Raw genomic sequence first — 57,671 nt, 5'->3', positions numbered from 1 at the left:
TCGCCTACTGGGAGAGCCCCCTCGCAGAGGGACTCGTCGCCCGATGCCCGGTGACCGAGATCGAGTTCCTCTACAGCGCCGGGGACGCCGAGAACCGTGTACAGATGGTCGAGGACCTGGACGCCCTGTTCTGCTGGACCCCCCAGGACGACCGCGCGCTGACGCGGGCATGGCGCGTCCAGGAGGAGCTGACCGCCAAGGGCCGGCATCGCTCGGCGGGGGCGGTCGACCTCCTCGTCGCCGCCACCGCCGAGATACAGGGCCTCACCGTGCTGCACTACGACAACGACTTCGAGACCATCGCGTCGGTCACCGGCCAGCCCGCCCAGTGGCTCATGCCACCGGGCAGCCTGTAGCGACAGCCGTCCTCACCCGAACGGGCGGCGGACGTTCTCCCGCTCGGACGGTCCGGGGGTCGCGTCGGCGATCCACGGGCCCTCGCCCGACGGGTCGACGATCCCCCGCTCCAGCCACTCGTAGGAGCCGCCGAGCACACCCTTGACGACCTTGCGGTCCAGGTCGTCGGTGTTCGACCAGAGGCGGGTGAACAGCTCGTCGACGCGGACCCGGGCCTGCCGGCAGAACGCGTCGGCGAGCTGGTAGGCCTCGCGGCCGTGGTCGCCCTGGCTGCGCAGCAGTTCGGCGCGCACACAGGCCGCGCTCATCGCGAACAGCTCGGCGCCGATGTCCACGATCCGGCCCAGGAAGCCCTGCTTGGTCTCCATCCGGCCCTGCCAGCGGGACATGGCGTAGAAGGTGGACCGGGCCAGCTTGCGGGCGTGCCGCTCGACATAGCGCAGATGCGGGGAGAGGTCCACGCCGTGCTTGAAGTCGGCGTAGGACGTGGGGAGTTGCCCCGGACCCGCGACCAGCTTCGGCAGCCACTTGGCGTAGAAGACGCCCGCGTTCGCGCCCGCCTTCGCCTTGTCCTGGAGGGACTTGTCGGGGTCGATGAGGTCGCCCGCGACCGAGAGGTGGGCGTCGACGGCCTCGCGCGCGATCAGCAGGTGCATGATCTCCGTGGAGCCCTCGAAGATGCGGTTGATGCGCAGGTCGCGCAGGAGCTGCTCGGCGGGGACGGCACGTTCGCCGCGGGCCGCCAGCGACTCGGCCGTCTCGAAGCCGCGGCCGCCGCGGATCTGGACCAGCTCGTCCGCCATCAGGCAGCCCATCTCGGAGCCGTAGAGCTTGGCGAGGGCGGCCTCGATGCGGATGTCGTTGCGGCTCTCGTCGGCCATCTGGGAGGACAGGTCGACGACCGCCTCCAGGGCGAAGGTGGTCGCCGCGATGAAGCTGATCTTGGAGCCGACCGCCTCGTGCAGCGCGACCGGCTTGCCCCACTGCTCGCGGGCCGCCGACCACTCGCGGGCGATCTTCAGGCACCACTTGCCGGCGCCGACGCACATCGCGGGGAGCGAGAGCCGGCCGGTGTTGAGGGTGGTGAGGGCGATCTTTAGGCCGGCGCCCTCGGGGCCGATGCGGTTGGCGGCCGGGACCCGGACCTGGTGGAAGCGGGTGACGCCGTTCTCGATGCCGCGCAGGCCCATGAAGGCGTTGCGGTTCTCGACCGTGATGCCCGCGGAGTCGGCCTCGACGACGAAGGCCGTGATACCGCCCTTGCCGTCCACGGACTTGGGCACCCGGGCCATGACCACGAGGAGGTCGGCGACCACGCCGTTGGTGGTCCACAGCTTCACCCCGTCGAGGACGTAGTCGTCCCCGTCCCGTACGGCGGTGGTGGCCAGGCGGGCCGGGTCCGAGCCGACGTCCGGCTCGGTGAGCAGGAACGCGGAGATGTCGGTGCGGGCGCAGCGGGGCAGGAAGGTGTCCTTCTGCTCCTGGGTGCCGAAGATCTTCAGCGGCTGCGGGACGCCGATCGACTGGTGGGCGGAGAGCAGTGCGCCGACCGCCGGGTTCGCGGAGCCGACCAGGGCGAGGGCCTTGTTGTAGTAGACCTGGGTGAGGCCGAGACCGCCGTACTTGGTGTCGATCTTCATGCCGAGGGCGCCGATCTCCTTGAGGCCGGCGATCACCTCGTCCGGGATGCGCGCCTCGCGCTCGATGCGGGCCGAGTCGATCTTCGTCTCGCAGAACTCGCGCAGCCGTGCGAGGAACTCCTCGCCGCGGCGCACGTCCTCGTCCGCGGGGAGCGGATGCGGGTGGATGAGGTCGAGCCGGAAGCGTCCGAGGAACAGTTCCTTGGCGAAACTGGGCTTGCGCCAGTCCTGTTCCCGGGCGGCCTCCGCCACCTGACGGGCTTCCCGCTCGGTGACGGTGGGTTTTTTGGTGGTGGGGGCGGACATTTGGGCTCACCTCGCCGCAAAAGGGAGTGTTGTGGACCGTTCGTTACCGACCAGTGCTACTGGATCGTTGGTACCCGAAACGGGCCGCCCCCACCAGTCCTCGCGGTCCGATCGGGTCACCCGGAGCCGTCGACGCGGTCCGCGGTGTTGCATCGGGGGGTTCTTCCGGGGGACGGTTCGGCGAGGGTGCCGTCATTTCACTGTCGAAGCGCTTCGACAGCCTATGGACACCCACCCCCACTGAAGCTACTGTCGAACCACCCTCACTCACCCCTGTCAGCAATGCGCACTGTCGAAGCGCTTCACAAAACTTGGAGAGCTGGATGGTCACCCTCGCCGAGGTCGCCCAGCACGCCGGAGTCTCGGCGAGCACGGTGAGCTATGTCCTCAGCGGCAAGCGGTCCATCTCCACCACCACCCGGCAGCGGGTCGAGCAGAGCATCCGGGAGCTGGGCTACCACCCGAACGCCGGCGCCCGCGCCCTGGCCAGCAGCCGGTCGAACATCATCGCGCTGATGATCCCGCTGCGCACGGACATGTACGTGCCGGTGATGATGGAGATCGCGATCGCCGTGGCCACCACGGCCCGCACACACGGCTACGACGTCCTGCTGCTCACCGGCGAGGAGGGGCCGGACGCGGTACGCCGGGTCACCGGCAGCGGGCTGGCGGACGCGATGATCCTGATGGACGTGGAGCTGGAGGACGAACGGCTGCCGCTGCTCCGGGGCACCGACCAGCCCTCCGTGCTCATCGGCCTGCCCGCCTCCACCACCGGGCTGACCTGCGTCGATCTCGACTTCGGGGCGACCGGCGCGCTGTGCGTGGAGCACCTCGCGAGGCTCGGCCACCACGACATCGCTGTCATCGGCGAGGCTCCGGCGGTCTACGAACGGCACACCGGCTTCGCCGAACGCACCCTCGACGGACTCCGCTCCCGGGCCCGGGAGTTGGGGCTGCGGGTGCTGCACCGGCCGTGCGAGGGCGGGTACGACGCGATGACCGTCACCCTGGCCCGGATCTTCGACGAGCGCCCGGGCACCACGGGCTTCGTCGTCCAGAACGAGTCCGCGGTGGAGCCGCTGCTCGCGCTGCTGCGCCAGCAGGGCCGGGCCGTGCCCGAGGACGTGTCGGTGGTCGCGATCTGCCCGGACCAGGTCGCCGTCCAGGCCTCGGTACGGCTGACGTCGGTCGCCATCCCCGCCCAGGAGATGGGCCGGTACGCCGTGGAGCACCTGGTCGCCAAGCTGGACGGCCGGGGCGGTGACGAAGTCGTGCTGATCGCGCCCGAGTTGACGGTACGGGCGAGCACGGGCCCGGCGCCGGCCGGGTCCTGACCCACTCCGCTCTTCCGCACTGCCCCGCACCGCCCTGCCGGGGCACCCCCATGTCTGCACTCGTTCAGGAGCCCGCCTCGTGAATCAGCCTGCCGAAATCCAGTCCGCCGTGGCACCGCCCAAGGTGAGCCTCGCGCAGTCCTCCCCCACCGTCGGCACGTTCCGCGAGCGGGACGGTGCCCTGGAGTGGAGCGGACGTCAGGAGACACTGCGGATCGAGCCGTGGGGGCCGGACGCGGTCCGGGTGCGTGCCCGGCTCGGCGGTCCGGTCCTCGACGACCTGCCGGGCGCCCTGCTCGACGAGCCGCCGGCCACCGGGTCGACCGTCAAGATCGTCGACGGTGAAGGGCGGCTGACGGTCGGCGGCCTGACTGTCGAGGTGTCCGCCGAGGGACTGGTCCGGTTCCTGCGCACCGACGACCTCTCGGAGATCCTGGCCGAGCAGCGCGCCCACTTCTGGTGGCCCGGCTCGCGGCTCTACACCGCCGTCGGCAACGGCCACCACCGGCTGGAGCAGCGGTTCGCCGCCTACGAGGGCGAGCGGCTGTACGGCCTGGGCCAGCACCAGCACGGCCGTCTCGACCAGAAGGGCCTGGTCCTCGACCTGATCCAGCGCAACGCCGAGGTCTCGGTCCCGGTCCTGGTCTCCAGCCGCGGCTACACCCTCCTGTGGAACAACCCCGCGATCGGCCGTGTCGAACTGGCCGGCAACGGCACCCGCTGGGTGGCCGACTCGGCCCGCCAGCTCGACTACTGGATCACCGCCGGTGATCCGGCCGACGGCCAGCGCAACTACAGCGCGGTGACCGGCCGTTCGCCGATGCTGCCGGAGTGGGCGGCGGGCTTCTGGCAGTGCAAGCTGCGTTACCGCACTCAGGACGAACTCCTCGCCGTGGCCCGGGAGTACAAGCGGCGCTCGCTGCCCATCTCGGCGATCGTCTGCGACTTCTTCCACTGGACCCACCTCGGCGACTGGAAGTTCGACCCGAAGGAGTGGCCCGACCCGGCCGCGATGGTCCGCGAACTGGCCGAGCTGGGCATCAAGCTGGTGGTGAGCGTGTGGCCGTCGGTGTCCCCGCTGTCCGAGAACCACCCGGTGATGGAGCAGCACGGGTACTTCATCGGCACCCAGTACGGCCCGATGGCGCACGCCGACTGGCCGGACAAGGAGGTGGCGTCGACCGTCCAGGTCGCCTTCTACGACGCCACCAACCCCGAGGCCCGCGCCTTCGTGTGGTCCCGGGTGAAGGAGAACTACCTCGATCCGTACGGCATCACGGCGTTCTGGCTGGACGCCTGCGAGCCCGAGCTGAAGCCCGGTTTCCAGGAGAACCTGCGCTACTGGACGGGCCCGGGACTGGAGGTCGGCAACAGCTACCCCGCCGAGAACTCCCGCGCCTTCTACGAGGGCCTGCGGGCTCAGGGCGAGGAGGTCGTCACCCTCAACCGTTCGGCGTGGGCGGGCAGCCAGCGCTACGGCGCCGCCCTGTGGTCCGGGGACATCGGCACCGACTTCGCGACCCTGCGCCGGCAGATCGCGGCCGGCCTCAACACGGCCCTGTCCGGCATCCCCTGGTGGAACACGGACATCGGCGGTTTCCACGGCGGCGACCCGGACGACCCGGCCTACCGCGAGGTGCTGGTCCGCTGGTTCCAGTTCGGCGCGCTGTCCCCGCTGATGCGCCTGCACGGCTTCCGCGACCCGGGCATGCCGCTGGGCCCGGACATGACCGGCGGACCGAACGAGGTCTGGTCGTACGGCCCGGAGGTCGGCGTGATCCTGGAGAAGTACCTGCGGCTGCGCGAGCGTCTGCGGCCGTATGTCCTCCAGGTCATGCGGGAGGCCCACGAGGAGGGCCTGCCGGTGATGCGGCCGCTGTTCCTGGAGTTCCCGCGGGACCAGGCGGCCTGGACGGTCGACGACACGTATCTGTTCGGCCGGGACCTGCTGGTGGCGCCGGTGCTGACGGCGGGCGCCACCGCCCGGACGGCGTATCTGCCGGCGGGTGCCTGGTGGACGGACGCGTGGACCGGTGAGTCGTACGAGGGCGGTACGGCGGTGACGGTGGACGCGCCGCTGGACCGTATCCCGCTGTTCCTGCGGGACGGGGCGAGACTGCCGGTCGCGGAGTAGCACCGGCAGACTGCGGTTACCGGCCGGTTAATGTCTCAACTCAGCGGTGTGGTGGGGTAGTTGGAGGGGGTAGTAGGTATCCCCTCTCCCTGTCCCCCACGAAGGGTCCCGTTGCCGTGTCCTCCGGACCGCTCCCCCTCACGCTCGCCAATCTGCTGCTCAGACCCGCCTCCCGCACCCGCCGCACACCGGACCTGGCCTTCGAGCGACTGCTCGACGCGGCCGGTCCGACGGAGGGCGACGAGCCGTTCGCCGACGACTTCCGTCACCTGCTGCGATGTTGGTCCGGCGCCGAGCACCTCACCCCCGTCGGCTGGCTGTCGGCGCGCGGCCACATCGGCCGCCACCTCGCCAACCGGGCCCGGGTCCGCCGGCTGCTCGCCGAACACCCCGGGATCGAGCGGGAGCCCGTCGACCGGCCGGTGTTCGTGGTGGGCCTGCCCCGCACCGCCACCACTCTCACCCACAGCGTGCTGTCCCTGTCCGCGGACCACCGCTGCCCGCTCCTCTGGGAGTTACTCACCCCCGACCTCGATCTCGACCCCGCGGAACGGGAGAAGGCGATCACGACCGCCCGCCGCCTGGTCGGCGGGATCAACCTCTTCGCCCCGGGCTTCCGCCACATCCACAACCTGCGCCCGGAGGGGCCGGAGGAGTGCACCTTCGCGCTGCCGCACACCGTGATGCCGCTGTCCCAGGCCGTGATCCCGGAATATCTGCCCTGGCACGAGAGCCATGACTTCGGAGCCGACTACCGGTACCTCAAGCAGATCTACCAGGTGCTCCAGTACGGCCGCCCGCGCCGCCGCTGGGTGCTGAAGTCCCCGCTGCACCTGGAGAACCTGGACGCGCTGCGCGCGGTCTTCCCGGACGCCACGATCGTGTGGACGCACCGCGATCCGGCCACCGCCGTGGCCTCGTTCTGCAGCCTGGTCGAGCACGGGATGGCGGTCAACACCCGCCCCCTCGACCTGCGCTGGATCGGCGCCACCTGGCTGGAGCTGCTCAGCCGCTCGGCCGCCCGTGGGCTGGCCGCCCGTGCGCGCATTCCCCGCGAGGCGCTGGTGGACGTGCCGTACACCTGGCTGGGCACCGACCCGGCCGCGGGCGCCCCGAAGCTCTACGCGGCCGTCGGCGCCCGCTGGACCGAGGCCGACGCGGCCCGCCTCCCCGCGATCGTCGCCCGCCCCAAGGGCACCCGCGTCCACAGCTACGACCTGGCCCGCTACGGCCTGAGCCGCGCGGACGTCGACGCGGCCTTCGCCGACTACAACGCGCTGCGCGCCGAGGTCGACCGGGCGTGACCGGGCGGGGGCCGGCCCCGCGACGCGCGCGGGGCCGGCCCGTCCGGCTCAACTACTGCTGACGGTGAGGCTGTTGGTGGTGAAGTTCAGCCCGCCGGACGAGCTGGTGATCTCGTAGCCGAACTGCACGTCACCGATGGTCACGTTGCCGAACCAGCCCTTGGTGTCCTTGATCCACTTCAGGATCGGCAGGATGTCGATCGTGCCGGAGGTGGAGTTGGAGCTCCGGATGAACGAATAGACGTTGTTCGCGCCGTTGTTGCCCTTGTAGACGGTCCAGGTGTTGCTGCCCAGGGTGAGCGTGCCCTGCGAGGTGCCGAGCGGGCCGACGGCGCCGGTCTTGTTGACCCAGAGCATGATCTCGTTGGCGTATCCGGTGTCCCAGATGTCGTACGAGGTGTTGTACGCGCCGGACGACGGGACGGTCACGTTGTAGCTGCTGGTGAGCGACCCGAGAGAGGTGATCGTCTTGTTGATCACCTTCTTGGAGTTGGGGTACGACTTGATGCCGCCGGTGTTGGGGTGGTTGGCGGTGACGCCCCAGTTGGTTCCGGAGTTGGCCCAGATGCACTGGGTGCCGGCGCCGGAGCCCCAGATGTTGTTGTAGAGGGTGTAGCCGTTCAGCGTGGTGTTGCCCCACTGGTCGCAGGAGCTCCAGACGGCGGCCGAGGCGGGCGCCGAGGCGAGGCCGACGGTGGCGCCGAGGGCGAGCGCGGGGGCGATCAGGGCCGTGGCGGCCCTGCCGAGCGTACGTGATGCCATGGTGTCCCTTCCATGGGTGGGGGGAGGTGCGGGTGGCTACCACGTCCCCAGGGTGAGGACGTGGTCTTCTCCGGCGACGAGGTCGAGCGGCTGGGCGCCGGAGGAAGTCCACAGGTCGATACGGAGCGTCCGGTGCGGCTTCAGGACGGCTCGCGCACCGCCGGGGGTCCAGGAGAGGTCGAGTTCGGCTCCGAACCGGGTGCGGATTCCGGTCAGCCGGCCTCGGCCGAGGGCGGCCGGGGGCGCGGGGAGCAGGACCAGCCGGTCCGGGGTCGACTGGACGAGGGCCTCGATCAGGACGGCGGGCAGGGTGTGCGCGGCGTCGGCGTTGTAGACGTCGCGGTTCGGGTAGTGGGCGCTCATCAGGGAGGCGTGGAAGAAGTCGCCGTCCAGGACCTGGCCGAGGGCGGCGGCGACCCGTTCGCGGTCCCGCAGCCGGGCGGCGACGAGCGCGTGGTGGAGGTGCCCGTGCGCCGAGTCGTTCTCGGCTCCGCGCAGTTCGAGCGCGCGACGGGCGGCGGCCGCCAGTTCCGGGGTGTCGTAGGGCGTGATCTCGTCGAGCGGCCAGACGCCGTAGAGGTGGCTGAGGTGGCGGTGGTCGTAGGTGTCCCGCAGGCCGGGCCGGGCCCATTCGGCGAGTGCGCCGTCGGCGTTGATCCGGTGCGGGGGCAGCTGATCCGCGAGGGCGCGCCAGCGGTCGGCGTCCGGGCCCGGGTGGTAGTCGGCGGCCGTGCGCAGGGCGTGCCGGGCGGCCGAGAGGTCCATCGCCGCGTTGACCGCGCCCCAGCTGCCGTTGGCCGGCCGGTTCTCGGGCGAGTAGGACGGGACGACCACCAGGTGGCCGTCGGTGTCGGTCCGGGTGAGGAAGTCCTCGTAGAAGGCGGCGACCTGGGCGAGCAGTGCGGCCGTACGCGGATCGCGCTCGCCGCGGATCTCGTCGTGGTCGACGAGCGGCTTGAGCAGCCAGTCGGCGCCTGCCGTCCACAGGTGCAGCGGGTACTCGCGGCTGAAGTGGTACGAGAGCCCCGACTCGCCGTCGGTGTGCGCGGGTGCGACCACGCCCCGGGCGCCGAAGACCGCACGGGCGTTCTCCCGCCAGTCGTCCTGCTGACGCAGGATCAGAGCTTCCAGGGCGGCGGTGACTTCGGGGAGAGCGGCGACGCCCGCGGAGGCCGTCTGGAGGTTGAGGTTGGCGTCGTTGGTGAAGGCGCCGGACCAGGCGGTGTTCCAGTCGCCGGTCCACAGTCCGGTCAGGCGGGGCGGGTTGAGGCCGGAGGAGGAGAGCAGGTGGTAGCGGCCGGCGGCGAAGAGCCGCTCCAGGAGAGCGGTGCTGCGGGTGCGCTTGAGCAACTCCGAGCCCGGCAGGGCTCGTTCGGCGGGATCGGCGGCCAGGTCGAGGGTGACGCGGGTGTAGGCGGTGCGGTGGAGGTCGAGGTGCCGGGCGAGCAGGGCGTCGTACGACAGCCCGTCGTCGAGCAGCGCGCGCAGCTCGCGCGCCTCGGCGGCCACGTCGAGTTCGCCGGTGTGGCGGCGGACCCGGGTGAGGAGGAGGACGGAGTCGGCGCCGACGACGCGGACACCGGGCGGGACGAGCTCGGTACTGCCGCCGGTGACGGCGACGAGGGTGACACCGGTGTAGGCGCGGTCGCTGTCGGGGTAGCGGGCGCGGAGGCTGAGCAGGGCACCCTCGGGGGTGCGGAGGACGCCGTGTCCGATGCCCAGGCCGGGCGGAGCGCCCGGGAGTCGGTGGTCGAGGGCGATGTCGAGGTGGCCGGCGCCGACCCGCTGCACGATCACGTCGTCGGCACGGGAGACGAAGAGGCGGCTGGTCCAGTCGGCGGTGGTGGCGACGACCTCGCCGGAGCCGAAGTCGACGCTCCGGCGATAGCCGTCCGTCCGGCCCTCCGGCCTGCGCAGCCGTATCCGGAAGGCCGGATGGAAGGGCTGGACCCACTGGAGAGGGCGGCCGTCGGTGAAGCTCTCGGCGGCCCGCAGGTCGCCGGCGAGCAACCGGTCCTGCACGGTGGCGAGTTCGGCGGCCAGGCGGGGCGGGCGGGCGTGTTCGCCGCCGTTCGGGCGGACGAGGGTGTGCTGGGTGACGATGACACGGTCGTCGTTCGGATCGCCGGACACGAGGGCGCCGTGGTGGCCGTTGCCGCTCAGGAAGGCGTCCTCCCAGCGGGCGGCCGGGGCGGGCTCCCAGGTGCCGTGCGCGGGTCCGGTGGTGGTCATGGCTTGAGCACCGCCACTCCGTAGCGATCGAGGGTGACCGCGTCGGTGACGGCAGAGCCGGTCAGCAGGTCCCGGTGGGCGCCAGGGACGTGCACCTTCACGGCCTCGCGCCCGTGGTTGAACAGGAACAGCAGCTCACCCCTGCGCACCGCCTCGACCCCCGTCGGCAGCCCGTCGAGCACCGGACGGGCTCCCGCCCCCGCGGCGATCCCGCCGACCAGTTCCCGGAGCGCCTCCGGTTCGGGGAGCGTGGAGAGGTACCAGGCACGCCCGTTGCGCAGCACGGCGGGCAGCCCGTCGAGTTCCCCGCCCCGGTACGGCACGGTCTCGGAGACCCCGGGAGCGGCCTCGATCTCCTCCGACCACAGGGTCCCCCGGAAGCCCTCGCACCCGACGCTCTCCCCCGGGTCCAGCGGCCACCACTCGTGCAGGGTGCGGATGCCGAACAGCTCGCGCAGCCGGGCGTCCATGCCGCCGGGGCGGATCCGGTCGTCCTGGTCGGCGACGCCGGTCAGGAAGCCGCTGACCAGGGTGCCACCGCCGTGGACGTAGCCGAGGAGGTTGCCGATGGCGGTGTCGGTGAGGAGGTACAGCTGGGGCACGACCACCAACCTGTAGGCGGACAGGTCGTGTTCGGGGTGGGCGAAGTCGGTGGCGAGGTTCGCCTCCCAGAGGGCGCGATGCCAGGCGTGCAGTACGTCGGGGAGGTCCACCTCGGTGGAGAGCCGTCCTTCGTGGGCGCCGGCCCACCAGGAGTGCCAGTCGTGGAGAACGGCGACGTCCGCGGACAGGTTGCTGCCGGTCACTTCGCCGCCGATGGCGGCGAGTTCGGTGCCGAGACGCACGACCTCCTGGTACGTGCGGCCCTCCGCCCCCGCATGACTCACCATCCCGGAGTGGAACTTCTCGGCACCCTGCCGGGACTGCCGCCACTGGAAGTAGCAGACGGCGTCCGCGCCCCGGGCGACGGCCTGCAGGGACCACTGACGGTTGAGGCCGCGGGGTTTGGGATGGTTCACCCCGCGCCAGTTGACCGGCCCGGCGGCCTGCTCCATGAGCATCCAGGGGCCGCGCGCCTGGGAGCGGGTGAGGTCGTGGACGAGCGCGCTGTGCTGGGCTCCCAGTGGATCCCGCGGGTCGGGGTAGAGGTCGACGGAGACGACGTCCTCCTCGGCCGCCCACCGCCAGGCGTCCTGGCCGATCCACAGCGGCATGAAGTTGGTGGTCACCGGGATGTGCGGGGTGTGCCGGGCGACGATGTCCCGTTCGGCCGCATAGCACTCCAGCAGCATGTCGGAGGTGAACCGGCGGAAGTCCAGCACCTGGGTGGGGTTCTTCAGGTAATGGGCGTGGCGCGGCGGCAGGATGCCGTCCCAGGTGTCGTATCCCTGGCTCCAGAAGGCCGTGCCCCAGGCGGAGTTGAGGGCGTCGAGGGTGCCGTAGCGCTCGCGCAGCCAGCGGCGGAAGGCGGCGGCCGCCTCGTCGCCGTAGTCGAAGGTGCAGTACTCGTTGTTGATGTGCCACAGAGTGAGGGCGGGGTGGCCGCCGTAGCGGGCGGCGAGGTCCTCGGTGATGGCGGCCGCGTAGCGGCGGTAGGTGGCGCTGGAGTGCGAGAAGTGCTGGCGGCCGCCCCACCACTCGGTGCGGCCGTCGGCGTCCCGGGGCAGGGTGTCCGGGTGCAGCCGGCCCAGCCACGGCGGCGGCGCGGAGGTCGGGGTGGCGAGGACGACTCCGATGCCGTTGTCGTGCATCAGGTCCATGAGCCGGTCCAGCCAGCCGAAGTCGCGCTCCCCCGGCCGGGGTTCGAGCTTCGCCCAGGAGAAGACGCCCATGGTCACGGAGTTGACGCCGGCGGCCGTCATCAGCCGGACGTCCTCGTGCCAGGTCTCCTCGGGCCACTGCTCGGGGTTGTAGTCTCCGCCGAAGAGGATGCGGCCGCGGGCGGCGTCGGCGAGGCTCGGTCGTTTCCGTTCGCCGGTCATCGAAGCGGCTCCCCGTACTGGATGCCGCGCCCGTTGGTGGCGAGGTAGACCCGGCCGTACACGCGCGGGTCGCCGGTGATCGCCTGTCCGGTCCAGCCCCACTGGTGCCGGTCGTCGTTGATGCGGACCCAGGTCCCGGCCTCGTCGTCGGAGCGGTGGACGGCCGTGCTGGACTCCGTGGAACCGACGAGGTAGACGGCCGGGTAGCGGGCGCCGTCGGCGGCCTTGCCGAAGCCGAGGGTGTAGGCGGCCCGGCAACTGGCCACCTTGGTGAAGGTCACACCCCCGTCGGTGGACCGGTACAACCCGTTCCCCTTCACGCTCAGCCACAGGTCGCCCGATCTGCCGGGGGCCGCGACCAGCTGGAACTGGCTGTCCCCGGCGGGCAGCCCGGTGGCACGCGCCGTGAACGTCCGGCCACTGTCAGTGCTGGCTTGTAGCGTTCCTGTGTCGGTGTCGTATGCGTAGAAGAGCGTCGGGTCGGCCGGGTCGGCGACCGGCGTGGCGCCCTTCGGGAAGGAGGGGATCTCGGTCCAGGTGGCGCCGTTGTCGTCCGAGCGGTGGGCGGGGTACTTCGTCCCGTCCCAGTGCACGAAGGACCACAGCAGCACGCTGCCGTCGGCGTTGGCGGCGATCGGCCCCGGTGCGTCGTGGGCGAGGGAGGGCTGGGCGGCGAAGGGCGCCCAGGTCCGGCCCCCGTCGTTCGAGAAGGCACCGTTGCCGTGGTCCCCCCAGCCGGTGCGGACCACGTACGCCGGCCTGCCCGCGGCCTGCGCGAGTCCCGTCGCCGACCCGAACACGGGGTTCGTGGCCATACCGCGGGCCGGAGACGCGGTGAGCCGCTCGTGGTACAGGACGCCGATGTCCCCCGAGCCGCTCAGCAGGTGTGCCTCCCCGACCGGGGGTGACACCAGCTGAACCACGGACGTCTCCTCCAGGCCGCGGACCCGCGGGGCCCAGTGGACGAGGTCACGGGTGCCGTAGAGGGTGGCGCCGGTGCCGTAGACGACGTGCTTCGAGTCGTGCGGGTCGATGGCCACGGCCTGGATCCACCACCCGAACTTGGGCTGATCGCCGCCCCACTTCAGGAAGGGAGTCTCCGACACGTCCAAGACCGCGGTGTCCTTCAGGGACGTCCAGGTACGGCCGCCGTCGGCGGTCCGGTAGAGGGTGTCCACGGCCGCCCACCGGTTGTTCGTCGAGACGACGACGGTGCCGGGCCGGCGGGCGTCGACGGCGACCCCGCCGTAGCCGAAGGTGTCCCCGCCGCCGGGGTGGACCGGGGTGACCTCGGTCCAGCGGCCGGTGACGGTGGAGAGCTTGTGCACGCTGCCGTCGGCCTGGCCGTTGGGACCGGGGGCGTCGGCGTAGGTCACGTACAGCTCGCGCGCATGCCGGTCGTGGGCGGCGCGGACCGGGATCTTGGCGGAGGTGCCGGTGGGCTGGCCGGGGACGGCTGCCCAGGCGGTCCCGTCGGTGGTGCGGTACAGGTTGACGGCGCCGGCCCTGCCGTCGGCGTCGCCCCAGCCGGCGTAGACGGCGCGGCCGACGGCGACGAGGAGGGTGACGCCCTGGCCGGAGGCGGCGGGGGTGGCCGGGAAGCCAGTGGCGGCCGCCCAGGTGGCGCCGCGGTCCGTCGACTTGAGCAGTCCGTCGTGCCTCGTCCCCAGCCAGAGGGTGTCGCTGTCACGCGGGTCGACGAGGAGGCGCTCACCCATGCCCCGGCCGTCCTCGTTGGCGCCGAGCTTGACGGTGAGGTCGGTACGGGTCCAGGTGGCACCACGGTCGTCGGAGCGGAGGATCGCGCCGTTGCCGGCCCAGGACTGGGCGTAGGTGCCGAGGGCGAGGTAGAGCCGGTTCGGGTGAACGGGGTCCACGGCGAGGGCCTCGACACCGAGGAGGTTCCAGTCGTCCCAGCCGAGGTGGTCGGTGAGGGGGGTCCAGCGGGCGGCGCGGGCGTCCCAGCGGTAGGCGCCGCCGATGTCGGTGCGGGCGTAGGCGAGGCCGGGGGCGGTGGGGTGGAAGAGGACGCCGGTGACGAAACCGGTGCCGCCTATGGCCACGTTGCGCCAACGGTACGCCTGCGGGCGAGGCTCGTCGGCGTGGGCGTTGGCGCTGAGGACGGGGAGAGTGGTGAGGGCGGTTGCGGTGGCGGCGAGTACGGTTCTGCGGCTCAGGGTGGGCATGGGGAACCTTCGGTGGGGTTGGGTGGGCGACCGGGGTGGGGGCTGGGCGGGGGTGGGACGCTTACCGGCGCTTGCAGGGTGCCGCCCGCGCCCACCCGTGCCGCCTGGGGGTCCCCCCAGGTCTTTCGGGCTCCGGGGGAGGCACGACTGCCCGCGGCCGGGGAGTGTCACGAGCGCCCGCGGCTGGGGAGACGCGGCGGCTACAGCGCCCCTTCAGGGGCGCGGGGAACTGCGCGGCCGGCCGCGAACCACCCGCAGTCGCCGGCACTCCCCGGCCACCCCGTTCACAAGGCGCCGTCGGCTAGCCCTTCACCGCACCTGTCAGCATCCCCTTCTTGAAGTGCTTCTGGACGAACGGCGACAGGACCGCCACCGGCAGCAGCGCCATCACCATCACCGCCATCTGCACCGCGAGCCCCGACAGCTGACCCGTCTTGATCGCCTGCCCCAGCCCCACCGGGGCTTCCTGCTTCTGCACCAGCTGGATCATGACGTTCTGCAGCGGCATCTTGTCCTGGTCGTTGAGGTACAGGGACGCGTTGAACCACGCGCTCCAGTACCCGACGGCGTAGAAGAGGGTGATCACGGCGAGCACCGCACGCGACAGCGGCATGACGATCTGCCACAGGATCCGGAAGTCGCCGGCGCCGTCGATGTGCGCGCTGTCGATCAGTTCCTGCGAGATGCCCATGAAGAATCCGCGCAGGACGAGGATGTTGAAGACGCTCACCGCGCTCGGGAGGATCAGGGCGAGATAGCTGTCGGTGAGGCCTAGGGACTGGACCAGCAGGTACGTCGGGATCAGGCCCGCGCTGAAGAACATCGTCGCCAGCAGCAGCATCAGGAACCAGCGGTGGCCCAGGGAGCCGATGCGCGAGAGGCCGTACGCGCACAGCACCGACACGGCCATCGAGAACAGCGTGCCGACGACGGTGATCAGGACGCTGATGATCGTGGCCCGGGTGACCTGGCCGCCGCTCAGCAGTTCCTTGTAGGCGACGAAGGTGATGTCCTTGGGCACCATCACCAGTCCGCCGGCCTCGTCGATCGTCTTCCGTGAGGAGAGGCTGGTCACGACGATGATCCACAGGGGGAAGAGGATGCCCAGGCAGGCGAGGGCGAGCACGAGACCCTTGCCGGCCGAGCCCGCCTTGCCGGGCTCCTCCTCCCATGCCGGACGGGGCGGGGCGGCCCATCGGGAAGGTTCCCGTACGGGAGGCTTGTCGATGACGGCGGTCATTTCTTGTACACCCCCTGCTCGCCCATGAGATGGGCCACTTTGTTCGCGGCGAGGACCAGGCCGAGGCTGACCACGCCCTTGATCAGACCGGCGGCGGCCGCGTAGCCGAAGTCCTGGTTGCGGACGCCATTCCACCAGACGAAGGTGTCGAGGACTTCGGCGGCTCCTGGGCCGACCGCGTCGCGTTGGAGCAGGATCTGTTCGAAGCCGACGGTCAGCGCGTCGCCCACGCGCAGCACCAGCAGCAGGGCGATCACCGGCCGCAGGGCGGGAAGCGTGACGTGCCAGATGCGGCGCCAGCGGCCGGCCCCGTCCATCGCCGCCGCCTCGTAGAGGTCCGGGCTCACGGAGGCCAGCGCGGCCAGGAAGACGATGATCCCCCAGCCCGCGTCCTTCCAGACGCCCTCCGCCGTGACCAGGAACTTGAAGGTCGACGGGTCGGTCATGATGTCGAGGCCGTCGTAGCCGTGCTGCCTCAGCAGCTGCGACAGCACGCCCGCGCCACCGAAGATCTGCTGGAAGACGGAGATGACCAGCACCCAGGAGAAGAAGTGCGGGAGGTACAGGACCGCCTGGGAGATCGCCCGTACCCGGGGCCGGACCACGCTGTTGATGAGCAGCGCGAGCGCGATCGGGATCGGGAAGAACAGCACGAGTTGCAGGGAGAACAGCACCAGTGTGTTCTTCACCGCGTCCCAGAACGCCGAGTCGGCGAAGATCCGCTGGAAGTTCTCGAAGCCCACCCAGGGGCTGTGCAGCATGGAGACGATGCCGTTGTCGCTGACGTACGGGTCGTAGTCCTGGAAGGCGACGATGTTGCCGAGGATCGGCAGGTAGTTGAAGACCAGGATCAGCAGGACCGCCGGCAGCGTCATCAGGATCAGCGCGCGGTCGCGTCTGAATCTGAGGCGCAGGCTCAGTTTCCCGGTCTTCTCCTTCTTCCCGGTTCCGGTGGTGCCGTCGGACGCCACCGGAGTCCTCCCCGCCCTGTCGTCGTCTGCCTCGGCCCTGCTGCGAGGCACCGTGCTGTGGGACACGGCCGTTCTCCTTGCCTCGGTGCCGGGTCAGCTCGCCGACGAGCCGTTGTCGTCGAGTAGCTTCTGGTACCAGTCGCGCAGCCGGTCGCCGCCCTTGCTCTTCCAGTCGGAGACGGCCTGCTGCATGTCGCTGATCTTCTTGCGGCCGCGGGTGATGTCGTCCTCGAGCGTCTCGAAGTCGTTCATGAGGTTGGTGTAGCGCGACGGCTCGGTGATCATCTGGCCGTAGAAGCTGGACTTCTTGGTGAAGGAGCCCATCCGCTGCTGCCACTCGACCTGCGCCTTGGCGACGTCGGGGAAGTCGGGGTGGGCGATGGTGGCGGCGGGGCTCGCGACCATGACGTAGGCGTTCAGGACCTCGTTGTTGCCCTGGGTGGTCTTGATGGGCACGCCGTCCTTGACGGTGTAGTCGGTGCCTTCGGGGCCGTAGTTGGTGAGCATGTACTCCTTGGTGCCGTACGGCGCGGCGGTGACGTTGGCGACGGCCAGCACGTCACGGATCACGGACTCCGGGGCCTTCTTGTTGATGAAGGCGAAGATGCCGGCGGGCTGCTCGGCCCACAGCTGCGGGTTGCCGCCGTCGTGGCCGAAGATGTCCATGCCCCAGATCTTGTAGTCCGGGTTCTGGGTGGCCTGTTCGGCGGTACGGCTCCACCACTGGCTGATGTTGTTGGGGTAGATCAGGAACTCGCCGGCCGCGAACTTGGGGCCGGGGTCGGGGGCGTTCTTGCCCAGCAGGGAGTCGGGGTGCACGACCCCGGCGGCGAAGAGCTTGCGGGCCCACTCCAGCGCTTCGAGGTACGCGTCGGTCTCGATGCGGTTGACCAGCTTGCCGTCGACGAGGTTCCAGCCGAGCGGCTTCTCGCTGCCGGAGAGCACGCCGAAGGACTGGAAGGCCGTCCACTTCATGTCCATGCAGGCCCAGCGCTTGGCCTTGGCGTTGGTGATCTCCTTCGCCAGGGACAGGAACTCGTCCGCGGAGCGCGGGAGCGCGTACCCCTCCTTGTCGAAGATGTCCTTGCGATAGAGGGGCACGATGCCGGTGACGTACGGCGAGGGCTGCGGCAGGCCGCGCAGCTTGCCGCCGAAGATGCAGCGCCGCCACGCGTCGGTCGGGATGGCGGCCAGGTTCGGGTAGTCCTTGACCTTGTCGCCCGACAGGTACGGGCCGAGGTCGGCGAACTTGCTGATGATGGCGGTGGGTATCCTGCCGCCCATGTTCCAGCCCGGGACGACCACGACGTCCGGTACGTCGCTGGAGGCGAGCACCGCGCCGAGCTTCTGGTCGTAGGTGTTGCCGTCCTGGTTCTGCCACTGGACGTCGACGCCGATCAGGTCGTCCATCGCCCTGTAGTAGGCATTGCCGGCCTTCGGCGGGGAGCCCCAGAACGGGGACATGATGGTGACCTTGCCCCCCTTGCCGAGCTTCTTCGGGACCGAGGTCTTCAGCGTCGCCAGGTCGAGCTTGCCGGTGAAGCCGATCGCCGAGCCGTTCTTCGCCGGGATGTCCGGAGTCACCACGTTGCCGGCGACGTAGGACGGCAGCAGCTTCTTCGCGTCCTTGCCCGAGGAGGAGCCCCCTCCTGACCCGCTGTCCGACGCTCCGCAGGCGGCGAGCAGCGGCATCCCGCCCGCCACCGCTGCGGTGGCGACGGCCGTGGAGGCGAGGAAACTTCTCCGGCTCGGCCCGGAGGGGGCGGAAGCGGCGTTCGGCGTCATTGCGTCAACCCTTCATGGCGCACCAGGACACCCGGCGGTGGCCGTCGGCTGCGGTGTCTCGAGTGGAACTGGCTGAGCTGAAGCGATCCCCCGACCATGGTCGACCGCTGTCATGTGTCCCTGGGGCGGACCGTCGCGTCGGCTAGTCGAAGCGCTTCGATGTTGCTGCGAGGTTAAGTGAACACCCGGGGGTGCACAAGGGTCGCCCCCAAGATTCCTCCGTGGTGCCGGGGTTGACCTCTTCGTATGTGCCACTTGAATTTTCGGTGAGCGTCTCTTGACACCCGACGGTGCGTCCAATGAGCATCGAAGCGCTTCGAAAGCTCCTCGTCGCTCCATCGCAGGGGGAACCGCACGTGACCGCTCACACGCCGCCTACGCCGCCTTTCCGCGATCCGCACCTGCCGTTCGCGAAGCGCATCGACGACCTGCTGGCGCGGCTCACCCTGGACGAGAAGGTCTCCTTCCTGCACCAGTTCGCACCCGCCGTGACACGCCTGGGCATCGCCGCCTTCCGCACCGGCCAGGAGGCCCTGCACGGGGTCGCCTGGATGGGCCCGGCCACGGTGTTCCCGCAGGCGGTCGGCCTCGGCGCGACCTGGAACACCGATCTCGTACGCCGGGTCGGCGAGGCCGTGTCCCGGGAGGTCCGGGCGATGCGCGCCCGCGACGACCGCGTGGGCCTCAACGTCTGGGCGCCGACGGTGAATCTGCTGCGTCACCCGCTCTGGGGCCGCAACGAGGAGGGCTACTCCGAGGACCCGAAGCTCACCTCCGCCATCGCCACCGCCTACACCCGCGGCCTGCGCGGCGACCACCCGGTGTACTGGCGCACCGCACCCGTCCTCAAGCACTGGCTCGCCCACAACAACGAGACGGACCGCGCCACGTCCTCCTCCTCGGTCCGCCCGCGAGTGCTGCACGAGTACGATCTGCGCGCCTTCGAGGAGACCGTGCGGGCGGGCGCGGTGGCCGGGGTGATGCCGGCGTACAACCTGGTCAACGGCCGTCCCAACCACGTCTCCCCGTACCTGCGCGAGCGGTTGCGGACCTGGACGGAGGAGGATCTGCTGGTCTGCTCGGACGCCGGCGCGCCCAGCAACCTGGTCGACCACGAGCACTACTTCGACACCCATGAGGAGGCCACCGCGGCCGCCCTGCTCGCGGGTGTCGACAGCTTCACCGACCACGGGACGGATGGTTCGCAGATCGTCGCGCGGATCAACGGGGCCTTGGCACAGGGCCTGTTGACCGAGGCCGACATCGACACGGCCGTGCGCCGCCAGCTCTCGGTCCGCTTCCGTCTCGGCGAGTTCGACCCGCACGACGATCCATACGCCGACCCGCACTCCGACCCGCACTCCGACCCGCACTCCGACCCACACGACGATCCGCACGCGCACCCGTCCGACTTCGACACTCCCGCGCACCGCGCCCTCGCCCAGGAGGCCGCGGAACAGGCGATCGTCCTGCTCAAGAACGACGGCGACCTGCTGCCGCTCGCGCCCGACACCCGGATCGCGGTGGTCGGTCTGCTCGCCGACGAGTGCAAGCTCGACTGGTACAGCGGCACGCTGCTGCACCGCTCCACCCCGCTGGAGGGCCTGTACGAACGGTTCGGCGCCGAGCGTGTGGAGTTCGCGGAGGGCGTGGACCGGGTCCGGCTCAGGCTCGCGGACGGCACCTTCCTGCACGTACCGCCCGCCCCCGAGGCCGCCGACGAGACGCGCGGCGCGACGGGCGCCCTGGACCCGGCGCTGCTGGCGGGCCGTACCGACCTGCCCCCGCTGACCACCGACGCGACGGGTACCGAACTCGCCCTCGTCGACTGGGGCGACGGCGTGCTCACGCTCCGCGCCCCCGACGGCCGCTATCTCTCGGTCGCCGACGACGGCCGGGTCCGTGCCTCCGCCGACCAGCCCGGCGGCTGGGTCGTCCAGGAGACGTTCCGCCTGGAACCCCATGAGCACGGTCACCTCCTCCGGCATCTCGGCACGGGTCGCCACGTCTCTGTCGCCGCCGACGGCGTGAAGGTTGCCGCCGAGAACGCGTCGATCTTCGAGTTGATCATCGTCGAGCGGGGTACGGAGGCCGTCGCCAGGGTGGCCGCCGCGGCCGACGCGGTCCTGGTCGTCGCGGGCAACGACCCGCACATCAACGGCCGTGAGACCGAGGACCGTACGACCCTGGCCCTGCCCCCGCACCAGGAGCGCCTGCTGCGCGCGGCCCGGTCCGCGAACCCGCGGACGGTCCTGGCCCTGACGTCGGCCTACCCCTACGCGGTGGACGTGGCCCGCCTCCCCGCGGTCCTGTGGACGGCGCACGGTGGCCAGGCGGCCGGCACCGCGCTCGCCCGCGTGCTGGCCGGTGACGTCTCACCCGCGGGCCGCCTCCCGCAGACCTGGTACGCCTCCGACGCCGACCTCCCCGGCCTCCTCGACTACGACGTGCTGGGCGCCCGCCAGACGTACCTCTACTTCGAGGGCACCCCGCTGTTCCCGTTCGGCCACGGCCTGTCGTACGCGTCCTTCTCCTACGCCGACCTGGTCACCGAGGTGGTGGACGGGACGCTCAGCGTGTCCTTCACGGTCACCAACACCGGTGACGTGACGGCGGACGAGGTGGCCCAGCTCTACTCCCGGGCGGTGGAGCCGTCCTCGGTGCGCCCGCGCCGCGAACTCCTGGCCCACCGAAGGGTCACCCTGGCCCCCGGCGCACGGACCGGGCTGACCTTCGAAGTCCCGCTCTCCGCCTTCGCGTTCTGGGACGTGGCCCGGGACGGATGGCGTCTGGAACAGGGCCCTTACGACGTCCTGGTCGGCGCGTCCAGCGCAGACGTCCGGCTGCGCACGACGGTGATCCTGGACGGCGAGCAAGCGCTGCCGCGTGACGTCACCGCCGAGCGCGGCCTGCCCGCCGCCGACTTCGACGAGCAGTCGGGCATCGCGATCGTGGACCGTACGAGGTCGGCGGGCGACGCGGTCACGCCGAAGGGCGACGGCCTCGGTGAACTCGTCTACCGGGACTGTGACTTCGGTCTGGGGGTGACGGAGGTGACCGCGCGGGTGTCGGGCGCCGGCTCGCTGGAACTGTCCCTGGACGGCGGCCCGTCGCTGGCGGTGCTGACGCTCACCGAGCCGACGCCGGGCCCGTATGCGTACACCTCGCTCACCGCCGGCATCGCCGCCGAGGGCGTGCACGACGTCCACCTGAGACTGCGCGGCCCGCTGCGGCTCGCGCACGTCGGCTTCTCCGGTTGAGGGTCCGGAGCGGCCGACACGGGGGAGGGCCCGGCACCGGAAGGCATCGGTGCCGGGCCCCTACCCGACCTGCTTCCCATCGGCCGGAGAACGGCCGAGCCGGCCGACACGCCCGGGCGAGTGCCCCGGGTGCGGCTCCGCGCCCCGGAGCAGGCACTCGATCAGGTAGTCGCCGGTGTCCTCGTCGATGGTCACGCCGTGGGTCTCGCTGCGGAAGCCGGGGAAGCGGCGGTCGAAGGATTCCAGGGCTGTGAGGTAACGCAGCAGCGGGCCGTCGGGGGCGCCGACCGACTCGCCCGGCATCAGGACCGGGATGCCCGGCGGGGTGACCGTCACCATGGCGGCGGCGACCCGGCCCGCCGCCTCCGAGATCCGGACCCGCTCGGTGTCTCCCCGCACCAGCCGCTGGTAACAGTGCTGAGGTGGCGCCACGGGCTGCGGGAGCTGCTGGAAGGCCCTGTCCAGAAGCTCCACCAGGCGCGCGGAGCGCAGCTGCTCGTGCATGTCCTGGCACAGCCCGCGCAGGGTCAGGCCCGCGTACCGGCGGGGGTGCGCGGCGACGGCCTCCGGCAGGACCCGCTCCAGTGGGGCGTCGGCGTCGTAGAGCGCCTTGAAATCCGTCAGGGCGTCCAGCAGGGTGCCCCACTTGCCCTTGGTGATGCCCATGGAGAACAGGATCAGGGTGGTGTAACTGTCGGTCTTCTCCACGACGATCTTCCGGGTGGCCAGATAGGCGGTGAGCACCCGGGCCGGGATGCCCTCCTCGGTCATCTCGCCGGTGGCGCTGATCCCCGGACAGGTCAGCGTGACCTTGACGGGGTCCAGCATCGTGTGGCCCTCGGTGAGCCCGGGGAATCCGTGCCAGTCGGCGCCGGGCTCCAGCAGCCAGCAGGACTGGTCGGTGCGCAGCAGCTCCGGCGGGGCTTCCTCGAACCTCAGCCGGGCGCCGGTCACCGGGTCGGTGACCGTGTCCGGTTGCCACACCCCGAAGAACCACGGCGGCCGGTCCCCGGCACTCTCGATCTGCTGCCGCAGCCGCACCATCTCCTGACGGAAGCGGATCGCCTCGGTGACCGCCTCGTCGATCAGCCACTCGCCCTGTGGGCCGTCCATCATCGCCGTCGCCACGTCGAGCGAGGCGATCATCGGGTAGAGGGGCGAGGTGGTGCCGTGCATCATCAGCGCCTCGTTGAACCGGTCGTGTTCCACCGGTGCCCGCGGTGCGGGCCGCACGTGCACCATCGCGCTCTGCGACAAGGCCGCCAGCAGCTTGTGCGTGGACTGGGTGGCGAACACGGTCGGGCGGTCCGGGCCGGGAAAGGTCTCCTCGTCCACCGACATTCCGTAGCGGCCGGCGTAGAGCGGGTGGAAACGAGCGTACGCGAACCACGCCTCGTCGAAGTGCACCCGGGGCGTACTGGCGGCGAACGCACGAGCGGTGGGCACGGCGTCGTAACTCAGGCCGTCATAGGTGGAGTTGGTGAACACCGCGTACTGCGGGTGCGGGGACACCGCGCCCTCGGTGAGCGGGTGCGCGGCGATCCGGGCCGCCACCGCGTCCGCGGCGATCTCGGCCGGGGGCAGCGGTCCCGCCAGGCCGTAGCCGTTACGGGTGGGCACCAGATAGACCGGCCGGGCGCCGGAGACGACCAGGCCGTGCAGCACGGACTTGTGGCAGTTGCGGTCCACCAGCGCGATCTCGTCGCGGGTCACGCTGAAGTGGCCCACCAGGCGGTTGCACGTCGAGTCGCCGTGCAGCACGAAGTAGGTGAGGTCGGAGCCGAACACACGGGCCGCGTTGCGCTCCGCCTCGCCGATCGGGCCGGTGTGCTCGAACAGCGAGCCCAGTTCCTCGACCGAGATCGACAGGTCGCTGCGCAGCAGCCGCTCCCCGAAGTAGTCGTGGAAGGCGCGCCCCGCCGGTGACTTGAGGAAGGCGACCCCGCCAGAGTGGGCCGGGGTGTGCCAGGAGTACTCGTGGGCGTCGTCGAAGCGGCGCAGCGCCCGGAAGAACGGTGGCAGCACGGATTCCCGGTAGGCGCGGGCTGCGGCGGTGATGCGGCCCGCGATGAAGCCCGGGGTGTCCTCCAGCGGCCAGACGTAGCCCACGACCGACTCGGACACCCACAGCGGCAGCTCCCCCAGGCCCTCGCCGGTCATCACCAGGAAGACCGGCAGGTCCCGGAAACGGCGGCCGATCCGGCGCAGCACGGCGGCGCCGCCCGGAGGCCCGTCGTGGGTTCGGTCCGGCCCGGCCAGTGTGCCGTCCGGCGCGGCGAGCGCGGCGCCGGGGCCGTCAGCAGGGGCCCCGGGAAGGCCCCAGGCCACCAGCGCGGCAGCCAGACCGGCCTCGGTGCGCAGTACCGCGTCCGCGTCCGCGGACGTGACCGCCCACCGGACTTCGAAGCCGCCCGCCTCGATCGCGTCCCGGATCGCCCGTAACTGCTGGGACCCGGCGCCCTCGCCCCGCGGGTGTTCGGGCACCGCGACCAGGATCCTGCTGTCGGCCATGCGCTCCCCTGCCGTCCACAGCGGCGCCCCCGGCCGCCCCCGGCCAGTGTCCTGGCGGGCCGTCCGGCAGAGCGCCGGCCATGACGGCAAACCACCCCTGCAGCGGAACCCGCCGTCCCGACGTTGACTTTCGCAGCAGTTCCACCGGCCACTGCGCACCCACGGCGGTCCGGAGCGGCGGCACGGCTTCAGTTCCTCCCTGCGGCGCGGGTGACGCCAGCGTGAAAACGGAGACGGCCGCAGCCCCCGCACAGTGGGCTGCGGCCGTCCTATCGCTCTCGGGTCCGTCCGTGGCAGGTCAGAGGGCGAGGCCGGTGAGGACCAGGACTCGCTCGTAGGTGTAGTCGTCCATCGCGAACTTGACGCCCTCGCGGCCGACGCCGGACTGCTTGGCGCCGCCGTACGGCATCTGGTCGGCGCGGTAGGAGGGGACGTCGCCGATGACGACACCGCCGACCTCGAGCGCACGGTGAGCGCGGAAGGCGGTCCCCAGGTCGTGGGTGAAGACGCCCGCCTGGAGGCCGTACTTGGAGTCGTTGGCGGCGGCGAAGGCCTCGGCCTCGCCGTACACCTTCTGCACGGTGAGGACGGGTCCGAAGACCTCCTCGCAGGAGATGGTGGTGTCCGCCGGGACCTCGGTGAGGACGGTCGGCGCGAAGCTGGCGCCGTCCCGGTCGCCGCCGGTGACCAGCGTGGCGCCGGCCTCCACGGCCTCCTTCACCCACGCCTCGACGCGCTCCGCGGCGGCCTCGCTGACCAGCGGACCGACGTCCGTCTTGGCGTCGGCGGGGTCACCGGTGACCTGGGCCTCGACGGCGGCGACGATGCGCGGGAGCAGCCGGTCGTAGACGGAGGCGTCGGCGATGACCCGCTGCACGGAGATGCAGGACTGGCCGCCCTGGTAGTTGGAGAAGGTGGCGATGCGGGTGGCGGCCCAGTCGAGGTCGGCGTCGCTCGCGTAGTCGCCGAGGACGACGGCCGCGCCGTTGCCGCCCAGCTCCAGGGTGCAGTGCTTGCGGGGCACCGAGTCCATGATCGCGTAGCCGACCTTCTCGGAACCGGTGAACGAGATGACGGGGAGGCGCTCGTCCTGGACGAGGGCGGCCATCTTGTCGTTGGCGACCGGGAGGATCGACCAGGAGCCGGCCGGGAGGCCCTCGGTCTCGGCGAGCAGGTCGCCGATGATCAGGCCGGACAGCGGGGTGGCGGGCGCCGGCTTGAGGATGATCGGCGCGCCGGCGGCGATGGCCGGGGCGATCTTGTGGGCGCAGAGGTTGAGCGGGAAGTTGAAGGGTGCGATGCCGAGGACGACGCCCTTCGGGAAGCGGCGGGTCAGCGCGAGCCGGCCCTGGCCGCCGAGGTCGGTGTCGAGCCGCTGGGCCTCGCCGCCGTTGAAGCGCCGGGCCTCCTCGGCGGCGAACCGGAACACGGAGACGGCACGGCCGACCTCGCCGCGCGCCCACTTGATCGGCTTGCCGTTCTCGGCGGAGATCAGCTGGGCTATCTCCTCGGTGCGCTCGGCGAGGCGCCGGCTGACGTGGTCGAGGGCGGCGGCGCGGATGTGTGCCGGGGTGGCGGCGAACTCGTCCCGTACGGCGTACGCGGCGGCGACGGCTTCCTCGACCTGCGTGTCGGTGGGCACGCTGACCTTGCCGACGAGGCGCCCGTCCCACGGGCTGGTGACGTCGAAGGTGTCCTCGCCGGTGACCTGACGGCCGGCGAGCCAGAAGGCGTGGGTGGCGGTCATGAGAGTCCCGGCCCTTCCGCGTGTGTGGGGATGTTCTTGGCTTCCACGGTCCACCGTAGGCGCGGGAGGGAGAAGCGGCGCTTGTCCGGGGTGTAGTGGTGGGGAACGGGGCTGCGCCTCTTTGGCAGGGGCGGCGCGTGGGTCGCGTTCTCCGCGCCTCCGCGTTCTCCGCGCCTCCGCGCTCTCCGCGCCTCCGCGCTCTCCGGCTTCTCCGGCTTCTCCGCGCTCTCCGGCTTCTCCGCGCTCTCCGGCTTCTCCGCGCTCTCCGGCTTCTCCGCGCTCTCCGGCTTCTCCGGCGGCGATCAGTCCGCCGAGGTCGCCTTCAGGGCCAGCCACAGCTCCATCCGGGCATCCGGGTCGTCCAGGGAACGGCCCAGGATCTCCTCGACCCTGCGCATCCGGTACCTCAGCGTATGCCGGTGCACGCCCAGGTCGGCCGCCGCCGCGTCCCACTGGCCGTGCCTGGACAGCCAGGCCCGCAGGGAGGCCACCAGGTCACCGCGGCCCGTCGCGTCATGCTCGTACAGCGCCCGCAGCAGACCGTCCGCGAACGCCTTCACCGCGTCGTCGGCCAGCAAGGGCAGGACCGAACCGGCGGCCAGCTGCTCGTGCTCGACCAGCACCCGGCCCCGCCGCCGGGCCACCGACAGGGCCTGTTCGGCCTGTTTGTAGGCGGCCGGCGCGCCGATCGGCCCGGACGGGGCGGACATGCCCACGACCAGGTCGTCCTCCTCGGTGGCGTCCTGCTCCGGCGCGGCCCGGGCGGCCTCGCGCGCCGCCGCGTGGTCGGCGCACGCGCCCACCGCCGCGCCTCCGTCGGCGGCCAGCACGACCAGCCGCTCCCCCTCCGGCACCACCAGCACCGCCTCCCCGGCGCGCGCCGCGGCCGACTCGACCGCCTCCGCGAGATGGGCGAGCAGCTCGGCACCCGCATCGGCGACGATGATCCGGAAGGGTGCGTCGAGAAGCCCGCCGTACAGATCCCCGGCAACGCCCCGGGCGTGGTCCGGCTGCCCGGCGAGGAGCATGCGCAGTACCGCCGCACCCACCCGCTGCTCGGCCGCCTGCAGCGAACGGGAGCGTTCCGTGGTGAGCGTGAGCAGTGCGATGGCCGAGTGAACGGCGTACCGCTCGGCGGTGCCGAGGGCCGCCGCGGTGCCGACCGCGAGGGCCGCCCGGGGCCTGCGGCCGGTGCCGAGCGAGTGCAGCTCCACCCGGTCCTCGTTGTCCGGGCCGCCCACCACCGAGGAGGCCGGCGCCGGGCGCTCCCGCAGCCGTTCCACCTCGGCCGTCAGCCGGGCCGCCCGGCGGCCCGCCCACTCCGGTGCCGTGGCGACGACCGCACCCGAGGCGTCGTACAGCGCCGCCCAGCCGTCGACCTGCGCGGCGAGTGCGGCCAGCAGACCCTCAGGACCCGCGTTCAGGGCCTGCCTGGTCAGTTCGCGCTGGGCGGCGAAGCCCGCCGTCACGGCCCGGTACTGGTCGGCCGCGATCGCTGCCGACACGGCCTTGCTGATGGCGAGGAAGGGGGTGCGGCGCGGCACCTCCAGCAGGGGCAGGTCCTCCCGCTCCGCCGCGTCGACCAGGGCCTTGGGGATCTCCTCGTAGTTGACCCCGACGGCGAAGCCGAGACCCACCACACCCGCTCCCACCAGGCGTTTCACATACCGTCGCATGGCCTCCGGATCGTCCGCGTCCAGCTTCAGCGCGGTGATCAGGAGGAGTTCCCCGCCCTCCATGTACGGCACGGGGTCGGCGAGTTCGCTGACATGGGCCCAGCGCACGGGCACGTCGAGGCGGTCCTCGCCCGCGCGCACGGTCAGTTTGAGCGCGGAATGGTGGACGAGCGAGGCGAGCGTGGGTGGCATCGGGCCGTCAGATCTTCTCTTCGGTCGCGCACACGTGAAGACGTGCACAGGGGCAGCGGGGCCTTTGGCCGTCTCGTATGAACGGCCTCTATCGATTCTGCCTCACTGTACGGTCGCGTGTGACTGCCTGTTCAAACCCGGCCGGCGCCGCCCCTGAGGTCCACCAGCAGCGGCGGCGCGTGCTCGCCCTTGACGGTCGTCAGGGAGAGGACCGCATGGCCCGCCGGCACGCCGTGTGCGAGCTCGGAGGCCGACCAGCGCTCGCGCTCCACCTGGCGGACGGTGACCGCGCGGGCCGTGGGCGCCTTGCCGGTGATGACCTGCCGGACGACGTGCAGCGCCTTGCCCGCCGGGGTCTCCGCGATGATCTGGCGGTCGGTGACGTCCCGGGCCTCGGTCCACTCCTTGCCCCAGACCTCGGCGAAGTCCTGGCCGTCCCAGGGGGTGAGTCCGGCGAAGGCCATACGGCAGCCGGTGGCCCCCAGCAGCGGCCCGCGCAGGGGACGGGGCACGTCGTCCAGGGTGCGCAGGGTCAGCGCGACGCCGGCGTTGGCCGACCGCAGACGCTGCACGGCACGTACCGCCTCCGGCGTCACCACACCCGTCGCGTCGTCCAGGAGCAGGCAGGCGAAGAGCGAGCGGTCGTCCCGGACCGTCACGCTCGCCGTGAACTGGGCGAGCACCAGCCGGGCCAGGATGCGGGAGGCGTCCGCGTGGCCGCGCTCCGGCAGGTCGATACGGACCCGGACCGGGTGGTCGAGGGCCTTCAGGGAGAAGGGGCGGGACTGGCCGGAGGTGTCGAAGAACCCGGCGAAGGCCGGACGGTCGAGGAGAGCGATGCGGTCGGCGAGCACCGCGCCCACGTCACCCGGGTGCCCCATCTGCCGTTCCCGGGCGTCGAGTTCGCGCAGCAGCGACTCGTGTCCTGTGGCTGTCAGCGCCTTGCGGAGCGCGGCCACCGGGCCGGGGGCGCCGTCGAGGAGCTGGCGGAGTTCGGGTACGGAGGGGAAGCGGCCGTGGACCGCCTTGAACGGGCCGAGCAGCTGGGCGAGGACGGTGGTGGAGCGGCGGCTGTCGCTGCCGGGGGGCGGGTCGGCGAGGTCGCCGACCAGGGCCTCGGCGATTATGGCGGCGGCCTCGTCGGGGTCGGTGGTGCCGCCGTACAGGTCGAGGTCGTAGACGGACTCGGGGTGGGCGATGCGGACGACGACGTCGTAGGAGTCGGCGGGTCCGAGTCCGGCGCCGGCCGCGCCGACGACGACCACGGAGGCGCGGCCGGCGAGCGCGTGCAGGCAGAGCGACTCGGCGAGCGGGCGCACCAGCGCGCCGGACTTGCCGGAGCCGGCCGGACCGACGGCGAGCAGGGAGGTGCCGAGCAGCTCGGGACCGAGGGCGAGGCCGGTGCCGCGGTAGAGGTAGGGGTTGCGGGGGTCGTCGGCCGTCGTACCGAGCCGCACCTGGCCGGTGACCAGGTCGTGCCGGGCGTGCCGGGCGGGCAGGTCGCGTTCCCCGGAGGGGTGCAGGCAGGCGGCGGCGCCGTCCTTGACCACGGCGGCGGAGAACGACGCCATGCTGTGCCGGCCGCTGCGCACGCCCTGCCAGGCGCGGGCGATGCGGGCCTGGTCCACGTCCCCCATCAGCCCGGCCCGTGCGTCGGCGGCGAGCCGATCAGCGGCGTCGTGCGCCCCGGCGGCACGGAGGTGGGGCCACTGGGCGGGGTCCTGCTCGGGGGCGGGGGGCCGTTCGGCGCCGGGGGTGGCGGCCTGGGTCCAGGCTCGCGGGCCATAGCGGCGCCAGACCTCGCCCCAGCGGCCGAGACGGCCGACGACGAGCATGATCGCCAGGGCGATGAGCGTGTAGTAGCCGTACCAGAGGACGGCGTTGCCGACGCGGTCGTCGCTGTGCCGCCAGGAGTCCGGGGTGAACAGCTCCAGGGGCACCACCCACCAGCCGCCCAGATAGCCGTTCCACAGCAGCGACCAGACCAGCCAGCCGACCAGGAACGCGATGAACGCGCCGCTCAGCAGTTGCCGGGCCGGGATCCGCTCGGGCTCCTCCTCTGGCCTGGGCGTGTACCGGAACCGCCACACCCCGGGCGCGGCCTCCGGCCGCGGCGCCCGCAGCCAGCTCAGGAAGGCCGAGCCGTCGGGCCTCGGAGGCGCCCCGGGCGGCAGCTTCGGCCGCGGCGGCACGGCGGCGGCCTCGGCCGGCGCCCTGCCCGCGTCCTGCGGCCCCGCCGGACGCGGTACAGGATTCGTGTGCGTGCCCTGTGTGTCCCGCGTCCCGTCGCTGTCCATCGCCCTTTCCCCCTGACCAGCCGTTCCGTCCACCGTCAGCGAGTCAATCTAACGCCCTCCCCAGGGGAGTTCACCGCTTACGCGGCCGAGGAACCGTCAGCCGGGTCCCGCCACCGCCCGGCGCAGTATGTCCACCACGGACAACGCCACCCCCGGACAACACCCACATGGAGCATGCCCACCTCCCACGGCCGGACCTAGCCTGCGAAGAAAGAAGGAGAGCGTCCGGATACGCACCGCCGGAGCCACCCCGGGCCGCCGGACACGCACAGCGCCCCGGAACGCACGATTGATCAGGGAGCCCCCATGACCGCACTTCCGCAGGAGCGCCGCGTCGTCACCGCCATCCCCGGCCCCAAGTCGCAGGAGCTGCAGGCCCGCCGTACCGCCGCGGTCGCGCAGGGTGTCGGTTCCGTGCTGCCGGTGTTCACCGCCCGCGCGGGCGGCGGCATCATCGAGGACGTCGACGGCAACCGCCTGATCGACTTCGGTTCCGGTATCGCGGTGACCAGCGTGGGCGCCTCCGCCGAAGCCGTCGTACGCCGGGCCGCCGCCCAGCTGGCCGACTTCACCCACACCTGTTTCATGGTCACCCCGTACGAGGGCTATGTGGCCGTCGCGGAGGCGCTGGCCGAGCTGACGCCCGGCGACCACGCCAAGAAGTCCGCGCTGTTCAACTCCGGCGCCGAGGCCGTCGAGAACGCCGTCAAGATCGCGCGCGCCTACACCAAGCGGCAGGCGGTCGTCGTGTTCGACCACGGGTACCACGGCCGGACCAACCTCACCATGGCGCTGACCGCGAAGAACATGCCGTACAAGCACGGCTTCGGGCCGTTCGCGCCCGAGGTGTACCGGGTGCCGGTGGCCTACGGCTACCGCTGGCTCACCGGTCCCGGGAACGCGGGTGCCGAGGCCTCCGCCCAGGCCATCGACATGATCAACAAGCAGATCGGCGCGGACAACGTGGCCGCGATCATCATCGAGCCGGTGCTCGGCGAGGGCGGCTTCATCGAGCCCGCCAAGGGCTTCCTGCCGGCGATCAGCCAGTTCGCCAAGGACAACGGGATCGTGTTCGTCGCCGACGAGATCCAGTCCGGGTTCTGCCGTACCGGTCAGTGGTTCGCGTGCGAGGACGAGGGGATCGTTCCGGACCTGATCACCACCGCCAAGGGCATCGCCGGCGGTCTGCCGCTGGCCGCCGTCACGGGCCGCGCCGAGATCATGGACGCCGCGCACGCCGGCGGCCTCGGCGGCACCTACGGCGGCAACCCGGTCGCCTGTGCCGGTGCGCTCGGCGCCATCGAGACCATGAAGGAGCTGGACCTCAACGGCAAGGCGAAGGCCATCGAGGCGATCATGAAGGCGCGGCTGTCCGCCATGGCCGAGAAGTTCGACGTCATCGGCGATGTGCGGGGCCGCGGCGCGATGATCGCCATCGAGCTGGTCAAGGACCGTACGACCAAGGAGCCGAACCCGGAGGCGACCGCGGCCCTCGCCAAGGCCTGCCACCAGGAGGGCCTGCTGGTCCTGACCTGTGGCACCTACGGCAACGTGCTGCGCTTCCTGCCGCCGCTGGTCATCGGCGAGGACCTGCTCAACGAGGGCCTCGACATCATCGAGCAGGCCTTCGCTCGGATCTGAGCCACAGGGTTCTCGCAGCCCGCTCACAGGGTGTCGAACCCATGTGTCACAGCCGCCCCTCCCCTCCCACCTGGCGTGATGTGGGGGGCTGGGGCGGCCCCCGTCGGGCCGTGTGAAGAAGGTGTGCGAGGTGGATGACGGGACGCGATTCCGCCTGTCGCCGCACCGCACTCTGCCGTAGGTTCTCACCAGATGAGAGATACACCCCGCCCACAGGGGACTGTGGGCGACTTCAGGCCGGGGCCTCCCCAGCTTCGACCTGGTCGTGCCCTCGCGCACACAACCGGGGCCTCCGGCTCCGGATCTCCTCACCGATCGGACGGTCGCTCGCCCCAAACCCCCCGGGGCGCGCGACATTCCGATCCGGACGGCCGCCCCGGAACCACCCCCCCTGTTCCGGGGCGGCCGACCTCCTTCCTTCGCTTTCCCCTCGCGGGACTCCTGGGGCTCGTGGTCCTTCCGGCCCTTCTCTTCGCGCTGATCACCTGGCAGGTCGTGGCCCACGGCCCCCTGCTCCGCCTGGACAGCCGCCTGAGCAGCGCACTCGTCCACCCGGACCGGTTCTCCGAGCTCCTCTCCGACCTCGGGAACGTGCAGGTCGCGGTTCCGGTCCTGGTGATCGTCATCGGATACGTCGTCCGGCGCGGCCGTTCCACCGGTACAGACCGCTGGTGGCTGCCGCCCGCCGCGGCCGCCGCCCTGATGGCCCTGGTCCCGGCGATCATCGTGCCGGTCAAGGACTGGACCGCCCGTCCGGGGACCCCGGTGGTGCCCCCCGCGGTCGGCTACTTCCCCTCCGGCCATACGGCGACGGCGGCGATCGCGTACGGCTCCGCGACCCTGCTCCTCCTCCCCTGGCTCCGCTCCCGCGCCACCCGCCGCACCGTCGTCACCGGTTGCGCGGCCCTGGTCCTCGCCGTCTCCTACGGTCTGGTCCGCCGCGGGTACCACTGGCCGCTGGACGTGGCGGCCAGCTGGTGCCTGTGCGCGGTCCTGCTGACCGCACTGTGGCTGCTGCTCAGCCGAAGTACGCGTCGAAGGTCTTCTGGAACTCCCAGTTCGAGAACCGGTCCCAGTTGACCGACCAGGTCATCAGGCCGCGCATGGCCGGCCAGGTGCCGTGGGTCGCGTAGGAGCCGCAGTTCGTCTTCTTCGTCAGGCAGTCCAGGGTCTTGGTGACCTCTGCCGGTGCGACGTAGCCGTTGCCCGCGTTGGTCGAGGCCGGCATGCCGATCGCGATCTGGTCCGGGCGCAGCGGCGGGAAGACGTTATTGGCGTCGCCCGCCACCGAGAACCCCGTGAGCAGCATGTCGGTCATGGCGATGTGGAAGTCGGCGCCGCCCATGGAGTGGTACTGGTTGTCGAGGCCCATGATCGGGCCCGAGTTGTAGTCCTGGACGTGCAGCAGGGTCAGGTCGTCGCGCAGGGCGTAGATGACCGGGAGGTAGGCCCCGCAGCGCGGGTCCTGGCCGCCGAACTTGCCGGTGCCGTAGAACTGGTAGCCCATCTGCACGAAGAAGGTCTCGGGCGCCATGGACAGCACGAACTTCGCCCCGTACCTGGCCTTCAGCGTCTTCAGCGCGGAGATCAGGTTCACGATCACCGGGGTCGTCGGGTTCTTGAAGTCGGTGTCGCTCGTGTTCAGCGACAGCGAGTGGCCCTCGAAGTCGATGTCGAGGCCGTCCAGGCCGTAGGTGTCGATGATGTTCGAGACGGAGGAGACGAAGGCGTCCCGGGCGGCGGTCGTGGTCAGCTGGACCTGGCCGTTGGCGCCGCCGATCGATATCAGCACCTTCTTGCCGGCCGCCTGCTTGGCCTTGATCGCCGCCTTGAAGTCGGCGTCGCTCTCGACGTTCGGGCACTCGGTCACGGGGCAGCGGTTGAAGCGGATGTCCCCGGAGGTCGCCGAGGTCGGCTCGCCGAAGGCCAGGTCGATGACGTCCCAGCTGTCGGGGACGTCGGCGAGCCGGGTGTAGCCGGAGCCGTTGGCGAAGGAGGCGTGCAGGTAGCCGACCAGGGCGTGGGTGGGCAGGTCGGTGGAGCCGCCGGAGGAGCCGGCGGTGGTGGCGGTCACCGCGGCCGACTTCGCGGACTCGCCGGCGTCGTTCACCGCCGTGACCTGGAAGCTGTACGCGGTGGAGGGCGTGAGGCCGGTGGCCGTGGCCGAAGTCCCGGTCGCCGTCTGGACCTTCACCCCGTTCCGGTAGATCGCGTAGCTCGTGGCGCCGGTGACCGCCGTCCAGGACAGACCCACGCTGGAGGAGGTGACCGTGCCGGTCTTCAGTCCGGTCGGTACGGCGGGCGGCTGGCCCGTGGAACCGCCGGGGCCGACGAGGGAGATGTCGTCCGCGTAGTAGGCGCCGGTGCCGTACCAGCCGTGGGTGTAGATCGTGACCTTGGTGATCGAGGCGCCGGTGGTGAAGGTGGTCGTGAGTTTCTGCCAGTCGGGGGCGGACTGGGTCCAGGTGGAGACGTCGGTGGTCCCGGTGCCGCTCGCACCGAGGTAGACGTAGGAGCCGCGGACGTAACCGGACAGCGTGTACTGCGCGCCCGGCTGCACGGTCACCGTCTGCGCGCACTGCGCGTTGTCGCTGCCGGCCGGGGTCGCCTGCAGCGCGGAGCCGCCACTGTGCACGGGTGAGCTGACCGTCGTACCGGCCGTGCAACTCCAGTTGTCGAGACCGGACTCGAAGCCGCCGTTCCTGGCAAGGTCCGCGTCGGCCGCACGGGCGGCCGACGAGAGCGCGGTGATACCGGACACGGCCAGCAGCCCGGCCGTGAGCATGGTGAGAACAGGTCTCGCGCGAACCACAAGTGCCTCCGGGCTTGGGGGAATTGGAGGAGGTGCAGCGGCGCTCAACTTGGTCCAGACCAATCCACTTGTCAAGACCTACGGCACAGCGCCCCGTAGGGGCGCGGGGAACTGCGCGACCAGCCACAACGCAGCCGCAGCCGACGGCCGCCCCTGCCACGCACGGCGCCTAGCCATCGGCCAGGCCGGCGGCAGCCTCGTGCATGGCCAGCTCGAGCAGCGCCGGATCCGTCAGCGTCCCCGACCCGTCCGGCGCCACCAGCCACCGCACCCCCTGGGTCGACCGGCCGGGATACGGCACGACGATCCAGGTGCCGGCGCCCGCCGTGCGGATCCCGGTGCCGAGCCACCGGGCGGCCGTGCCGGGCGGCACGAAAAAGCCCACCCGGTCGTCCCCGAAGTCGACCAGGACGGGCCCTGGTTGGCCGAGGACGCGGGTGAGCACGTCGAGGGTGGGGTAGCCGAGCTCGCCCGGCAGGATCAGTACGTCCCAGGCCTTGCCGGCGGGCAGCAGCGCGACCCCGAGGGGGTTGCGCTCCCATTCCCAGCGGCACGCCTCGGGGTCAGGTGCGACGGATGCCAGCCATTCGACCGCCGTCTTCGCCCCAGTCATCAGAAGACCTCCCAGTCCCGCCTCGTCGACGCGGGCGTCGCGTCACGGAGAGAGAGGGAGGTCTTCCAGGGGCATTACGCAGGTTTGCCCACCCTGTTGGAGTGAGCTGGATCACGCACCCGAACGAGTCAGCTGTCGAAGCCCAGCCCCATCCGGTCCATCGCCCTGAGCCACAGGTTGCGGCGGCCTCCGTGGGCGTCGGCGCGGGCCAGCGACCACTTGGTGAGAGCGATGCCCGTCCAGGCGAACGGCTCGGGCGGGAACGGCAGCGGCTTCTTGCGGACCATCTCCAGGCGGGTGCGCTCGGTCTCCTCGCCGGCCAGCAGGTCCAGCATCACGTCGGCACCGAACCGGGTCGCGCCGACGCCGAGGCCGGTGTACCCGGCCGCGTAGGCCACCCGCCCCTGGTGGGCGGTGCCGAAGAACGCCGAGAAGCGGGAGCAGGTGTCGATCGCGCCGCCCCACGCGTGCGTGAAGCGGACGCCCTCCAGCTGCGGGAAGCAGGTGAAGAAGTGACCGGCGAGCTTGGCGTAGGTCTCCGGACGGTCGTCGTACTCGGCGCGTACCCGGCCGCCGTAGTGGTGGATGGCGTCGTAGCCGCCCCAGAGGATCCGGTTGTCGGCCGACAGGCGGAAGTAGTGGAACTGGTTGGCCGAGTCGCCGAGGCCCTGCCGGTTCTTCCAGCCGATCGCGCCGAGCTGCTCGGCGGTGAGCGGCTCGGTCATCAGGGCGTAGTCGTAGACCGGGACGGTGTAGGCGCGGACCCGCTTGACCAGGTTCGGGAAGATGTTGGTGCCGAGGGCGACCCGCCGGGCGCGCACCGAGCCGTATGGGGTGCGTACGGCCATGCCGGCGCCGTACGGCTTCAGTTCGAGGGCGGGCGTGTGCTCGTACACCCGGACACCGAGGGCGAGGCAGGCCTGCTTGAGGCCCCAGGCGAGCTTGGCCGGGTTGACCATGGCCACGCCCCGGCGGTCCCACAGGCCGGCCTCGAAGGTGGGCGAGTTCACCTGCTCGCGCACCGCGTCGGCGTCGAGGACCTCGATGCCGTCCGCGAGGCCCTTCCGCTCCAGCTCCTGGTGCCAGTCGCGCAGTTCCCAGGCCTGGTAGGGCTCGGTGGCCACGTCGATCTCGCCGGTGCGCTCGAACTCGCAGTCGATGCCGTGCCGGGCGACGGCGGCCTCGATCTCGTCGAGGTTGCGCCGGCCCAGCTCCTCCAGGCGGTGGATCTCGCCGGGCCAGCGGGCGAGCCCGTTGGGCAGCCCGTGGGTGAGGGAGGCGGCGCAGAAGCCGCCGTTGCGGCCGGAGGCGGCCCAGCCCACCTCGCGGCCTTCCAGCAGGACCACCTCGCGCTTGGGGTCGCGCTCCTTGGCGTTGAGCGCGGTCCACAGTCCGCTGTACCCGCCGCCGACGACCAGCAGGTCGCAGGTGTCGGCGCCGGTGAGCGCGGGCTCGGGGTGGGGCTTGCCGGGGTCTTCGAGCCAGTACGGAACCGGCTGTGCTTCGGAAAGAGACTTGGTCCAATCTGCCTGACGGCTCATGGCGCTTGGGGCCATGATTTTCAACTCCCTACAGAGTTCTTTACGCCTTTTGCCTGTTACGGCGGTTGGTGATGAGCATGGCTACCAGGACGAGCAATACGGCGACCAGGAACATGGCCGTACCGATGACATTGATCTGGACGGGCGTGCCGCGCTGGGCCGAACCCCAGACGAACATGGGGAAGGTGACGGTGGAGCCGGCGTTGAAATTGGTGATGATGAAATCGTCGAAGGAGAGCGCGAAGGACAGCAGCGCACCCGCCGCGATTCCGGGGGCCGCGATGGGGAGGGTGACCCGGACGAACGTCTGCACCGGTCCGGCGTAGAGGTCCCGGGCCGCCTCCTCCAGGCGCGGGTCCATCGACATCACGCGCGCCTTGACCGCGGTGACGACGAAGCTGAGGCAGAACATGATGTGGGCGATCAGGATCGTGTAGAAGCCGAGCTGGGCACCCATGTTCAGGAAGAGGGTGAGCAGCGAGGCCGCCATGACGACCTCGGGCATCGCCATCGGCAGGAAGATCAGCGAGTTCACGGCGCCGCGGGCCCGGAACCGGTAGCGGACCAGCGCGAAGGCGATCATCGTGCCGAGGAGCGTGGCGCCGATGGTCGCCCAGACGGCGATCTGCAGGCTGATGGAGAGCGAGCCGCACATGTCCGCGACTCCGCACGGCTGCTTCCACGCGTCGAGCGAGAACTGCTGCCACTCGTAGTTGAAGCGCCCCTTCGGTTTGTTGAAGGAGAACACCGTGACGATGATGTTCGGAAGCAGCAGATATCCGAGGGTGAGCAGTCCCGCGATGACGACGAGACGCTTCTTGAACCAGTTGACGAAGGGCATTTAGACCAGATCCTCCGTCCCGGACCGGCGAATGTAGATCGTGACCATGAACAGGATCGCGGCCATGAGAATGAAGGAGAGCGCGGCCGCCGTCGGATAGTCGAGAATCCGCAGGAACTGCGTCTGGATCACGTTTCCGATCATGCGGGTGTCGGTCGAGCCGAGGAGTTCGGCGTTGACGTAGTCACCGGCCGCCGGGATGAAGGTCAGCAGGGTGCCGGAGACCACGCCCGGCATCGACAGCGGGAAGGTGACCTTCCGGAAGGTCGTCCAGGGCTTGGCGTACAGGTCGCCGGCCGCCTCGTGCAGCCGTCCGTCGATCCGCTCCAGCGAGGTGTAGAGCGGCAGGATCATGAACGGCAGGAAGTTGTACGTCAGTCCGCACACCACCGCGAGCGGGGTGGCCAGGACGCGGTCGCCGGCCGTCCAGCCGAGGAAGTCGGTGAGGTCCAGGATGTGCAGCGAGTTCAGTACGTGCACGACCGGGCCGTTGTCGGCGAGGATCGTCTTCCAGGCCAGGGTGCGGATCAGGAAGCTGGTGAAGAACGGCGCGATCACCAGGATCATGATGAGGTTCCGCCAGCGGCCGGCCCGGAAGGCGATCAGGTACGCCAGCGGGTAGCCGAGCAGCAGGCAGAGCACGGTCGCCCCGGCCGCGTAGAAGACGGACCGCAGGAACTGCGGCCAGTACTCGCTCAGCGCGTTCCAGTAGGTCGCGAAGTGCCAGGTGACCTTGTAGCCCTCCTCCAGCGAACCCGTCTGGACGGAGGTGGAGGCCTGGTAGACCATCGGCAGCGCGAAGAAGACGACCAGCCAGAGCAGGCCGGGCAGCAGCAGCCAGTACGGCGTGAACCGGCCCCGCTTGCGCGGGGGCTTCGCCGTGGGTTCGGCGGGCGCCAGGGGCGGCGGCGCCTCGGAGAGCGTGGCCATCAGGCGGCTTCCTCCTCGGTACCGGCGTCGATGTCCTGCGCGGCGTCGAGACCGAAGGTGTGCGCCGGGCTCCAGTGCAGGACGACGTCGGCGCCCGGGACGAGCCGGCCGTCGCGGTCGACGTTCTGCACGTACACCGCGAACTCGGGGCACACCGCGCTGTCGATGACGTACTGCGTGGAGACGCCGATGAAACTGGCGTCGGCGATCTTGCCGGTGATCCGGTTGCGTCCCTCGGGGATCGAGCCGGCGTCGTCGGCGTGCGTGAGGGAGATCTTCTCGGGCCGGATGCCGACGAGCACCTTGCCGCCCGCCCTGGTCGGCGCCGAACATCGCGCCTCGGGCAGGACCAGCTTGCCGCCGCCCGCCTTGAGGATGATGTCGTCCCCGCTCTTCGTGTCGACCTCGGCCTCGATGAGATTGGACGTCCCGAGGAAGTTGGCGACGAAGGTCGTGTTGGGGTTCTCGTACAGATCGGTGGGCGAGCCGAGTTGCTCCACCCGTCCCGCGTTCATCACGGCGACCGTGTCGGCCATGGTCATGGCCTCCTCCTGGTCGTGCGTGACATGGACGAAGGTGATGCCGACCTCGGTCTGGATCCGCTTGAGCTCCAACTGCATCTGGCGGCGCAGCTTGAGGTCGAGGGCGCCGAGCGGCTCGTCGAGGAGGAGCACCTTGGGGTGGTTGATGAGCGCGCGGGCCACCGCGACCCGCTGCTGCTGGCCGCCGGAGAGCTGGTGCGGCTTCTTGCGCGCCTGCTCGCCGAGCTGGACGAGGTCGAGCATGTCCTCGACCTGCTTCTTCACGCTCTTGATGCCGCGCCGGCGCAGGCCGAAGGCGACGTTCTCGAAGATGTCGAGGTGCGGGAAGAGGGCGTAGGACTGGAAGACCGTGTTCACCGGCCGCTTGTACGGCGGCAGATGGGTCACGTCCTGGTCGCCGAGGTGCACGGTGCCGCTGGTCGGCTCCTCGAGCCCCGCGATCATGCGCAGGGTGGTGGTCTTGCCGCACCCGGAGGCACCGAGCAGGGCGAAGAAGGAACCCTGGGGCACGGTCAGGTCCATCGGTTTCACGGCGGTGAAGCCGTTGTCGTAGGTCTTGCCGATGCCGGTGAGGCGGACGTCGCCGCTGCTGTCTGTCGTCATGGTGTCGTCACGCCCCTGTGAGCTTCGCGAACTTCTGCTGGTATGCCGTCTCTTCCTTCGAGCTCAGCGAGCGGAAGGCATGGGACCTGGCCTGCATGGCCTTGTCGGGAACGATCAGCGGGTTGTCCGCCGCCGACTTGTCGATCTTGGCGAGGTAGGGCTTCACGTCCGCGACCGGGCTGACGTAGTTGATGTAGGCCGCGAGTTCGGCGGCCGGCCCGGGCTCGTAGTAGTAGTCGATGAGCCGCTCGGCGTTCGTCTTGTGGCGCGCCTTGTTGGGGATCAGCATGTTGTCGGTCGACGTCATGTAGCCGCTGTCCGGGATGACGTAGGAGACGTCCGGGTTGTCGGACTGGAGCTGCACGATGTCACCGGCCCAGGCCACACAGGCCGCCAGGTCGCCCTTGCTGAGGTCGGAGGTGTAGTCGTTGCCGGTGAAGCGGCGGATCTGACCGTTGTCGACGGCCTTCTGCAGCCGGGCGATCACCGCGTCGTAGTCGTCGTCGGTGAACGTCGCCGGGTCCTTGCCCATGTCGAGCATGGTCATGCCGACGGTGTCGCGCATCTCGGTCAGCAGGCCGACCCGGCCCTTGAGCGCGGGGTTGTCGAGCAGGTCGGATACCGACTTCACCTCGACGCCGTCCAGGGCCTTCTTGTTGAAGGCGACGACGGTCGAGATGCCCTGCCAGGGGTACGAGTAGGCCCGGCCCGGGTCCCAGTCGGGGCTGCGGAACTGGTCCGACAGGTTGGCGAAGGCATGCGGCAGGTTGGACGCGTCCAGTTTCTGGACGTAGCCGAGCCGGATCATGCGGGCGGCCAGCCAGTCGGTGAGGACGATCAGGTCCCGGTCGGTGTCCTGGCCCGCGGCGAGCTGTGGCTGGATCTTGCCGAAGAACTCGTCGTTGTCGTTGATGTCCTCGGTGTACTTCACGGTGATGCCGGTCCGCTTGCGGAACGCGTCCAGCGTCGGGCGGTGCTTCCCGCTGTCGTCCACGTCGATGTACTCGGGCCAGTTGGAGAAGTTGACGACCTTCTCCTTCGCCGAGTGGTCGTCTGCGGAGACGCCGCCCTGGGACTTGCCGGCCGCGGGGATACCGCAGGCGCTCAGCGCCCCTACGCCGCCCACCGCGAGCGCACCGCCCAGGAACGACCGGCGGGCCAGGGCGGCCCGGCCGGTGCGGAGACTGCGCCGCATGGCGGCCACTTCGACCGGCGTCGGACGGTCGGGCTCGTACTGCCTCATGCGCTTGATGCCCTTTCGGGAAGAGGGCCGGGATGAGCGGCCGCGGGAGTGACTATCGGTCCCCGAAGATCGTGCGGTGCCAGTCCTTCCGAGCTACCGCCGTGTTGTCGAACATTACGTGCTTGACCTGGGTGTACTCCTCGAACGAGTACGCCGACATGTCCTTGCCGAAGCCGGACGCCTTGTAGCCGCCGTGCGGCATCTCGCTGATGATCGGAATGTGGTCGTTGACCCACACACACCCCGCCTTGATCTCGCGGGTGGCGCGATTCGCCCGGTAGACGCTGCTGCTCCACGCGGAGGCGGCCAGACCGTACGGGGTGTCGTTGGCCAGCCGGATGCCCTCATCATCACTGTCGAACGGCAGAACGACCAGCACCGGCCCGAAGATCTCGGACTGGACGATCTCACTGTCCTGCGGGGCGTCGGCGATCAGCGTGGGCCGGTAGTACGCACCGCTCTTCAGCTCGTCCTGCGGCGGCTCGCCGCCGGTCACCACGCGCGCGTAGCCGCGCGCCCGCTCGACGAAACCGGCGACCCGGTCCCGCTGGGCGTGCGAGATCAGCGGCCCGAGGTCGGTACCGGGGGCGAACGGGTCGCCCAGCCGCACGGTCTCCATCAGGGCGGCCGTCTGCTCGACGAAGGCCTCGTAGAGCGGCCGCTGCACGTACGCGCGCGTGGCGGCGGTGCAGTCCTGCCCGGTGTTGATGAGCGCCCCCGCGACGGCCCCGTTGACGGCCGCCTCCAGATCGGCGTCGTCGAACACGACGAACGGTGCCTTGCCGCCGAGCTCCAGGTGGAGCCGCTTCACGGTCGCCGTGGCGACCTCCGCCACCCGCTTTCCGACACCGGTGGAGCCGGTGAAGGAGGTCATGGCGACGTCGGGGTGCCCGACGAGATGTTCACCGGCCACCTTCCCGGTCCCGGTGACGATGTTGATGACACCGTCGGGGATGCCGGCGAGGGTGGCCGCCTCGGCGAAGAGCAGCGAGGTCAGCGGGGTCAGCTCGGCCGGCTTGAGCACGATGGTGTTGCCGGCCGCGATCGCCGGAAGGATCTTCCAGGCGGCCATCTGGAGCGGGTAGTTCCAGGGCGCGATCGACCCGACGACACCGATGGGCTCGCGGCGGATGTACGACGTGTGGTCACCGGAGTACTCACCGGCCGCCTGCCCCTGCAGATGCCGGGCGGCCCCCGCGAAGAACGCGGTGTTGTCGATGGTCCCCGGCACGTCGAACTCACGCGTCAGCTTGAGCGGCTTGCCGCACTGGAGGGACTCGGCGCGGGCGAATTCCTCCGCGCGGTCGGCGAGCACGGCGGCGAACCGGTGCAGCGCGTCCGACCGGTCGCCGGGGGTCGCCCCGGCCCACCCGTCGAAGGCGTCCCGGGCGGCGGCCACGGCCCGGTCGACGTCCTCCGTCCCGGCCAGCTCGTACGTGTACACGTCCGCGCCGGTGGCCGGGTCGACGACGGCGTGCGTACGGCCTGACGTGCCCTTGCTGAACCGTCCCGCGATGTACTGCGCGCCGCCCGCGAGCCGCTCCTGCGCGGGGAAGGTCTCCGGGGTGGCGGTGCCCGGGTTGTCCATGTCGCTTCTCCTCCGCCGTCACCCCGTCCCGAGAGGCGGGTGGCGTAGCTCCAGCTCGATTTGACTGCCGATCCTGACAGAGCAGAGGGAGTCCAACAAGTGATTCCGTTGTTGCCTTTTGGTTACGCGACGGAATCTGTCGACCAGGTGTCGAGTCGGGGCGGAAAAGGCGGGACGGAGTGTCAGTGGTGCCTGCCAGACTGGCGTGCATGGCGAAGATCGATTCTGCGGAAGCCCTGATCAGGGCCGTCCGGGCGGGGGCCGGAATCAAGTACCTGCACTTCTGGGGACACCGGCCGAGGCCGGACGGACAGCTGTCGGCGAGCTGCCTGAGCCAGTGGTGGCCGTCACGCTTCGTGGTCGACGGTGTGGAGTACGCGACCGCCGAGCACTGGATGATGGCAGGAAAGGCCCGGCTGTTCGGGGACGCGGAGGCGGAGCGTCGGGTCGTGGCGGCCGGACATCCCGCCGAGGCGAAGAAGGCGGGCCGACTGGTCCGGAACTTCGACGAGGCGATATGGCAGCGGGAGCGCTTCGGCATCGTGACGCGCGGCAGCGTGCACAGGTTCGGGGCCGACCCAGCCCTGCGTGAGTACCTGCTCGGCACCGGCGACCGGGTCCTGGTGGAGGCGAGCCCGGTGGACCGGGTATGGGGAATCGGCTTGGCGGCGACGGACGACGCGGCGGAGGATCCCTCCCGGTGGAGGGGGCTGAACCTGCTGGGATTCGCGCTGATGGAGGCACGGGAGAGGTTGCGGGCGGCGGGGGTGTAGGCAGGGACGGGAGCGGCGCACCGCCGAAGGGCGACGCTTCTGTCTGGCGGGGACCGGTCCCACCCGAAGGAGCAGGAGACCGAGCGCTTCCAGCCGACGGGGACCGGTCCGGCCTGAAGGGGCGCGGGGCTGTATCCGATGAGCGGCTCCGCCGCGTGGGCGCGACCAGCCCCCGCCCACCCGCACCCGACCACTCGCCCCCCGCCGCCCCCCTACCGCGTGCTCGCCACCACGAGCAGCACGATGAACCCGACGGCGAGGAGAAGCCCCGCCGACCCGCAGATGATCCCCGCCAGCGCCTGCCCCCCGTTCGTGGCCTCCCCCCGCCCGACCCGGGCCCGCCCGATCGAACCGAAGACGATGGCCAGCACCCCCATCACCAGCGCGACCGGCCACGCGCAGAACCCGACCACGCTGATGATCCCGGTGACGAGACTCGCCGTGCCCAGCCCGTTGTTGGGCATCGGCTGCATACCGGGCCAGCCGCCGTATCCCCCGGGCCCGCCCGGGTACGGCGGGAACGGCTGCCCGGGGTAGCCGTAGCCCGGGCCGGGAGCCGGTGCGCCCGGGTAGCCGTAGGGCACCTGACCGGGGCCCTCCGGAGCCATCGGCGGCGGTGGCACGGCCGCACTCTGCGGATACGGCGGCGCAGGCGGGGCATAGGGACTCGGCGGCGGGTACGCGCCCGGCGGGCCCGGCGCCGCGAAGGGGTTCACCGGCGCGGCCGGAGCCGCGTCCGACGGCGCCGCGAAGGGGTTCGCCCAGCCCTGCGGCGTCGCCCCGTCCTGCGCCCCGGGCATCGCCGCGACCGTCCGCTGGTCATGGACCGAGGGCGGTACCGAGGGCGGCACCGACGGCTCCGCCCCGGTCCACTCCCCCTCCCCGGCCGTCTTGTCCAGCCGTATCTTCGGAGCCTCCGGCGCCTCGTCAGCCATCTCGCGATGTCCCCTCTCCCGCACGCGTGCCGCCGTCATGCTAAGGCCCGTCCACCTCGAACGCCGGTCCGGCCTACGATGGCCCCGGATCACCGATCAGCCGATCACCGCGCAAGGGGCCAGCTCAGGGCCGTACCACCGCCGAAGGCGGCCCCGCGCCGTTCCGGGGAGGAACCCTTGACCGACCGCCACACCGAACCCGCCCTCCGTGATGTGCACGCCTTCATCGCCGGGCTGCCCAAGGCCGAACTGCACGTCCACCACGTCGGCTCCGCCTCCCCCCGGATCGTGTCGGAACTGGCCGCCCGGCACCCCGACTCCAAGGTGCCCAGCGACCCCGAGGCCCTGGCCGACTACTTCACGTTCACGGACTTCGCCCACTTCATCGAGGTCTATCTCTCGGTGGTCGACCTCATCCGCACGCCAGAGGACGTCCGGCTGCTCACCTACGAGGTGGCCCGCGAGCTGGCCCGCCAGCAGGTGCGCTACGCCGAGCTGACCATCACCCCCTTCTCCTCCACCCGGCGCGGGATCGACGAACGGGCCTTCATGGACGCGATCGAGGACGCGCGGAAGGCGGCGGAGGCCGAGTTCGGGACGGTGCTGCGCTGGTGCTTCGACATCCCCGGCGAGGCGGGCCTGGAGGCCGCCGAGGAGACGGTACGGCTCGCGACCGACGACCGGCTCCGCCCGGAGGGCCTGGTCTCCTTCGGTCTCGGCGGCCCCGAGATCGGCGTGCCCCGGCCGCAGTTCAAGCCGTACTTCGACCGGGCCGTCGCGGCCGGCCTGCACTCCGTCCCGCACGCCGGTGAGACCACGGGACCCGGCACGGTCTGGGACGCCCTCGTCGAACTGCACGCCGAGCGCATCGGCCACGGCACCAGCTCCGCACAGGACCCGAAGCTCCTCGCGCACCTCGCCGAGCACCGCGTCGCCCTGGAGGTGTGCCCGACCTCCAACATCGCCACGCGCGCGGTCCGCACCCTCGAAGAGCACCCGATCAAGGCCTTCGTGGACGCGGGCGTGCTGGTCACGGTCAACTCCGACGACCCGCCGATGTTCGGCACCGACCTGAACAACGAGTACGCGGTCGCCGCCCGCCTGCTCGGCCTCGACGAGCGCGGCGTCGCCGACCTCGCCAAGAACGCGGTGGAGGCGTCCTTCCTGGACCAGGCGGGCAAGGCGTCGATCTCGGCCGAGATCGACGCGTACACGAAGGCGTGGCTCGCCCCCTGAAAATCCCCTGCGGAGCCCTGAGAACATGGGCTCATGCAGACCGTGACCGCCGTGGCCCACCGCGGCGACCCCTACCGCTTCCGCGAGAACACGTCGGACTCCCTGCGTTCCGCGCTCCAACAGGGCGCGGACGCGGTGGAGATCGACGTACGGCTGACGCGTGACGGCGTCCCCGTCCTCCTGCACGACGAGTCCCTGAACCGGCTCTGGGAGGTCGACCGCCCGCTGAGCGCACTGTCGGCGGACGAGGTGCGCGGCCTCACGGCGGGCGGCGTGCCGACCCTCGCCGAGGCGCTGGCGGCGGTGGACGACCGCCGGGTGATGATCGACCTGCCCGGCGGCCCCAGCGAGCGGGCGGTGGCCCGGATCGTGGCCGTGGCCCGGGAGTGCGGTGCGACGGAGCGCGTCTACTACACGGGAGACGCGGCGGCGATGCTGGCGGTACGGGCGGCGGACGCGGCGGCGGAGATCGCCCTGACCCGCAAGACCCTGGCGCCCGCGCGCCCGGCGCTCCTGGACGTGATCCGCCCCCGCTACCTCAACTACCGCTTCACCCTGCTCGACCACGCCCTGACCGAGCACGTCCACCGCAGCGGCTACCTGGTCTCGTGCTGGACCCCGGACACCCGCCGCTCGATGCGCCGCCTGCTGGCCATGGGCGTCGACTCGGTCACGACGAACAGGGTGGATCTTCTCCACACCGTGCGCGAGGGCGCGCCCCTCTAGGGCGCGGGGCCGTCGTATCGCATCCGCGACCACCGCCGTGTGGGCGCGATCCCTCCACCGGACCCGCGCTAGACCTGGGACCGTTGGGGCACCGTCGCCGGGTCGCTCGGCGTCCCCCGTGTCACATACTGCGGAACCGGCGCCGAGTCCTTCCCGTCGTCGCGGACCAGCCCGTACCGGATGGCCCCGTCCGGCGGCCCGTACAGCACGTCCTTCTCCACCGCGTCCCAGGTCGACGGGAAGACGCTCACCCCGTAGTCCGCCCCCCGCTCGTTCACCGTGAACGTCACGCTGCCGTCGACGTAGAAGTACTCGTTCTGCCACATCTGCTGGGTGCCGGCCGGCAGGACGGCGTAGCCGGTGGCCGAGCTGCCCATGCCGGTGGCGGAGGCGTCGGTGCTGCTGACGCGGTCGTCCATCCGGCGGCCGCCGCCCGACGCCACGTGGAAGAGCCTGCCCTTCAGGCCGGTCCAGCTCGGCATGACGAGGCTGCCGGCCCGGGACAGCGGGGCGATCTGCCAGCGGAGGAGGACATAGCCCCGGCCGGTGAGCGTCACGTTGTCCCCGCGATGGTTCAGGACGGCGTGCGCCCCGCCCGTGCTGGTGATCCCCGTCTCCGGCCGGTGCGGGAGCGTGCCGGGTGTGCGGTCCGGGTCCGGCGCCTGGTCGACCGCGTCGACGACCGAGCCGTACAGAGCGGCGCTCGCCGACGGGGACGGTGACGGCGGGGCGGAGGACGAGGCCGACGGGGACGGCGTGGTCGCCGGGGTCGGCGCCGGTGACCCGGTGACCGCCGCCGTGGGCGCGGTGGCCGTGTGCGGTGCCTGGTGATGCGGGGTCTGTACGACGACGTACGCACCGCCCGCCACCATCGTCGCCCCCGCCGTGACCGCCACCGCGGGCTTGGTCAGCGCGCCCAGCACCTTCGCCGACCAGCCGACGGAGGTCGCCGCGGCCGCGGTCTTGCCGCCGAGCGCCAGCGACAGCGTGAACCCGACCGGCACCGGTACCAGCGCGATCCCTACCAGCAGCCGTTCCGCCGGTACGACGGAGTCGCGGGGGTCGCCGCAGTAGCCGCAGCCCCGGATGTGCCGGGCCAGCCGCTTGCGCCAGACGGAGTCGGGGTGCCCGTCCCAGCGGGCGGTCAGCTCGCGCAGCTCGGGGCAGGCGCCGTCCAGCGCGCGCACGATGCCGCGCGAGATCTCCAGTCGTTCCTTCATCCGCTGCACGCGGACGGCGGCGTGCTGCCGGCTGATGCCGACGGCCGCCGCAAGTTCGCGCCGGGTGAGTTCGCCGGAGACCTCCAGCCACCACAGCGACACCAGCTGCCGGTCCTCGGCGTCCAGCCAGCGCACCGCCTCCGCGACCTCCCGCCGCTGCCCCTCCAACTGAAGTCGCAGGACGGTGAGTTCGGCGAAGTCTGCGGTGCCGTCCGGGACGCCCTCGTCCAGTTTCCGCTCCTGCCTGCGGCGCGCCCGGTCGCGTATCTGCCGCATGGCGATGGCCACCAGCCAGGACCGGAAGCTGTCCGGGTCGCGGAGGCTGCCGAGGTGGTCGACGGCGCGCAGCATGGTCTCCTGAACGACGTCGTCGACGTCGGCGTGGCCGTTGAGGGCGCGACCGACCACGTTGTAGACCAGGGGCAGCCAGCCCGCGACCAGTTCGTCCAGCGCCCGCCGGTCGCCCGCCTGCGCGGCCGCGATGGTGGCACGCCACTGCCGGGACACCTGCACGTCCGTCCTCATGACCGCACCTTCTCAGCCGGGGCGGTGACCTTGGCAATGTCGGGGATCACAGTGTGGAGACGGAGTACGGATTCCGGGATAACACTTTTTCCACCCCGACCTCCGCACCGCCCGCACCCCTACGGGCTATCCCCCTTAACTCCCCTACTTTCAAGGGGAGTTGATAAGGGGCGACTCAGGGGCGTACGCCCTCCTCGGCGACGATCCGGTGGCCGCCGTATCCCCGGAGGATGACCGGGTCCCTTCACCCATCGCCTCCCCTGGAGCTCACGCATGCGTGTCCGCACCCGGAGTACCGCCCTCGCCGCCTCCCTCGTCCTGGCCCTCACGGCCGGACCGCTGGTGGCGCCCGCCCTCGCCGCACCCGCCTCCGCGCTCGCCGTCACCGCCCCCTCCACCGCCGGCCCGGACGCCGACGCCCTGCGCGCCGCGATCGCCGGGCTGCCCGACGGGGACGCCACCGCCGCGCTGGTCCGGGTGGGCGGCACCGACGGCGCCTGGCGCGGCAGCGCGGGCGTGCACGACCTGACGAGCGGCAGCGCGGCGGACCCGGAGGGCCGCTTCCGGGCCGGTTCGACGACGAAGGTCGTGACGGCGGCCGCCGTACTGAAACTGGCCGCACAAGGGAGGATCGACCTCGACCGCCCCGTCCAGCACTACCTCCCCGGCCTCTTCACCCGCGCCTTCCGGCCCATCACCGTCCGGCAGTTGCTGAACCACACCAGCGGTATCCAGGCGGGCGACGGCTGGGGCGACTCCTTCGCGGCGCAGTACGCGCACCGCTTCGACACCCTCACCCCGGAGCAGGTGGTGCGGTCGGCGGTGGCGAAGGGGCCGGAGTTCCGGCCGGGCAGGAAGCAGGACTACCTCAACATCAACTACACCGTGCTCGGGCTGCTGGTCGAGAAGGTGACCGGGCGGTCGTACGCCTCCGTGGCCACTCGGCTCGTGCTGCGCCCCGCCGGGATGCGGGACACCTACTTCCCCGGCACCGACCCGCGCATCCTCGGCCCGCACAACCACGGCTACCAGAAGGTGACGGAGGCCGACGGGACGACGTCGTTGGTGGACGTCACCGACTGGAACCAGGCGGACCGGTTCGCGGCCGGCGACATGATCTCCACGACCGCCGACCTGGAACGGCTGCTGACCTCGCTCTTCCGCGGGCGGATCGTGCCGCCGGGACCGTGGCTGGAGGAGATGTTCACGGTCCCGGCGCACATCGAAGGAGCCACCTACAGCGCCGGGTTGCAGCGCTTCGAGTACGACGGCCGGGTGTACTGGCTCAAGTCGGGCTCCCGGTACGGCTACAGCGCGGTGCTCGCCGGGACCCGGGACCTGAGCCGGACCCTCGTCTACTCGGTCGGCTCGACCGACGCCAAGGGTGAGGACATGAACCCGGTGGCGAAGCGGATCGTGATGGCCGCGCTCGAGCAGGGGTGAACACGGCCGAGGGCGGAACGCCGTGAGCAGGCCCACTCTCCCAGGCGGCGGATCCAGGGGTAGCATGTGAACGAAACAGTTTCGTTCACGGAACGGACCTCGCATGGAGAAGACAGGCACGGTCTCCGTACTCGTCGTCAACGACCAATCCCTCCAGCGCCTCGCCCTGCGCTTGCTCCTCACCGCCGAGCCCGGCCTGACGGTCGCCGGGGAGGCGACGGACGGGGACGGGGCGATCCGTGCGAGCGCCGCGCTCCGCCCCGACGTCGTCCTCATGGACAGCCGGATGTCCGGGGCGGCCGGCATCGAGACCATCCGGCACCTCACCCACCCCGCCCCCCGGGTGAATCGCGCCCCCGGATTCCCAGCCGCCGCCGAGGAGGCCCACGCCCCCCGGGTCCTGGTGCTGACCGCGGCCGGACAGGAGGCGGAGGCCTGGGCCGCCCTGCGCGCGGGCGCCGGCGGCTTCCTGCTCGACGACGCCGACCCGGCCGAACTGACCGCGGCCATCCGGGTGGTCGCCGCCGGGGACACCGTCATCACGCCCGGTCTGACCCGCGCGCTCATCGACGCCGTCCGCGAGCAGCACACCGTCCACCCCCTCCCCCGCACCGCCGGGCTCCGCACCCTCACCGAGCGCGAGCGCGACGTCCTGGTCGCCGTGGCCTCCGGCTGGTCCAACGCCGAGATCGCGCAGTGGCTGTCCATCGCCCCGACCACCGTGAAGACCCACGTCAGCAACGTGCTCGCGAAGATCGGCGCCCGCGCCCGCGTGCAGGCGGTGGCCTTCGCCTACGAGTCGGGACTGATCCGGCCGGCGGCCTAGAAGCTATCGCCACCGAGGGCCTTGAGGAACGCGAGCGGGTTCCAGTACTCGCGGTACTTGACGATCTTGCCGTCCTTGAACGTCACGAACGTCGCGTAACTCATGTCGTACGGGTTCCCGTTGGCCAGGACCCGGCCGGTGACGCTCCAGTCGGCGATGGCCGTGTCCGGGTCGTCGGTCCCGCGGATGGCCGCCGACGTGATCTGCTGCACGTCGATGAGGTCGGGGTAGCCGCGCAGGTACTCGTAGACGGCGGTCCGGCCCTCCAGCCGGGTGGGGCTGCCCTCGGGGGCGAAGGGGAACTCGACGACGACGTTCTCGTCGCACAGGTCCGCCCACGCCTTCATGTCCTTGGCGAGGAAGGTGTCGAGGCTGCGCCGCACCAGGTCGGCGGCGGAGAGGTTCTCGCTCATGGTTCGTTTCCCATCGTGATACGGAGTGGGCCACGCATTAATGTGGCTAGCCACATACTTACTTGGCTAGCCACATAAGTCAAGGGTTCCGCGTTTCACGTGAAGAGGCCACCGCCGTCCACGGTCAGGCCCCGGCCCCGCCCACGACGACGGCGACCCTGGGTGCGGTGGATTCCTCAGGCATCACGTGCTCCTTCTCGCAGCGCTGGCTCGCAGTGCTGGCTCGTAGTGCTGGCTCGCAGTGCTGGCTCGTAGTGCTGTCTCGCATGACGTGCCGTGGCGACGTGCCGTAGTGCCGCGTCGTGGCGTGCCGTAGCGCCGTGGCGTGGCGTGCCGTGGTGCCGTGTCGTGGCGATGGCCTGCCGGTGGCGGTTCGCCGGGACGCCGCCCGGCCGCCGCCCTCCGCGCATGCGTCGGTGCGGTACGTCGACGGCTGCCCCATGCCCCCTACGTACCGCACCGACCGTCTTGTTTGCGGCTATATTTGCTCGCGTAAGCAATCACATACTGCCGCGAAAATCCGTCAGTCGTGAATGGCGCTGCCCAGACCGAGGTCCAGCCGCAGGGACTCCACCAGCGAGAAGGCGCTGCTCTCGGTGAAGACGTCGGCGGCCGCGAGCGTGCCGGTGTACTTGGCCGCGACCGGGGCCGCCGCCTGCCGGCAGACCTCGTCGAGCCAGGTCTTCACGACGGCCCAGATGTTGTTCCCGTACTTCGCCGCGTAGACCCCGTAGTCCACGGTCCCGAGCGCCTGCTTGAGCGACGCGGTCAGGTCGTCGAGGTACTGCTGGTGCACCGTGACGTCGGCACGCCTGCCGAGCCGCCCCATGTGACCGGCGATGTGGTACTTCCACGGGTACGACAGCGCCTTGGCCGGAGCGGCGAGGTAACCCTGGATGTCCTCGCTGAAGTTGAGCGCGCCGAACGGGGCCCAGCCCGGAATGCTGATGTCGACCAGCATCAGGGCGTCGTGGTGCGGGAACCGGATGTAGATGTTGTCCGGCGAGTGGTTGCTGCCGTGGTGCGCGAGTTCCACCCGCTCGCCGCCGACGTGCAGGGTGTAGCGGTCGGCGAACGTCATCTCGGGCGCGGGCTTGTTGGGGTCGTTGTCGCGCCGCAGCAGCCTGCGGTTCTCCTCGTGCCCGATCCGGACCACGTCACGGCCGAAGAGCCCGGACGCGCCGACGTGGTCGGAGTGGTGGTGCGAGTGGACGATGTGGGTGACCTTGTTGCTGGTGCCGTTGGCGGCGGCGATCTCGTCGACGGCACGCTGGAGGTTGTGGCCGATGGTGGGCGGTGCGTCGAAGAGGACCACGCCCTCGCGAGTGGTGAGGAAGGCGGCCTGGTAGTCGCCGTCGGTCACCCAGTAGAGGTTGTCCTTCACCCGGCCGACGTAGTAGCCCTGGCTGTTCACCGCCGGGCCGAGGGATCCCGCGGGCACCGGCGCGTAGTCCGGCAGACCGGCGCCGGAGGACCCGGCGGCCGGGGTGCGGGGGGTGGCCGCCGAGGCCGCCGTCGCGGTGCCCCCGGCGACCAGGGCCGCGGCCGCCGGCACGGCGGTGGCCGCGGCGACCCTGGCGAGGAACGAACGGCGGTCGGTTCCGGATTCGGAGCTGGATGACATGTCGATTCCCTTCGGAACGGTTCCAGGAGGGACAGGGGCGATCCGCCCCCGCGACTCCCGCCCGGCGCAACGGGCTCACCGTAACGCCAATTAGCTTGCGCACGCAAGCAACGTGTCCCTCGCTCCGGAGGGGCGCCTGACGTCCGACGCCCCTCGGGGCCCGCCGGGGAACCAGCCGTCAACATCCGCTGCGACTAAGGTATTCCCGGCCCCGGAAGCACCAGAGAGCACCGGGTTCCCACCCCCCTATCGCCCGTATCGCCCGCCAGACGAGGAGCGCCATGCCAGCCGCGAAGCCCGACCCGGTGATGCCTCGGCCCAGCCTCGTCGAGCGCGCCCCGGTCAGCTTCGGGCTCTTCGCGCTCTCCCGCGAGCTGCACGGTTACGGTGCCGAACTCCTCCTGAAGCTCGGCCTGCACCCCGGCCAGGAACTGATCCTCATGCGGCTCTTCGACCGGGACGGCCAGACCCAGGCCGAGTTGCAGCAGGCGGTCGGGCTCGACCACTCCACGGTCTCGCGGTCCATCCGCCGCATGGAGGACGCGGGCCTGGTCGCCCGGGCCCGCGCCGAGCACGACCGCCGGGCCTTCGTCGTCTCGCTCGCCGAGGGCGGAGAGGCGCTCCGCGAGCCGCTCGCCGACCTCTGGACCACCCTTGACCGGCTCGCCACCGACACCCTGCGCCGGCTGGAGGGCGCCGACTTCCTCACCACGGTCGCGGAGCTGGAGCGCGCCTACGCCACCGCCCGCCGCGGCTGACCCACGCCCCCAGACCCCACCTCACCACCGCGGGGCCTCCCCACCGACGGCGGGCACCGCCACGCCCCCGCCGAACGCCGAGGTGACTCGGCATGCATGCACCAAACTCATGGACCACTCCCGTTCTAGGCATTGGACGCATGTATATCCGGCTGCCAGGCTTCCGGGGGTGAGCGCACTCCCCGGAGTCACGAGACCCTTCGAGGCCTCCTGGAGCGCCTCGAAGCGACCCGGACGCGCTCCGGCAGCACTCTGGAAACAACGCGGACAACGGACAAGGAGCCGATCATGGGGACCCAGTGGAACGCCGACGAGGGGCACATCGAGACGACCGCCCGTGGCCGTGCCGTGCTCTCCCACCCCCGCCTCAACCGGGGCACCGCCTTCACCCCGGAGGAACGGGAGTCGCTGGGTCTGGTGGGTCTGGTGCCGCCCGCGGTGCTGACCCTGGAGCAGCAGGCCGAGCGGGCGTACCAGCAGTACGCGGCCCAGCCGACCGATCTGGCCAAGAACGTCAACCTCACCGCGCTGCACGACCGCAACCAGGTGCTCTTCTACCGACTGCTCGGCGACCACCTCGACGAGATGCTGCCCATCGTCTACACCCCCACCGTCGGCAAGGCGATCCAGCGCTACAGCAACGAGTACCGGCGCCCGGCCGGCGTGTACCTGTCGGTGCACGCCCCGGAGGAGATCGAGGGCGCGCTGACCGCCGCCGGTCTGGGCCCGGACGACGTCGACCTGATCGTCGCCACGGACGGCGAGGCGATCCTCGGCATCGGCGACTGGGGGGTGGGCGGCATCGACATCTCGGTGGGCAAGCTCGCCGTCTACACCGCCGCCGCCGGCATCGACCCGAACCGCACCCTGGCGGTCATGCTGGACGTCGGCACCAACCGCCAGGAGCTCCTGGACAACCCGCTCTACCTCGGCAACCGGCACCCGCGCGTGGACCGGGAGACGTACGACGCCTTCATCGACGCCTACGTCACCACCGCCCGCCGGCTCTTCCCGAACGCCCTGCTCCACTGGGAGGACTTCGGTCCCGCCAACGCCCGCCGGATCCTTGAGCGTTACCGCCCGACCGAGTTCACCTTCAACGACGACGTCCAGGGCACCGGCGCCGTCAACCTCGCCGCCGTGCTCTCCGGGGTGAAGGCCAGCGGGATCGCGCTGCGCGACCACCGCGCGGTGATCTTCGGCGCGGGCACCGCCGGCATCGGCATCGCCGACCAGCTGCGCGACGCCATGGTCGCCGACGGGCTGACCGTCGAGGAGGCCACCGCCCGCATTTTCGGCGTGGACCGCTACGGCCTGCTCACCGAGGACCAGGAGGGGCTGCGCGACTTCCAGGTCCGCTACGCCCGCCCCGCCGCCGAGGTCGCCGACTGGCGCCGGGACGGGAAGGTCGGGGGCATCGCACTGACCGAGGTCGTCGAGCGGGTACGGCCCACGGTCCTGATCGGCACCTCCGGCCAGGGCGGCTCCTTCACCGAGGACATCGTCCGTACGATGGCCGCCCACGCCGACCGTCCGATCATCCTGCCGATGTCCAACCCGACCGACCTGGCCGAGGCGGTCCCCGCCGACCTGCTGGCCTGGACGGACGGCCGCGCCCTGATCGCCACCGGCAGCCCGTTCCGCCCGGTCGAGCAGGACGGGGTCCGGTACGAGATCGGGCAGGCCAACAACGCGCTGATCTTCCCGGGCCTCGGTCTCGGCGCGATCGTCTCCCGGGCCACCCGGGTCACCGACGGCATGCTGGCCGCCGCCGCGCACGCCGTCGCCGGCCAGACCGACGCCACCGGGGCCGGCGCGCCGATCCTGCCCCTCACCGACCAGCTGCGCGAGACGTCGGTGGCCGTGGCCGTCGCGGTGGCCCGCGCGGCTGCCGCCGACGGGGTGGCCCGCACGACGGTGGACGACTCCATCGAGGACCGGGTGAAGGCGGCGGTATGGCAGCCGGTGTACCCGCCGATCAAGGCCGTCTGAACCGCCGGGGTGGTGGAACACAGAGGGACGGGGAGACGGGGACATCCGGAGCCGGGGAGCCGGGGACGCGGCGAGCCGGGACTCCGTGCGGCGGCCGAGGAAACCCCGGCCATGCCCCCACGACCTGGATACGTCCCGTCCGATGCGGCGGGAGAATAGGACCATGGATCTCCAGGTACTGCGCTCCTTCCAGGCCGTGGCCGAGGGCGTGACCGTCACCGAGGCCGCGGCCGCCGCGCACATCACCCAGCCCGCCCTCTCCCGGGCCCTGAACCGACTGGAGAGCGAGATCGGCGCGGAGCTCTTCCAACGGGTCGGACGGGTCCTGCAACTCACCCCGGCCGGGCGGGTGTTCAAGGAGTACGTCGACACCGTGCTGGACAGCTACGACCGGGGGCGGCGGGCCGTGGCCGAGGTCGTCGACCCCGACAGGGGCGTGGTCTCGCTGGCCTTTCTGCACACCCTGGGCACCTGGCTCGTACCCAGACTGGTCACCGGTTTCCGGCAGCACTTCGCCGCCGTCCGCTTCGAACTGCACCAGGCCGACGAGAACGGTCTCACCCAGCACCTCCTGGACTCCACCGCGGACCTGATCATCACCGGCAAGGACCCCGGCCACCCGCTGATCACCTGGCGGCGGCTCCTGGTCGAGCCCCTCTGGCTGGCCGTCCCCGCCCGTCACCGGCTCGCGCAGCGCCGACGGGTGCGGCTGGCCGAGGTTGCCGACGAGCAGTTCATCGTGCTCAAAGCCGGCTACGGCCTGCGCAGCGTCACCGAGACCCTGTGCCGCCAGGCCGGGTTCAGCCCCCTCGTCGGCTTTGAGGGCGAGGAGGTGGAGACGCTGCGCGGGCTGGTCGCGTCCGGTCTGGGCGTCTCCCTCATCCCGGCCGCACCGGCCGCCACCGCGGCGGCTACGGAGGCGGACCCGGACCTCCCCATCCGCTACCTCAGGCTCACCGACGTCCGGGCCGTCCGGGACATCGGCGTCGCCCGCCTGGCCTCCCGCACCCTGCCCCCGGCCGCCCGGCGCTTCATCGACCACGCCCTGAACACGACGGCCGGGACGGGAGAGCCCACGGCACCGACGAGCAAGTCGCCCTCTACGTCCGCCCCATGGTCGAGGGCCGCTATGCCCCCACGACACCCCTGAGCACCGCACCACGCCGGGCGATGTGACACAACACGGTGTGTGAGCCGCTCGGCCGACTTCGACCAGGACTACCCGGTCGAACACCCCCGGCGAGGCCCGGCCGATGAACCAGCCCACGGACCGGCCCGCCAGGAGTGTCCGGACCCTGCCCTCTTCCGCCGCCCCGCGGCACCGCACGCCCGTTCCCTCACTTCCGCTCAGCGGTCTGGAGATCCCGGGCGGCCTCGGTGGCGGAGTAGGAGGAGGCGAAGGTGAACGCACGGGCCGACGGTCCGTGCGCGCGCAGATCCGCCAGTCGCTCTTTCCCCGACGGTCGCGTGCTGTCGGGCGGCCGGATTCCCCGTCTGCCGCGTACGGCGCCTCGCGCCCCGGCGTGACGCAGCGGGAGGGGACGGGAGGGGGCGGTACCGGTCCGGTACCGCCCCCTCCCGCAGTGTGTACGCCTACCGGTACAGGGCCGGGCGTTCCACCAACTCCACCTCCACGCGCCGTCCCTCCCGCTGGGACAGCACACCCGCCTCGCACACGGCCGCGGCGGCGTAACCGTCCCAGCTGCCGGGGCCGGTGACCTCCCCGCGACGGGTGGCGTCGACCCAGGCCTGGACCTCGCGGTCGTAGGCATCCTGGAAACGCTCGATGTAGTCCGGTGTGACACGTCCGCCCCAGCGGCCGTCGGCACTCACCCGCGGTCCGTGCTCGTCGCCGATGCGTACGGTGCCGTGTTCGCACACCGCCTCGGCGCGTACCTCGTAGCCGTAGCCGCAGTGCCCGAAGATCTCGACGTCGACGAGCGCGCCCGACCCGGTTTCGAAGAGGACGAACTGAGGGTCGCTCATACCGGCGGGCGCCTGTGCCGACGGTGCCGGTTTGTGCATGGTGACCGCGGTGATCTCCTGGTCGAGGAGCCAGCGTGTCACGTCCATCTCGTGCACGACCGAGTCGTTGATGAGCATCTCCTCGGTGAACCAGTTGGGCATGGCCGGGTTGCGGTGCTGTTGGTGCAGCATCAGCGTCCTGCCCAACTCCCCTTCGTCGAGGAGCTTCTTGAGCCTCAGGTACTCCGCGTCGTACCGGCGCATGAAGCCCACCTGGACGCGCCGGTGCCCGAGCCTCTGTTCGGCCTCCATCACGCGCAGGGCGGAGGCCGCGTCAGGGGTGAGCGGCTTCTCGCACAGCACCGGCAGGTCCCGGCGCAGGGCTTCGAGCAGAGCCGCCTCGTGGGCGGGCCCCGGTGAGGCGATGAGGACCGCGTCCACGTCCTGGGCCGCCATGGCGACCGCGGGTTCGGTGTACGCCGTGCAGTCCTCCGCCGCGTCGGCCAGCGACTTGGCCCGTTCCGCGTCGATGTCGACGACGGCCGTCACGCGTGCCCCGCTGATGACGTGCCGGAGTCTGCGCACATGGTCCGCGCCCATCTTGCCGGTGCCGACGACAGCAACGCGCAGCGCTCGCTGAGATGACATGTTCCGGTGTCTCCCGTCGTCGTGGTCAGTCGGTGCGGGGTTCGCCGACCCGAAGTACGTCCGCTGCGGGGAGCCCCTCGGTGTCGACTCCGCGGACCTGGGACAACTCGTGCTTGAGGGCGGCGAGTTCGGTGCCGCCCGCCATGTGGTTGGTCAGCTCTTCGAGGTCGATCTCGTCACGGGCGGCGGACAGCTCCATGGTGCCCAGGCGCAGTACGCTGAAGTGGTCGCCGACCATGTAGGCGTGGTGGGGGTTGTGGGTGATGAAGATGACGCCGAGGCCGCGTTCGCGGGCGGCGGCGATGTATTTGAGG

General features: G+C 71.2%; 39 protein-coding genes and 2 pseudogenes (1 of these 41 running past the window's edge). 15 read left to right on the top strand and 26 right to left on the bottom strand.

The genetic code is table 11. From position 1 onward, the window contains the following. On the top strand, nt 1–356 hold the 3' portion of the coding sequence (locus AB0N16_RS39120; protein ID WP_365805381.1) for a PIN domain nuclease. The gene continues 64 nt to the left of window position 1, outside the view; only the last 356 of its 420 coding nucleotides appear in the window; the start codon falls outside the window, past its left edge; it ends in the stop codon at nt 354–356. Nucleotides 357–368: 12 nt separating this feature from the next. Here AB0N16_RS39120 and AB0N16_RS39115 read toward each other — a convergent pair whose 3' ends face one another. After that, nucleotides 369–2,303, bottom strand: coding sequence for an acyl-CoA dehydrogenase family protein (locus AB0N16_RS39115; protein ID WP_365805379.1), 1,935 nt, complete (start codon nt 2,301–2,303; stop codon nt 369–371). Nucleotides 2,304–2,626: 323 nt separating this feature from the next. Between AB0N16_RS39115 and AB0N16_RS39110 the strand changes: the two genes are divergently transcribed. The 3 genes from AB0N16_RS39110 to AB0N16_RS39100 all read left to right on the top strand — a co-directional run bounded on the left by AB0N16_RS39110 (nt 2,627) and on the right by AB0N16_RS39100 (nt 7,078). Further along, a complete protein-coding gene (locus tag AB0N16_RS39110; RefSeq protein ID WP_365805377.1) occupies nt 2,627–3,640 on the top strand; it encodes a LacI family DNA-binding transcriptional regulator in 1,014 nt (337 codons plus the stop codon). Nucleotides 3,641–3,719: 79 nt separating this feature from the next. Then, the gene (locus AB0N16_RS39105) at nt 3,720–5,774 is read left to right on the top strand and encodes a glycoside hydrolase family 31 protein (protein ID WP_365805375.1); all 2,055 of its coding nucleotides are present in this window, start codon (nt 3,720–3,722) and stop codon (nt 5,772–5,774) included. A 116-nt stretch (nt 5,775–5,890) separates the two neighbouring features. Further along, entirely contained in the window at nt 5,891–7,078 is a 1,188-nt protein-coding gene (locus AB0N16_RS39100) for a sulfotransferase (RefSeq protein WP_365805373.1), read from the top strand. Between the two features lie 48 nt (nt 7,079–7,126). Here the strand turns inward: AB0N16_RS39100 and AB0N16_RS39095 are convergent, their stop codons facing one another. From AB0N16_RS39095 to AB0N16_RS39065, 7 genes are all read right to left on the bottom strand, one after another. After that, the gene (locus AB0N16_RS39095; RefSeq protein ID WP_365805371.1) at nt 7,127–7,840 is read right to left on the bottom strand and encodes a hypothetical protein; all 714 of its coding nucleotides are present in this window, start codon (nt 7,838–7,840) and stop codon (nt 7,127–7,129) included. 36 nt (nt 7,841–7,876) lie between these two features. Then, nucleotides 7,877–10,072, bottom strand: coding sequence for a glycoside hydrolase N-terminal domain-containing protein (locus AB0N16_RS39090; protein WP_365805369.1), 2,196 nt, complete (start codon nt 10,070–10,072; stop codon nt 7,877–7,879). Further along, complete coding sequence (locus tag AB0N16_RS39085) at nt 10,069–12,054, bottom strand: beta-galactosidase (protein WP_365805367.1); 1,986 nt, start codon at nt 12,052–12,054, stop codon at nt 10,069–10,071. The genes AB0N16_RS39090 and AB0N16_RS39085 overlap by 4 nt, the downstream gene beginning before the upstream one ends. Then, nucleotides 12,051–14,240 carry a 1,4-beta-glucanase gene (locus AB0N16_RS39080; RefSeq protein WP_365805365.1) on the bottom strand — a complete coding sequence of 730 codons (2,190 nt, stop codon included), beginning with the start codon at nt 14,238–14,240 and terminating at the stop codon, nt 12,051–12,053. Before AB0N16_RS39080 ends, AB0N16_RS39085 begins: the two co-directional genes overlap by 4 nt. Nucleotides 14,241–14,541: 301 nt before the next feature. Beyond that, nucleotides 14,542–15,480 carry a carbohydrate ABC transporter permease gene (locus AB0N16_RS39075; protein WP_365805363.1) on the bottom strand — a complete coding sequence of 313 codons (939 nt, stop codon included), beginning with the start codon at nt 15,478–15,480 and terminating at the stop codon, nt 14,542–14,544. Beyond that, nucleotides 15,477–16,517 (bottom strand): ABC transporter permease subunit, encoded by a 1,041-nt coding sequence (locus AB0N16_RS39070; protein ID WP_365805361.1) that lies wholly within the window; start codon nt 16,515–16,517, stop codon nt 15,477–15,479. The genes AB0N16_RS39075 and AB0N16_RS39070 overlap by 4 nt, the downstream gene beginning before the upstream one ends. 27 nt (nt 16,518–16,544) lie before the next feature. Beyond that, a complete protein-coding gene (locus tag AB0N16_RS39065; protein WP_365805359.1) occupies nt 16,545–18,236 on the bottom strand; it encodes an extracellular solute-binding protein in 1,692 nt (563 codons plus the stop codon). A 356-nt stretch (nt 18,237–18,592) separates the two neighbouring features. Between AB0N16_RS39065 and AB0N16_RS39060 the strand changes: the two genes are divergently transcribed. Next, nucleotides 18,593–21,496, top strand: coding sequence for a glycoside hydrolase family 3 C-terminal domain-containing protein (locus AB0N16_RS39060; RefSeq protein ID WP_365805357.1), 2,904 nt, complete (start codon nt 18,593–18,595; stop codon nt 21,494–21,496). Between the two features lie 60 nt (nt 21,497–21,556). Here the strand turns inward: AB0N16_RS39060 and AB0N16_RS39055 are convergent, their stop codons facing one another. The 4 genes from AB0N16_RS39055 to AB0N16_RS39040 form a co-directional block, all read right to left on the bottom strand. Next, on the bottom strand, nt 21,557–24,007 hold the full coding sequence (locus tag AB0N16_RS39055; RefSeq protein WP_365805355.1) for an Orn/Lys/Arg decarboxylase N-terminal domain-containing protein: 2,451 nt from the start codon (nt 24,005–24,007) through the stop codon (nt 21,557–21,559). Nucleotides 24,008–24,305: 298 nt separating this feature from the next. Next, nucleotides 24,306–25,754: an aldehyde dehydrogenase family protein gene (locus tag AB0N16_RS39050; protein ID WP_365805353.1), complete on the bottom strand. Its 1,449-nt coding sequence runs from the start codon at nt 25,752–25,754 to the stop codon at nt 24,306–24,308. Between the two features lie 302 nt (nt 25,755–26,056). Beyond that, the gene (locus tag AB0N16_RS39045; RefSeq protein WP_365805351.1) at nt 26,057–27,622 is read right to left on the bottom strand and encodes a PucR family transcriptional regulator ligand-binding domain-containing protein; all 1,566 of its coding nucleotides are present in this window, start codon (nt 27,620–27,622) and stop codon (nt 26,057–26,059) included. Between the two features lie 131 nt (nt 27,623–27,753). Beyond that, nucleotides 27,754–29,919: an ATP-binding protein gene (locus AB0N16_RS39040; RefSeq protein ID WP_365805349.1), complete on the bottom strand. Its 2,166-nt coding sequence runs from the start codon at nt 29,917–29,919 to the stop codon at nt 27,754–27,756. 306 nt (nt 29,920–30,225) lie between these two features. On the opposite strand from AB0N16_RS39040, the gene gabT reads away from it, so the two are divergent. Together gabT and AB0N16_RS39030 are read left to right on the top strand one after the other, a co-directional pair. After that, the gene (gene gabT / locus AB0N16_RS39035) at nt 30,226–31,560 is read left to right on the top strand and encodes a 4-aminobutyrate--2-oxoglutarate transaminase (protein WP_365805347.1); all 1,335 of its coding nucleotides are present in this window, start codon (nt 30,226–30,228) and stop codon (nt 31,558–31,560) included. 192 nt (nt 31,561–31,752) lie between these two features. Continuing rightward, on the top strand, nt 31,753–32,640 hold the full coding sequence (locus AB0N16_RS39030) for a phosphatase PAP2 family protein (RefSeq protein ID WP_365805345.1): 888 nt from the start codon (nt 31,753–31,755) through the stop codon (nt 32,638–32,640). Here the strand turns inward: AB0N16_RS39030 and AB0N16_RS39025 are convergent. From AB0N16_RS39025 to AB0N16_RS38990, 8 genes are all read right to left on the bottom strand, one after another. Beyond that, the gene (locus AB0N16_RS39025) at nt 32,579–34,345 is read right to left on the bottom strand and encodes a glycoside hydrolase family 18 protein (protein WP_365805343.1); all 1,767 of its coding nucleotides are present in this window, start codon (nt 34,343–34,345) and stop codon (nt 32,579–32,581) included. The two genes, AB0N16_RS39030 and AB0N16_RS39025, sit on opposite strands and share 62 nt — an antisense overlap. A 196-nt stretch (nt 34,346–34,541) precedes the next feature. Then, nucleotides 34,542–34,985, bottom strand: a complete 444-nt coding sequence (locus AB0N16_RS39020; RefSeq protein ID WP_365805341.1) for a hypothetical protein — start codon at nt 34,983–34,985, stop codon at nt 34,542–34,544. 128 nt (nt 34,986–35,113) lie between these two features. Next, a complete protein-coding gene (locus AB0N16_RS39015; protein ID WP_365805339.1) occupies nt 35,114–36,541 on the bottom strand; it encodes an FAD-dependent oxidoreductase in 1,428 nt (475 codons plus the stop codon). A gap of 25 nt (nt 36,542–36,566) precedes the next feature. After that, nucleotides 36,567–37,367, bottom strand: a complete 801-nt coding sequence (locus AB0N16_RS39010) for an ABC transporter permease (protein WP_365805337.1) — start codon at nt 37,365–37,367, stop codon at nt 36,567–36,569. Continuing rightward, nucleotides 37,368–38,297, bottom strand: a complete 930-nt coding sequence (locus AB0N16_RS39005; protein ID WP_365805335.1) for an ABC transporter permease — start codon at nt 38,295–38,297, stop codon at nt 37,368–37,370. It lies immediately after the preceding gene. Continuing rightward, a complete protein-coding gene (locus AB0N16_RS39000; protein ID WP_365805333.1) occupies nt 38,297–39,442 on the bottom strand; it encodes an ABC transporter ATP-binding protein in 1,146 nt (381 codons plus the stop codon). Before AB0N16_RS39000 ends, AB0N16_RS39005 begins: the two co-directional genes overlap by 1 nt. A 7-nt stretch (nt 39,443–39,449) precedes the next feature. Then, the gene (locus tag AB0N16_RS38995) at nt 39,450–40,685 is read right to left on the bottom strand and encodes a spermidine/putrescine ABC transporter substrate-binding protein (RefSeq protein ID WP_365805331.1); all 1,236 of its coding nucleotides are present in this window, start codon (nt 40,683–40,685) and stop codon (nt 39,450–39,452) included. A gap of 52 nt (nt 40,686–40,737) precedes the next feature. After that, the gene (locus tag AB0N16_RS38990; RefSeq protein WP_365805329.1) at nt 40,738–42,273 is read right to left on the bottom strand and encodes a gamma-aminobutyraldehyde dehydrogenase; all 1,536 of its coding nucleotides are present in this window, start codon (nt 42,271–42,273) and stop codon (nt 40,738–40,740) included. Between the two features lie 209 nt (nt 42,274–42,482). On the opposite strand from AB0N16_RS38990, the gene AB0N16_RS38985 reads away from it, so the two are divergent. Further along, on the top strand, nt 42,483–43,046 hold the full coding sequence (locus AB0N16_RS38985; RefSeq protein WP_365805327.1) for an NADAR family protein: 564 nt from the start codon (nt 42,483–42,485) through the stop codon (nt 43,044–43,046). Nucleotides 43,047–43,258: 212 nt separating this feature from the next. On the opposite strand, the gene AB0N16_RS38980 is transcribed toward AB0N16_RS38985, so the two are convergent. After that, the gene (locus AB0N16_RS38980; protein WP_365805325.1) at nt 43,259–43,981 is read right to left on the bottom strand and encodes a DUF4190 domain-containing protein; all 723 of its coding nucleotides are present in this window, start codon (nt 43,979–43,981) and stop codon (nt 43,259–43,261) included. A gap of 37 nt (nt 43,982–44,018) precedes the next feature. Between AB0N16_RS38980 and AB0N16_RS38975 the strand changes: the two are divergent. Both AB0N16_RS38975 and AB0N16_RS38970 read left to right on the top strand, forming a co-directional pair. Next, nucleotides 44,019–45,217: pseudogene (locus AB0N16_RS38975) on the top strand (adenosine deaminase). A 33-nt stretch (nt 45,218–45,250) separates the two neighbouring features. Further along, the gene (locus AB0N16_RS38970; RefSeq protein ID WP_365805323.1) at nt 45,251–45,943 is read left to right on the top strand and encodes a glycerophosphodiester phosphodiesterase; all 693 of its coding nucleotides are present in this window, start codon (nt 45,251–45,253) and stop codon (nt 45,941–45,943) included. A gap of 68 nt (nt 45,944–46,011) precedes the next feature. Here AB0N16_RS38970 and AB0N16_RS38965 read toward each other — a convergent pair whose 3' ends face one another. Next, complete coding sequence (locus AB0N16_RS38965; RefSeq protein ID WP_365805321.1) at nt 46,012–47,688, bottom strand: sigma-70 family RNA polymerase sigma factor; 1,677 nt, start codon at nt 47,686–47,688, stop codon at nt 46,012–46,014. A gap of 273 nt (nt 47,689–47,961) precedes the next feature. Between AB0N16_RS38965 and AB0N16_RS38960 the strand changes: the two genes are divergently transcribed. After that, nucleotides 47,962–49,131: a serine hydrolase domain-containing protein gene (locus AB0N16_RS38960; RefSeq protein ID WP_365805319.1), complete on the top strand. Its 1,170-nt coding sequence runs from the start codon at nt 47,962–47,964 to the stop codon at nt 49,129–49,131. Nucleotides 49,132–49,234: 103 nt separating this feature from the next. Beyond that, nucleotides 49,235–49,957, top strand: a complete 723-nt coding sequence (locus AB0N16_RS38955; protein ID WP_365805317.1) for a response regulator transcription factor — start codon at nt 49,235–49,237, stop codon at nt 49,955–49,957. Here AB0N16_RS38955 and AB0N16_RS38950 read toward each other — a convergent pair. Further along, nucleotides 49,954–50,370: a nuclear transport factor 2 family protein gene (locus tag AB0N16_RS38950; protein ID WP_365805315.1), complete on the bottom strand. Its 417-nt coding sequence runs from the start codon at nt 50,368–50,370 to the stop codon at nt 49,954–49,956. The two genes, AB0N16_RS38955 and AB0N16_RS38950, sit on opposite strands and share 4 nt — an antisense overlap. A 523-nt stretch (nt 50,371–50,893) precedes the next feature. Continuing rightward, entirely contained in the window at nt 50,894–51,994 is a 1,101-nt protein-coding gene (locus AB0N16_RS38945) for an MBL fold metallo-hydrolase (RefSeq protein ID WP_365805313.1), read from the bottom strand. A 281-nt stretch (nt 51,995–52,275) separates the two neighbouring features. On the opposite strand from AB0N16_RS38945, the gene AB0N16_RS38940 reads away from it, so the two are divergent. From AB0N16_RS38940 to AB0N16_RS38930, 3 genes are all read left to right on the top strand, one after another. Continuing rightward, on the top strand, nt 52,276–52,752 hold the full coding sequence (locus AB0N16_RS38940) for a MarR family transcriptional regulator (protein WP_365805311.1): 477 nt from the start codon (nt 52,276–52,278) through the stop codon (nt 52,750–52,752). A 288-nt stretch (nt 52,753–53,040) separates the two neighbouring features. Then, nucleotides 53,041–54,744, top strand: a complete 1,704-nt coding sequence (locus tag AB0N16_RS38935; RefSeq protein WP_365805309.1) for an NAD-dependent malic enzyme — start codon at nt 53,041–53,043, stop codon at nt 54,742–54,744. Nucleotides 54,745–54,907: 163 nt separating this feature from the next. Continuing rightward, the gene (locus tag AB0N16_RS38930) at nt 54,908–55,894 is read left to right on the top strand and encodes a LysR family transcriptional regulator (protein ID WP_365805307.1); all 987 of its coding nucleotides are present in this window, start codon (nt 54,908–54,910) and stop codon (nt 55,892–55,894) included. Nucleotides 55,895–56,337: 443 nt separating this feature from the next. Here the strand turns inward: AB0N16_RS38930 and AB0N16_RS38925 are convergent, their stop codons facing one another. Together AB0N16_RS38925 and AB0N16_RS38920 are read right to left on the bottom strand one after the other, a co-directional pair. Beyond that, a complete protein-coding gene (locus AB0N16_RS38925; protein ID WP_365805305.1) occupies nt 56,338–57,357 on the bottom strand; it encodes a Gfo/Idh/MocA family oxidoreductase in 1,020 nt (339 codons plus the stop codon). A 25-nt stretch (nt 57,358–57,382) separates the two neighbouring features. Further along, nucleotides 57,383–57,671: pseudogene (locus AB0N16_RS38920) on the bottom strand (sugar ABC transporter ATP-binding protein); the annotation flags it as partial.

It is taken from the genome of Streptomyces sp. NPDC051105 (assembly GCF_040682795.1).
Classification (GTDB): domain Bacteria; phylum Actinomycetota; class Actinomycetes; order Streptomycetales; family Streptomycetaceae; genus Streptomyces.
This window is presented reverse-complemented; position numbering and strand designations above follow the sequence as displayed.

Bases quoted from the DNA above. Each gene is read 5' to 3' on its own strand.
- AB0N16_RS39115 (WP_365805379.1), bottom strand. From the start codon at position 2,303: ATGTCCGCCCCCACCACCAAAAAACCCACCGTCACCGAGCGGGAAGCC.
- AB0N16_RS39030 (WP_365805345.1), top strand. From the start codon at position 31,753: ATGAGAGATACACCCCGCCCACAGGGGACTGTGGGCGACTTCAGGCCG.
- AB0N16_RS38980 (WP_365805325.1), bottom strand. From the start codon at position 43,981: ATGGCTGACGAGGCGCCGGAGGCTCCGAAGATACGGCTGGACAAGACG.
- AB0N16_RS39090 (WP_365805369.1), bottom strand. From the start codon at position 10,072: ATGACCACCACCGGACCCGCGCACGGCACCTGGGAGCCCGCCCCGGCC.
- AB0N16_RS38995 (WP_365805331.1), bottom strand. From the start codon at position 40,685: ATGAGGCAGTACGAGCCCGACCGTCCGACGCCGGTCGAAGTGGCCGCC.
- AB0N16_RS39010 (WP_365805337.1), bottom strand. From the start codon at position 37,367: ATGCCCTTCGTCAACTGGTTCAAGAAGCGTCTCGTCGTCATCGCGGGA.
- AB0N16_RS39045 (WP_365805351.1), bottom strand. From the start codon at position 27,622: ATGCCACCCACGCTCGCCTCGCTCGTCCACCATTCCGCGCTCAAACTG.
- AB0N16_RS38960 (WP_365805319.1), top strand. From the start codon at position 47,962: ATGCGTGTCCGCACCCGGAGTACCGCCCTCGCCGCCTCCCTCGTCCTG.
- AB0N16_RS39025 (WP_365805343.1), bottom strand. From the start codon at position 34,345: ATGCTCACGGCCGGGCTGCTGGCCGTGTCCGGTATCACCGCGCTCTCG.
- AB0N16_RS38930 (WP_365805307.1), top strand. From the start codon at position 54,908: ATGGATCTCCAGGTACTGCGCTCCTTCCAGGCCGTGGCCGAGGGCGTG.
- AB0N16_RS38970 (WP_365805323.1), top strand. From the start codon at position 45,251: ATGCAGACCGTGACCGCCGTGGCCCACCGCGGCGACCCCTACCGCTTC.
- AB0N16_RS39040 (WP_365805349.1), bottom strand. From the start codon at position 29,919: ATGGACAGCGACGGGACGCGGGACACACAGGGCACGCACACGAATCCT.
- gabT (WP_365805347.1), top strand. From the start codon at position 30,226: ATGACCGCACTTCCGCAGGAGCGCCGCGTCGTCACCGCCATCCCCGGC.
- AB0N16_RS39065 (WP_365805359.1), bottom strand. From the start codon at position 18,236: ATGACGCCGAACGCCGCTTCCGCCCCCTCCGGGCCGAGCCGGAGAAGT.
- AB0N16_RS38935 (WP_365805309.1), top strand. From the start codon at position 53,041: ATGGGGACCCAGTGGAACGCCGACGAGGGGCACATCGAGACGACCGCC.
- AB0N16_RS38955 (WP_365805317.1), top strand. From the start codon at position 49,235: ATGGAGAAGACAGGCACGGTCTCCGTACTCGTCGTCAACGACCAATCC.
- AB0N16_RS38925 (WP_365805305.1), bottom strand. From the start codon at position 57,357: ATGTCATCTCAGCGAGCGCTGCGCGTTGCTGTCGTCGGCACCGGCAAG.
- AB0N16_RS38990 (WP_365805329.1), bottom strand. From the start codon at position 42,273: ATGGACAACCCGGGCACCGCCACCCCGGAGACCTTCCCCGCGCAGGAG.
- AB0N16_RS38965 (WP_365805321.1), bottom strand. From the start codon at position 47,688: ATGAGGACGGACGTGCAGGTGTCCCGGCAGTGGCGTGCCACCATCGCG.
- AB0N16_RS39005 (WP_365805335.1), bottom strand. From the start codon at position 38,297: ATGGCCACGCTCTCCGAGGCGCCGCCGCCCCTGGCGCCCGCCGAACCC.
- AB0N16_RS39015 (WP_365805339.1), bottom strand. From the start codon at position 36,541: ATGGCCCCAAGCGCCATGAGCCGTCAGGCAGATTGGACCAAGTCTCTT.
- AB0N16_RS39095 (WP_365805371.1), bottom strand. From the start codon at position 7,840: ATGGCATCACGTACGCTCGGCAGGGCCGCCACGGCCCTGATCGCCCCC.
- AB0N16_RS39110 (WP_365805377.1), top strand. From the start codon at position 2,627: ATGGTCACCCTCGCCGAGGTCGCCCAGCACGCCGGAGTCTCGGCGAGC.
- AB0N16_RS39000 (WP_365805333.1), bottom strand. From the start codon at position 39,442: ATGACGACAGACAGCAGCGGCGACGTCCGCCTCACCGGCATCGGCAAG.
- AB0N16_RS39080 (WP_365805365.1), bottom strand. From the start codon at position 14,240: ATGCCCACCCTGAGCCGCAGAACCGTACTCGCCGCCACCGCAACCGCC.
- AB0N16_RS39020 (WP_365805341.1), bottom strand. From the start codon at position 34,985: ATGACTGGGGCGAAGACGGCGGTCGAATGGCTGGCATCCGTCGCACCT.
- AB0N16_RS39085 (WP_365805367.1), bottom strand. From the start codon at position 12,054: ATGACCGGCGAACGGAAACGACCGAGCCTCGCCGACGCCGCCCGCGGC.
- AB0N16_RS39055 (WP_365805355.1), bottom strand. From the start codon at position 24,007: ATGGCCGACAGCAGGATCCTGGTCGCGGTGCCCGAACACCCGCGGGGC.
- AB0N16_RS38945 (WP_365805313.1), bottom strand. From the start codon at position 51,994: ATGTCATCCAGCTCCGAATCCGGAACCGACCGCCGTTCGTTCCTCGCC.
- AB0N16_RS38950 (WP_365805315.1), bottom strand. From the start codon at position 50,370: ATGAGCGAGAACCTCTCCGCCGCCGACCTGGTGCGGCGCAGCCTCGAC.
- AB0N16_RS39075 (WP_365805363.1), bottom strand. From the start codon at position 15,480: ATGACCGCCGTCATCGACAAGCCTCCCGTACGGGAACCTTCCCGATGG.
- AB0N16_RS39050 (WP_365805353.1), bottom strand. From the start codon at position 25,754: ATGACCGCCACCCACGCCTTCTGGCTCGCCGGCCGTCAGGTCACCGGC.
- AB0N16_RS38985 (WP_365805327.1), top strand. From the start codon at position 42,483: ATGGCGAAGATCGATTCTGCGGAAGCCCTGATCAGGGCCGTCCGGGCG.
- AB0N16_RS38940 (WP_365805311.1), top strand. From the start codon at position 52,276: ATGCCAGCCGCGAAGCCCGACCCGGTGATGCCTCGGCCCAGCCTCGTC.